This window comes from Streptococcus sp. DFI.7.26 (assembly GCF_022240605.1).
Taxonomy (GTDB): Bacteria; Bacillota; Bacilli; order Lactobacillales; family Streptococcaceae; genus Streptococcus; species Streptococcus xiaochunlingii.
On the sequence record NZ_JAKOGN010000013.1, the window covers coordinates 1 to 41,742 of the forward strand.

A 41,742-nucleotide genomic window follows, 5' to 3' on the forward strand; every position below is an offset into this window, starting at 1 on the left:
ATTAGTATATCACGTCCATAAATACTTGTCAATATCTTTTTTCTATTTTTTTAAAAAAGTTTTTCTTTTTTAAAAAAATAGAAAACGAGAAGCGTATTCTTCTCGTTTTCTTATGATTATACAAGTTCTTTATATTTTTTCTGTTCTGCTTTATTTGCCCAAACGTAATGTCCAGGTTTGATTTCAACCATTTCTGGTTTGTCGGTTGAATAATCATGCTGATCAGGATCATAAACTTTCAGAACTTTTTTGCGTTCTAGAATTGGATCTGGAATTGGAACAGCAGATAGTAGAGATTGTGTGTATGGATGAATTGGATTATTAAACAATTCTTCCGTTTCAGCTACTTCTACAATAACTCCTTTGTAAATAACCGCAATACGATCAGAGATAAATCGAACAACTGAAAGATCGTGTGCGATAAAGAGATAGGTCAAGCCCAACTCTTTTTGGAATTTCTTAAGGAGATTTAAAACTTGCGCACGTACGGATACGTCAAGGGCTGAAATTGGTTCATCTGCGATAACAAATTCTGGTTCCATTACCAAGGCACGAGCAATCCCAATCCGCTGGCGTTGTCCACCAGAAAATTCGTGAGGATAACGAGTTAAATGCTCTGCTAGAAGCCCCACTTCATGCATAATCTCTTTTACTTTACGTACTCGGTCTTCTTCATTTTCGAATAGGTGATAATTGTACAAACCTTCTGAAATAATGTAGTCGACCGTTGCACGCTCATTCAAACTTGCTGCCGGGTCTTGGAAGATCATTTGAATTTTTCGGATTAATTCATTTTCATCCTTACGCGATTGCTTCCCATTGATTTTTTTACCATCATACAGGATGTCACCTGCACTAGTGTCATTCAAACCAATGATTGCACGACCAATTGTTGTCTTCCCACTACCAGACTCACCAACAAGAGAAAATGTTTCCCCTTTGTTAATGAAGAAATTTGCATTCTTTACAGCTACAAATTTTTTATTTCCTTCACCGAAGGAAATTTCTAGATCTTTAACTTCTATTAATTTTTCTGTCATTTCCTTCTCCTAGTCCTTGATTGTAGTGAATCCCATTTTCGCACTGATCTTTTCATGAAGATTATCAATAATTTCTGGTTTATTGACTTTTGGTGCATCTTCATGTAAGAGCCATGTTTTAGCCCAATGTGTATCTGAAACGTTGAAGACTGGTGGATGTTCCTCGAAATCAATTTGCATCGCATAGTCTGAACGCAAAGCAAAGGCATCCCCTTTTACTGGTGAATACAATGATGGAGGAGTCCCTGGGATAGAATATAAATCACCTTTAGAGGTAGACAATTGTGGCAAACTTGAAAGGAGACTCCATGTATAAGGATGTCTTGGATCGTAGAAGATTTCTTCTACTTTACCAAATTCTACAATTTCACCAGCATACATTACAGCAACCTTATCTGCAATACTTGCGACTACACCTAAGTCGTGGGTAATAAAGATTGTTGTAAAGTTATATTCTTTTTGCAATGATTTCAACAAGTCAATGATCTGGGCTTGGATGGTTACGTCAAGGGCCGTTGTTGGCTCGTCACAGATCAAGATATCCGGACGACAAGCAAGCGCAATAGCAATAACGATCCGTTGACGCATCCCGCCTGAATATTGGAAAGGATATTCATCAAAACGACGTTCCGCTTCTGGGATTCCCACCTTTTCCATATAATCAATGGCCATTTCTCTGGCTTCTTTGGCACTCTTGCCTTGGTGTTTAATAATAACTTCCGTAATTTGTGATCCGATTGTATTAATCGGGTCCAAACTGGTCATTGGATCTTGGAAGATTGTTGCAATTTTTGCACCACGGATATCTTCCCAGTCTTTGTTTGACTTGAGTTCTGTTAATTCTTGCCCACGATAATTAATGTTACCATTGGCAATTCGGCCGTTGTCTTCTAACATTCCTGTGAAGGTTTTTGTCAGAACAGATTTACCAGAACCTGATTCACCAACAAGTGCCATGACTTCACCTTCAACAAGGTCTAAGGACACATTGCGAATGGCTGTTAAGACACGATCCCGAACATCAAATTCTACTACGATATCGCGAGCAGATAAGATTACATTTTTATCATTTGTCATACCTACTCCTCCTATCTATGTGTACGTGGATCGCTGGCATCTGCAAGGTTTTGTCCAACGATATAGAATGACAAGGATACCAAGACTAAGACTGTCAATGGAATCCAGAAAAGATACGCATTGGTTGTTACGTTTTGTGAGTAGTCTGAAATCAGACGACCTAAACTTGGAACTGTAATTGGCAATCCCAATCCAAAGAAGGAAAGGAAGGCTTCAGTTGAAATAAAGGCTGGCAACAATTGAGTTGTCGTCGTCACAATAACAGATACCAACTGCGGCAAAATATTTTTTGTCACGATTTTTAGAGTTGGAGTCCCCAAAGTACGGCTGGCCAAATTGTACTCTAAATCACGGTAACGCATAATTTGGACACGGATAGAATAAGCAATCCCAATCCATCCTGTTACCGTCATCGCCAAAATCAAGTTCCAGAAACCAGCACCGATTGAGTAAGTCAAGACAATAACAATCAACATGAATGGAACGTTTGAAATAACGTTATAAACTTCCATCATGAAGCGGTCGATTGATTTTGACACACCCCAAATCCCACCAATCACTACACCAATCACAACGTTGATCAAGGTAGCAATAAAAGAGATGATAATCGAATTGCGGGCACCAAACCAAACTCCATCAAACAACGATTTACCATTGTTATCTGTACCAAAGAAAGCTTTGGCACTTGGAGGATTCAAACGAGCAGTGAAATCATTTACTTTACTTACATCATTGTAATCAAAGTTTGAAAACATTGGATAAACAAAACTCATCAAGAGAATCCCCACCAAGACTGCTAACATAAAAATGGTTGATTTCTTTTTGAAAAATTGGCGAAATACTGATTTCCAGTAGGAGTACGACGGCGCATCAATTGTTTCAGAGGCAAAGTCGTCACGTTCAACAAATTGGAATTTCTTTTTATCGATTGTAGACATTATTTGCCTCCTTTCTTAGTTGTCAATTTGATACGAGGGTCTACCATAACCATGAGAATATCACCGGCCATCGCTCCAAATACAGCAAGAACGGTGAAGATGAAGACAAGACCCACCACCATAGTATTATTCGATGCTTTGATGGAATCAATCAACATTTTACCCATACCAGGGAAGGCAAAGACAGTTTCTGTCAAGGTAGCTCCTGAGATAACCAAGACCAATTGAACAGGAATACCTGTAACGATTGGAACCATTGCATTCTTGAAAATATGCTTGCGTGAAATTTCTTTTTCGGAAAGTCCTTTAGCACGTGCAAAACGGACAAAGTCTTGTGAGTGCAAGTCAATCATATAACGACGAATCCAAACAGCCAAACCTGGAGCGGTCAATAGTCCCAGGATGACAGAAGGAAGAACGTACGATCTCCAGTCCTGAGCTCCTAAGACTGGGAAAGAGTCTGGAAGACCAATTGTTGAACCAACCAAGCGGACGATGTAGACCAAGGCAATCGTTGGAAGAGCCATCATCAATGTCAAGACAGCTGTTGAGGCACTATCAAACCATGTGTTCTTCAACAAGGCCATGTATGATCCCAATGGAATTGCGATCAAGTAAGCAATTGCAATCCCGATCAAGCCGATAATAGAAGAGCTCACAATCATGGATGGATTTTCATAGTTGCTCAAAGTTGCTGTATAAGCATCTCCTTCACCAAAGCGGGCAATATCTTGAGCATCTGCCTTGCTTGGTGATTTGTAAGTACGTGAGTAGATATCGATAGAAGATTCTTTTTTCCCTGTTGGGAAGTTTACTTCACTCTTCTTGGTAGTACCTTGTCCTTGTGTAATAACCTGAAGAACCGGCGTATTTGAATAAGTTGGATAAGATTCACCCAAGTTTAACGATACAAAATTTTGATGAACGAACGGGAATTGACCATTGAAATACAAAAGATATTTATGTTTAGTCCCCGAACCAACTACTGACCAACCAATAGCTGGATCATTTTCAATGCGAATATAGCGTTCAAGTTTTGGATTGGAAGCATCTTTGATGACATTTGGATGATCAATCTGAATCAGGTTGCCGTAGAATCCAATAACACGTTCAAAGACAGGGACTTCACGAGTTGCGTAAAAGCCTTTGTTTTCAGGGAAACGTTTCAATACCCAGCCATTTCCAAGATTAGAAATGTACTTTTTGTAGATCTTTTCGTTTTCTTTAGTAGGCTCTACAGTTACTGATGAGTCTTCCTTGCTTGCTTTTTCTTTCAAAGCTTTTGAATCAAGATATTCTATATACCCCATACGATCATAGACTGTGTTTTCATAATTGATTTTAGAATCCTTAGTCTTTGCAATCTTATTGTAGTTAGGGTCGTTTTTGAAAATTAAATTTCTTGGGGTTAGCGTATAAATAATTGTATACGTCAATGTCGTAACTAAAAAGATCGACACTAACGAACGTAAAATACGCATAAATATATATTTTTTCATATTCCGTTCCTTTAATGTTCAAAAGAACTTTCTCCCCTATTAGAGAAAGTTCTGATGAAGGTGATTATTTAACGTGTTTTTCTAGTTCTTGCTGAGCTTTTTTATTTGAATCAGCTTTTTCTTTCAACCATTTTTCACGTTCTTGATCATATTGTTTTTTAGTGACAGGTTCATCTTGAACTTCAACATATTTGAAATAAGTTGATCCTTTGTTACCTGTTTGTGATGATGGTCCAGAGAATGGAACTACTTTTGAAACAACTGTTCCAGCACCTGAACTTGTCATAGTTGGAATCACTAATGCGCTATCTGTTAACCAAGCTTGAGCTGCTGCAAATTTGTCGTAACGAGTCACTACATCTTGAGTTTCTTTTTCTGCATCATCAAGCAATTTCGCAAATTCATCTAAACCGACTGCTTTAGCAGAAGCATTGTCGACACCACCAGCAAATCCAAGGTAAGTCTTAGTTTGGTCTGGTGAAGATGGTTGCAAGGTGTCAAGGTAAGTAGATGGATCATCGTAGTCTGGATTCCATCCTACAAGCCCTTGAAGATCCCAGTCAGTTTCTGCAGCTGATGGTACGTTCAATGTAATGTTCAAGACTTCATCTTGGTCCATCATTTGAAGGTCCACAACAACGTTTTCTGTACCAAGTGTTTCTTCAACTGATTGTTTGAAGGATTGCATCCGTGACACAAAGTTTGTTGAGTTTTGTGCAACCGGAACATCCAAGTGGATTGGGAATTGAACACCATCTTTTTGGAGTTCAGCTTTTGCTTTTTCAAACTGAGCTTTTGCTTTTTCCTTGCTATAAAGTCCGTTTTGACCGTCTGCAAGATTCACACCACTCCATTGATCTCCATAAGTTTGCAACTTGTCTGCTACTACATCACCAAAGTCTTTACCATTTACTTGAACAAAGGCAGGTGCGGTGTACATGTTCCGAATAGCAGCCTTAGCATAGTCTTTACCATTGACTTGCGCTGAATAATTCTCACGGTTCAAGGCAAAGGTGATGGCTTGACGGAAATTCTTGTTTAAGATAGCTTTCTTAGTAGAAGATTTCTGCTCATCTGAAGTTTTAGATGTGTGGTTGTAGGCTTGACGGTCAATGTTGAAACCTAAGACTGCTACACCAGAACCAGGCTGTGTGTTGTAGATATTATCTTTGTATTTTTCTTCAACAGACGCAAAGTTTGAACTTGCTGGGAAGAGACGAGCAACTGTGTATGATCCATCACTAAAGCCACGCGCCAATGAATCTTGGTCTGATCCATCATAATAAGACAATTTGATCTTGTCGATATGAACGTTGTCTTTATCCCAATAATCTTCGTTTTTCTCAAAAGTAATTTCTGATTTAGAAGTGATTGATTTCAAAAGGAATGGACCATTGAACAAGATTGATTTGACATTACCTGGCTGACCAAATTCATCACCCTTGCTCTTCAAGAATTCTGTACTAATTGGGAAAAGAACCCCATTAGTTGTTTTTGAATTCCAGAAAGTTTCTGGTTGGTTCAAAGTATACTCAAGGGTATAGTCATCTACTGCTTTGACTCCAACCTCAGAGAAATCTGAAATTTTTCCTTCTGAGTAATCTTTCAATCCTTTGATTGAGTCTTTTACCAATGGAAGAGATTCTGACTTCTTGTCCGCCGCATGCTTCAATCCAGTAACAAAGTCATGAGCTGTTACTTCCCCATGCTCTTCACCATCAGCATCATACCATTTAACACCCTTACGGATTTTGTAGGTATAGGTCAAACCGTCTTTTGAAACAGACCAATCTTCAGCAATAGATGGTACAAGGTTTCCGTATTTGTCGTTCTCCAACAAACCATCTACACCGTTTGTTGTAATATCGTGTACGGAAGCTTTTGAAGATACAGTGTAATCCAAAGTTGTTGGATCATCTGTATAAACATAGCCATATGTTGTATCTTTTTTTGATGCAGACTTGCTATCTTTTGAGCCAGAACATGCTGCAAGGAAAGTTGCTGCGAGCAATGTTACTCCGGCAAATGCAAAAACTTTACTTTTTTTCATTTTGAGTCTCCATTTTATTGAATTTAGATAGAATTATAGCATAAGTGAGACAAAAAGTAAACTAAATTTTCTGAATATTTGGCAAGCGAAAGGAGCCACTAAGCGGAGGACTGTCTAAAAAATCAATCCTTTTTAGTGGCTCCTTCCCCTACTTGAACTTATGCGTTCTTACTTTCCCAGCTATTTCGATTCGATGTGGTTCTTTAATTCTTCTTGGGCTTTTTTATTGGATTCAGCCTTTTCTTTCAACCATTTTTCTTTACTTGCATCGTAATCCTTTGTCTTGATGACTTCTTCTGAAAGTTCAAGATATTTATAGTTGGTTCCTGTACCTTTTGTTCCAACCCATGAAGCCGCACGACTATATGGAACAGTCCGTTGCAACATTGGAGTTCCACCATTTGAAACAGTCGGCAAGATCAATGAACTATCGGTTAGCCATGCTTGAGCAGCTGCGTATTTCTCATAGCGTACAGCTTGATCATTCACTTCAGCATTGGCATCTTTTAAGAGCTCTGCATACTTCCCAAAGTCAACTGCTGTAATAGCAGGGCTGTTTGAACCTGCATCCACACCTAGATAGTAGAAAACCGAACCGCTAACAGGACTTAAACTCTCTAAATAAGTAGATGGATCTTGGTAGTCTGGAACCCATCCTCCGCCTGCAAGGTCATAATCTTTCTCAGCAGCAGTGTCTGTAAAGTAGGTAATATTGTTAAAGTCATCATCAGATAATTTCTGAATATCTACGACAACATTGTCTGCACCAAGAACAGCTTCTACGGATTGTTTGAAGGAGCTAGCTTGTTGTACCTGACTGTTATCTGTCTGGCTAACAACGTAATCCAAATGAATTGGGAATTGTACCCCTTCTTTTTGCAGTTGTTCTTTTGCTTTTGCAAATTCAGCCTTGGCTTTTTCTTGATTGTAGAGAGTGGTTTGGGCATCATCTAGATTTACGTCTTTCCACTCATCCCCATAGGTCACCAATTGTTTCTCAACAACCTTACCGAACTCTTCACCATTTACTTGAACAAAAGTCGGCGGAACCAAGGTGTTTCGAAGAATCTTGGTCGCTGCATCTGCGCCAGATGTTTGAGCAGCATAGGCTTCACGGTCAAAGGCAAAGTTGACAGCTTGACGGAAATCCTTGTTTAAAATCGCTTGTTTTGTAGACGATTTTTGAGCATCTGTCGTTTTGGCTGTATGATTATACTTCTGACGATCGATGTTGAAGCCTAGATAGTAAGATGTACCATATTGAACACCATAAACAATATTATCACCAAATTTCTTTTTCACACTCTTATAAGTGGAGCTATTTGGCATTACCGTCGCAAATGAATATTGTCCATTCTCAAATTTCTTGATGACTGATTCTGGATCTGATCCGTCATTGTAAGTCAACTTCACATTATCAATATGAACATTCTTTTCATCATAGTATTCTTTATTTTTTACAAGTTCAATTTGAGATTTTGAAGTTAAATTCTTCAAATAATAGGGACCGTTATAGAGAATACTACTTGGTTTTAAAGAACCAAAGTCTTTTCCTTGAGATTCTAAGAAAGCTGCGTTAACTGGGAAAAGGACGCCTGATGTCGTCTTAGAATTCCAAAAGCTTTCTGGGCGTTCCAAGGTATATTGAACGGTGTAATCATCTAGGGCTTTCACGCCAACTGTCTTGAAATCTGTTGTTTCACCCTTGGCATAGGCATCCAAACCTTTAATGGAGTTTTGGATTAAGAAGAGACCTTCTGATTTTGATTCCACAGCATGTTTGATTCCTGTCACAAAATCGTGAGCTGTTACAGCACCATACTCTTCCCCTTCACTGGTGTACCATTTAGCATCTTTTCGAAGTTTATAAGTATAGACCAAGCCATCTTCTGAAACTGTCCAGTCTTCTGCCAAACTTGGGATTAAATTTCCATATTTATCATTTTCTAACAAACCATCAACAAGGTTACTTGTAATATCAGACGTCGTTGTACGAGTCGATGCAATGTAGTCCAATGTATTTGGATCTGTTGAATAAATATAAGAATAAGTAGATTGATTGCTGCTTCCACCACCGCAGGCTGTCAATAGAAGAGCGCTGGCTAGAGAAACACCGGCCAGTACGAACCGTTTATTTACTTTCATCACTATCTCCTTATGTTAGGTTTTCTACCATTATACACTATTTCTTCCATTTTACCAACTATCTTTCAAATTTGCCTATGACCTTTGAGTCCTAATAGAGCAAAATAGGATTAGAGCAGTTGCCTTCTTTTATGATACAATAGTAGAGACAAAAAACAATCGAGGATTCAAACGTGAAAAAAATAATCACCTTACTTCTTTGTCTAATACTTGCGCTTCTCAGTACGTATCCTGTAAAAGCGGAGGACCTAGACCTTGGAGCCCAGCATGCTATTGCGATTGATGGGACAACAGGTAAAATACTCTATGAAAAAAATAGTGATGAGAAAAAAGAGGTTGGCGGAATCAGCAACCTTTTGACCACTTATCTCGTTTACGAAGCCATTCAGCAAGGAAAAATCTCTTTAACTGATGATGTGGATATTTCTGATAAAGCCTATCAACTGACAGCTGTTGAAGGAATCAGCAACGTTCCCATGGAAGCCCGTAAATACAAGGTTAAGGACTTGCTCACTGCTCTCCTCGTATCAAACGCCAATAGTGCCGCCATCGCCTTAGCTGAAAAAGTAGCTGGTAGCGAAGAAAAATTCGTCCTCCTCATGAAAGCAAAGCTCAAAGATTGGGGAATTACAGATGCGACGATTGTGAATGCTAGTGGATTGAACCAATCTATCATTGATGGGGATGAGGAAAATAAAAAGAAAAATACCGAAAATAAGCTGAGCGCTTATGATGTGGCAGTCATCGCAAAACATCTTCTAGAAGACTTTCCTGAAGTTACAAAAATCACCTCCCTCTCCCATGCAGAATTTGCTGGAATTCAATTGGAGAGTAGCAACTATATGCTGGAAAACATGCCCAACTATCGAGCTGGGGTGGATGGTCTAAAAACTGGAAATTCCGAAAAAGGAGGGATCTCATTTGTCGCTTCTACTAATCAAAATGGGATTCGAATGATTACCGTTGTCATTGGTGTTGAGGCAATCGATGGTGACCCTTACGCACGATTTGTTGCAACAGCCAACCTGATGAATTATGTGAGCCAAAACTTCGTTCCAAGCCTCATTGTCAGCAAAGGCGAAGCTTACAACAACAGTAAATCAACGGTTCACGATGGCAAGAAAACAAACGCCACTGCTGTCGCCAAGGATGACTTCATCGTGATTGAACGACAAGGAAGCCAAGCAGAAGCTAAAATCACCTTTAAAAGTAGCCAATCTTCATTTAGCGCTCCTATAAAGAAAGGTACTTCTCTTGGAACCCTTACCTACACTGATCCAGAACCCATCGGTCGAGGGTATATCGAAGGTAAAGCCCCTAGTATGGAAATGGTGAGCGGAGAAAATATCCAAAAAAGTTTCTTCTTAAAGGTGTGGTGGAATCAATTTGTTCGTTACGTCAACGAAAAACTATAAATGATCATAAACAAAAAAAGAGGTCACCCTCTTTTTTTGTTTATTCAATTCCGTCAACAGAACTTCTATCGAACTTCGAAATAAGGAAAAGCAGTATCGCTGTCTATTGGATGAGTCGGGATTTCTTGTTCAATCACCGCACGCCAACCTGCTACCAATTCTTCAAAAGATAAGCTAGTTTCAGGTGTAGCTGTTGTTAGCTTCCGACCAAACCAAGCCATGGTCGCCGTTTCTAATTGAAGCATGGCATAGCTAATCACAGGAACATTGGCAGCTTCGTAATTTTCATTGACTGCACGGGCTACAGCTGGGGCTTGAGGCAAGAGTTGAAGGCGGATTTTTTCTACAAGTTCTGGATCCAATTCTTGCCAAGAAATTAATTTCCCATCGATTTGATAATACAAATCAAATGTTTCTTGACCCGGCTTAAAATTCACTAGCATAAAGGCACGATCCGCTTTATCAGGACCGCCAACAGCCTTCACAGCATTGATCAAGAGATTTTGTTCCATCTGTCTCCAATAATCATCTGCTTCTTCAGCTAGATCAATTGTAAAGGGTGGAACAATTTCCTCAACAGGAATTTCGCCCTTATTCGTTTTTTCAACATTACCAAATAATTTTTTTAAGAATCCCATTTTGCTTCTCCTTTTATCCCCTTAACCGACAGATCCTTCCATTTCATAGCTAATCAAGCGGTTGAGCTCAACTGCATATTCCATTGGAAGTTCTTTAGTGAAAGGCTCTACAAATCCCATGACGATCATTTCAGTCGCTTCTGATTCTGATAAACCACGGCTCATGAGGTAATAGAGTTGCTCTTCTGATATCTTAGATACTTTGGCTTCGTGTTCCAAAGCAACTTGTGAATTGTGAATTTCATTAAATGGGATGGTGTCAGATGCAGACAAGTCATCCATGATAATGGTATCACACTCAATGTGACTGACAGATTTCGCTGAATCTTTATTGAAGGTCACTTGTCCACGATAGTCAACCTTTCCTCCACCTTTCGCGATGGATTTTGAGACGATTGAAGAGCTAGTATGTGGAGCATTGTGGATCATTTTAGCACCTGTATCTTGGTGTTGCCCCGCATTTGCAAAGGCGATAGAAAGCATGGTCCCACGCGCACCTTCTCCATCCAGATAAACAGACGGGTATTTCATGGTCGTTTTAGCCCCGAGGTTTCCATCAATCCATTCAACTGTCGCATCTTTAGTCGCTTTGGCCCGTTTGGTTACCAAATTATAGACATTGTCGGACCAGTTTTGGATAGTCGTGTAACGCATATAAGCGCCATCCAAGGCAAAAATTTCGACAATGGCAGCGTGCAAGCTATTGCTTGAATAAGTCGGTGCTGTACATCCTTCTACATAGTGGACGCTAGCGCCTTCATCAACAATAATCAAAGTCCGCTCAAACTGACCTGTATTTTCATTATTAATCCGGAAGTAGGTCTGCAAAGGAACATCGACCTTAACACCCTTCGGCACATAGATAAAGGTTCCACCTGACCAAACAGCTGAGTTGAGGGCTGCCAACTTATTATCCGTTGGAGGTACTAACTTAGCAAAGTATTGCTTAAACAAGTCTGGGTATTCCTTCAAAGCCGAATCTGTATCGGTAAAAATGATTCCGAGCTTTTGGAATTCTTCCTTCATGTTATGGTAAACTACTTCAGACTCATACTGAGCAGCTGCTCCGGCCAGGTAAGCACGCTCTGCTTCTGGAATACCAATCCGTTCAAATGTTTCCTTAATTTTTTCAGGCACTTCATCCCAGCTACGTGCAGGTTTATCAGATGGTTTTTGATAATAAATCAAATCATCAAAATCAATATCTGACAAGTCCGCTCCCCAAGTTTGCATCGGCATTTTTTTAAATGCTTCATAAGACTTCAAACGGAACTCCAGCATCCATTCTGGCTCATTTTTCGCAGCAGACAACTCGCGAATAACCGATTCATTCAACCCTTTTCCTGTTGACAAGATTGGGTCTACATCATCGTGAAAGCCAAATTTATATTCACCAAGATCAATTGGTTTTGGTTCTACTCTTTCTTCTGTCATATCTTTCCTTTCATTTTCTTTATTAGCGCTCTTTCCATGGGATTACTCTTCTAGTCTGGACCATCAGAACCCGAATGTTGATAGCATTTCTCACCAGAAGCTCGGTTAAAAAACAGACTTGAATCTTCATCACTTATATTCATCATTAGGCTTGAGCATCGATTGCTTTTTTGAGAGCATTCCAAGCCAGGGTCGAGCACTTGATCCGTTGTGGAAATTTAGCAACCCCAGCTAAAAAGGCTGCATCTCCCAACTGGTCTTGACGGGCATCTTCTTTGCCTTGGACCATTTCTGAAAAAATAGTCGCCAACTCTAGCACTTCTTCCTTGGATTTTCCTAGGACAACGTCCGTCATCATACTAGCAGAAGCCGTCGAAATCGTACAACCTGAGTTGACAAAGGCAATGTCCTTGACTAGTCCTTCATCATCAAACTGAACAGACAAACTAATCACATCGCCACAGGTTGGATTGTTTAAGTTGATTTGTTCAACCCCTTCAATCTTTCCATGGTGGTGGGGATTTTTTGAATGGTCAGCTACTACAGCCATATAGAGGCTATCTAATTTAGAAAGTGCCATTGAAAAACTCCTTTGTTTTTATCAGCGCTTCTACAAGCTTATCACAGTCTTCCTTTGTATTGTAGAGATAAAAGCTAGCTCGAGCAGTCGCTGGAACCTCCAAATACTGGATTAAAGGTTGAGCACAATGGTGGCCTGCCCGAACGGCAACCCCTTCATAATCCAAGGCAGTCGCAAGATCATGAGGATGCAGATTCCCTAAGTTGAAGGAAATCACCCCAGAGCGTTTCGCTAAATCTTGGGAGCCATAGATTTTCAAGCCTTCAATTGCTTGAAGTTTGGGAAAGACGTAGGCAATCAAGTCTTGCTCGTGATGCTCAATGGCATCCATGCCAATAGCCTCCAAATAATCAATCGCCGCAGCTAAACCAATAGCACCAGCCATATTTGGAGTCCCTGCTTCGAATTTCCAAGGGAGTTCCTTCCAAGTTGCGGATTGTTCATAGACAAAGTCAATCATTTCCCCACCAAATTCAACAGGTGACATTTGGTTGAGATAGTGCTCTTTTCCATACAAGACTCCAATTCCTGTCGGTCCAGCCATTTTATGTCCGGAAAAGACAAAGAAGTCTGCATCTAGTTTTTGAACATCAATTTTCATATGGGGGACTGATTGGGCCCCATCCACTACCATAATGGCTCCTTTTTCATGGGCCAATTGAGCGAGTTCCTGGATAGGATTGATCACCCCGAGAACGTTAGAAGCATGGGTAATGGAAACAAATTTGGTTCGATCTGTCAATTTTTCTCGGAAATCCTCTAGATCCAGACCACCGTCTTTCAAGTAGGCATAGACCAACTTCGCCCCTGTCTTCCGACAAGCTTCCTGCCAAGGAAGGATGTTGGAATGGTGTTCCATAATAGAGATGAGGACCTCATCCCCCTCTTCGAGGATTTCCTCTGCAAACCGCCCAATCCAGTTCAAACCTGTCGTAGTCCCCCTCGTAAACAAGACCTCTTTGGTCGAGGAAGCGTTTATAAAACGACGGACCGTTTCTCTTGCTGCTTCATAGGACGCGGTCGCCCGTTCGGCCAAGGTATGAACCCCGCGGTGAACATTGGCATTATCCTCTTGGTAATAGCGATTCACCGCTTCTAGGATAGCTTTTGGTTTTTGTGTCGTCGCTGCATTATCTAAATAGACAAGCGGCTCATCATTCACTATTTGATCTAAAATCGGGAAATCTTTCCGAATCTTTTCGACATCTATCATGTTTATCTCTTCAATAATTTATCTTCAATGGTTTGGATCATTTCTTCACGAACTTCTTGGACTGGAATCTCCACGATCACCGATCCAAGGAAACCACGAACCACTAGGCGTTCTGCAGTTGCCTGATCCAAGCCACGGCTCATGAGGTAGTACATGTCTTCTGGATCTACCTGACCGATAGAAGCTGCGTGACCTGCAGTCACATCATTTTCATCGATCAAAAGAATTGGGTTGGCATCGGAACGAGCTTGGTCAGAAAGCATTAACACACGGCTTTCTTGTTGGGCATCTGCCCCTTTTGCTCCCTTGATAATGTGGCCAATCCCGTTGAAGGTCAAGGTTGCCTTTTCAAGAATGACACCATGTTGGAGAATGTTCCCTACCGAATTGCAACCATAGTTGGTTACGCGGGTATCAATCCCTTGTACCTGACGACCACTAGATAGGGCTACGACCTTAAGGTCTGCATGGCTGCCGTTTCCTATCAAGTCACTATCAAAGTCAGCAACGACATTTCCTTCGTTCATGACACCGATCGCCCAGTCAATGCTAGCATCCTTGCCTAGTTTTCCACGGCGGCTAATGTAGGCAGTGACATTCTCACCAAGACGATCAATCGCAGCAAACTTCACTTGCGCACCTGAACGGGCAATGACTTCTACTGTGATATTAGCAGTTGCCTTGGCACTACTTTCTCCACGTGACTCTAACCGTTCAAGGTAACTAATCTTACTGTTCTTACCAGCGATAATCAAGATGTGCTTGTTAAATGGCACATCGCTATCACTATCCTGGTAGAAGACACCCTCGATTGGCTCCGCGATTTCTACATGATCTGGAATATAGAGAACAGCTCCACTATTGAAATAAGCTGTGTGGTAGGCTGCCAACTTGTCATCATCATATTTAACGGATGACATGAAAAATTCCTCTACGACCTCTGGAATTACTTCCAGGGCTGAGTGGAAGTCTGTAAAGATGACTCCCTGGTTGGCCAAGTCAACTGGAATCTGTTCAAATACTGTATGGGTTCCATGCTGAACCAATTTTAATTGATTGTCAATCGCAGTAAAGTCTGGCACAGCCGTGAGCGGCTCACTTTCTGTGATCGTTCCATCGCCAAGATTCCAACGATGAAATTTCACGCGTTCAATCACGGGTAGTTCTAAATCATCAATTTTATCAAAAGCCTTCTGGCGCAATTCCTGCAACCATTGGGGCTCTGCATGCATTTCTGAAAAAAGTTTGATATTTTCTTTGGTCATTTACTCCTCCTCAAAGATCCTGTTCAGTTTTGGACACAAGATTAGAGTTCTTCTTTGTAGTCGTAACCTAACTCTTCTGCTAATTTCGCGTATCCTTCACGCTCCAAACGCACAGCAAGTTCAGGACCACCTGAAAGGACGACACGACCTTCCATCATCACGTGAACTACATCAGGAGTAATGTAGTTTAAAAGACGTTGGTAGTGGGTAATAATCATGGCACCAAAACCTTCGCCACGCATTTCATTAACACCTTTTGAAACCACTTTAAGGGCATCGATATCCAAACCAGAGTCAATCTCATCAAGGAGGGCAAACTTCGGTTCCAACATCAACAATTGCAGAATTTCATTGCGTTTCTTCTCACCACCTGAGAAACCTTCGTTCAAATAGCGTTCTGCCATTTCTTCCTTCATATTGAGGAGTTCCATTTTCTGGTCCAATTTTGTGATAAAATCACGAACAGAAATTTTTTCGTCCTCTTCTTTGCCAGCATTCATGGCTGCACGAAGGAATTCAGCATTGGTAATCCCTGGAATTTCTGATGGGTATTGCATAGCCAAGAAAAGGCCCATGCGAGCACGTTCATCCACTTCCAATTCAAGGATATTCACTCCATCAAATAGAATTTCACCCTTGGTCACTTCATAGTTTGGATTCCCCATGATGGCTGCAGATAGGGTTGATTTCCCTGTCCCGTTAGGTCCCATGATGGCTGCAATTTCCCCTGTTTTAAGGGTCAAGTTTACGCCTTTTAAAATTTCCTTGCCTTCAATTTCTACATGAAGATCTTTAATCTCTAATACTGACATTTGTATTCCTTTCTGCTATAGAGTTTTGTCTTATCTAGTATAACAAAAAAAAGCCTAAAAGGCTTTTCTGGTGTTTAGAATCGTTCTTATTTAGTCTTGTTTTTTCTATTTTTTCGAACTTCCTCTCGATAGGCAGAATTTCCTATATAGCGTAAGCAATTTAGGAGCGGACTATGGTTAGGACCTAGGACTCCAATCAATTCTGCTAATAATTCAACTCCTAATACCAAACCGATGACAAGCAGAACGCCACCAATACGAGTCGAAATATTCAATAGAAGAGAAATCATAGCAAAAATCATCGAAATTCCATAGATGACCAAGACGGTTCCACGATGCGTTAAGCCCAAAGAAAGTAGGCGATGGTGCAAGTGATTACGGTCTGGGGCATAGAACTTCTGACCAGAGAGAGTCCGACGAACAATCGCTAAAAAGGTATCCGTAATGGGAACTCCCAAGATAATCATCGGCGTAACAACTGCAACAGCCGTCGCATTCTTAAGACCTTGCAAGGATAAAACAGAGATCATAAAACCAATGAAGAGGGCTCCTGTATCCCCTAAATAAAGAATCGCTGGATGATAATTAAAGGGGAAGAAACCAGCAATGGCCATGACTAAGACAAAAATCGTCATAGTCAGAAAGAGATTGGGCACTGGGAGAAAGAAATGAGAAACAATCCCCATCGTCACCAAGGAAATAATCGAAACCCCACTGACCAGGCCATCCAAACCATCAATCAAATTGACTGCATTGGTAATCGAAATGATCCAAATGACTGTTAAAATATAGGACAACCAGGGATCAAAATGAAGAAATGGCCCTCCAAAAGGGATCTTGAAATCATTTAAGCGAAAATCTGTAAAGAACCAGATCACACTGGCCCCTAGGAAAATCCCCAACATCTTTAACCGCGGTGATAATTCTTTTATATCATCGATTAAACCAGTCAGGCCAATGATCCATCCTCCAACAACAACTGGTAAAGTATAGGTCAGATATGATGTCTTAGCTACATAGCCTTTGGTAATCATCGGTAGCAATACCACGGTTGCAATGGTGAAAGCAAGAAGAATGGCTAAACCACCAGCGCTGGGCATTGGTTTTTTATTGATCCGACGCGCATTTGGATAGTCTACGGCATCTATTTTAAAGGCCAGTAACCTCACAAAGGGAGTTAGAATCAAACTGATCAAAAAAGTTGCAATCAGGACCAGGATAAATTGTAATGGAAAAGTAATCATACCAAATTAACCTTTTGAAGTTCGTGAATAGCATCTGAGACGAGCAAGAGATGGCCATGTTCCTGGAGGACAGCTCTAGTAGTATCTGTATCTTCCGCATATTCACGCATGGTTGCCAAGAGCCAACCTGGATAATCTTGCGGGCACCCTTCCAAATCAATCAAGACGGTTAAATAGTAAACCCCGTCCATTTTATAAAGTTCCGAAGTCTCGACCGCATAATGAACTGTTTTTGTAAACCGAATCACTTCTTCTAACTGAGAAAACTGGAGGATATAATAAATATACCGTGTATCTACTGGATGATTCGGTGTATCTTCTTCTGAAAGCTGATTCTCATCAGCCAATTCCTCAGCTTCTAAATGACGGATAGCATCGCCGTCTCCCTTACTCTTTTCAGAGATGGTTTTTTCCAAGGTCTTGATAAATTCGTCCGGAGACATTTGCGACAATTCTTCCATATCAGGCAAGTCGGAAAAATCTTCAAAATTTAGATGCTGGTCAATTTTTGATTTGGTCACAAAAACATCGAGCTTATCCGGCTTAGGAGTCACTCGGAAACTCAACATGCCACTGTCTAAGAAGCTTTCTGGCATTTCCAATTCATCTAAGATGGTATAGAAAAATTCTTCTGTTTTTTCTTGAGGCACCAAAAAATCGGCCATTTCCATGCCTCGTTCCTCTAAATCCTCTAATTGAATCGTGATTTTAATGGTTGAATCACTGATTTGCTTCATCTTCATGACTGCACCTCATACTGTTAGTCTTTCTATTATACTAAAAAGGGACATATTTTTCAAAACATGACCCCCACCTCAGATATGAAAAAACCTTAAACAAAAGAGCACTTCCTCCCCCCTCAAACATAGCCATTTGAAGTGAAAGAAGAAGCACTCCTATCTTATGATTAGATAAAGATTTTAATTACTGCATAGACCAGCAAAATCGCTCCCAAAACAATCCGATATTTTCCAAAAACCGTGAAGTCATGAGTTTTAACATAATCTGTCAAGAAGCGAATTGCTACCATACTGACTCCGAAGGCAACTGCCATAGCGACCAAAAGGATCGTCCCTTGGCTGAAACTTAAAGCATTTCCTCCCAAGACAAACTTAGCGACCTTTAATAGGCTAGCTCCAAACATGGCAGGAATCCCCAGATAGAAGGTAAATTCTGTCACAACAGAACGGCTAACTCCATTGACCAAACCACCTACAATCGTTGCACCTGACCGACTGGTCCCTGGGAAAAGTGACAAGACTTGGAACAAACCAATATAGAGAGCAGTCTTATAAGGCAACTTGTGTAATTCCGTCACTTCTGGTTCTACTTGCTCTCGTTTTTCAAGGTAAATAAAGGCCCACCCATAGGTGATCAGCATGATGGCTACAGAAAAAGAGTTATGAAAATGAGCTTCAAACCAATCATCTAATTTAAAGACAAAGAGCAAAGGCAGGGTCGCCACAGCAACCTTGGCCCACAATTGCCAAGTCCGTCTCACCTCTTTTTTCGATTTTCCAGGCTTAAAGGGATAAAGCTTGTCGAAGTAAATCACGACGACGGCAATAATAGCACCAAGCTGAATAACGACATTAAACATCTCCATAAAGGCAGGGTTTTGATCCTTAAACTGAATAAAGTCTTGGATCAAAATCAAATGACCTGTACTTGAGATTGGAAGCCACTCGGTGACTCCTTCAACGATTCCAAAAAGAATCGCTTTTATCACTTCAATGATAAACATCTTCTTCTCCTAAACTTACATTTGCTATATTATAACACATTTCTAGCCATAGAACCAGATGCGCTTGCAAGGATGCATAGACTAAAAAAGTGAGGTAGATCCTACCTCACTTCTCTAAAATTGTAACTACAACTGTGGCTAGCTAGCACTTGTGCGACTCTAAAAAGCACCGAAGCCACCGCCACCACCGCCACCAGAGAAGCCACCACCAGAACTACCGCTTGAAGATACTGTAAAATGACTAGCAGTTGTCGCGGTCGTTCCATAAGTAGATAAGAGATGGCTGGAATGGATCAGATTACTACGAAATGGAGTGTAGACATAGGCATCCATACTTGGGTTATCCAAGTGGATTTGACGAAGCTTCATCACTTTACTTACTTGATCTGCAAAACCAAATAGAGTAGCATAGACTAATAAGCGATTCCATAAAACCAGCGATTGAACTTCTGCTTCTTCCAAATGAGCGATATCCCGCAACATATTACGGAAGCTATCCCAGTAATAGCGCTGTTCTGCACCGAGGTCCGTTGGGACTCCATCCCGTCGATAGAGGGTGAACTTCCCTTGGAAGGATGCTGGAAGAATCCACATCACCAACACATAGATCACACAAAAGATAGAGAGCCAATTCAAGATGAAATAAGCAATTAGACCGGCTACCAAAGCAATGCTCCATGCTGCCCATCCAAAGAAGAGGCACATACGGCCTGCACGTTCCTCCCCTGCCTCTAAAGGACGGTAGTAAGGAGAAAGGGCAAAGGTTTGGATCTTTTGTTGAACTGCCTGAGCGACACGAGAAATCGCTGCATCAATCCGATCTTGCGCTTGTTTTCCACGCTTGCGAATAGCATCTTGATCTTTTTCAGAGGCATATTTATAGAGAGAATCCGAAATTTCATAATCTGAAAACAAGTCATCTGTTCTACAATATTTTTGAGAACCGAAAGCTAGTCTAAGAAATTCGCGCTCAAATTCATCCAATGTATCTTCATTTTGAATGGTTAAAACTGTATGAGTGTCGTATTGCTCACAGATGATATTTTTTCGATCAATCAAATCAAGTAAGGTTGCTTGCACCAACTGATCAAATTTAAAGACGCCCCGAGCGTGTTTTTTGGTTGGAGAAATCTCATCTAGCTCTGTAGAGTATACAATCGAGGCCATTAGTAGAGGCGCAACGTCATTTGGAATCTCATACAAGCGGCTATTTTTTGGGAAAACTCTGGTAGAAGTCACAGATTGTATGAATCGATGACGATAATAAATAGCAAGAAGAAGGAAGAACAGAATAAGGATTGGGAGTAGGACCTTCATAAATAGGCGAATCCAGGTCCGTTTTTGAACAATTCCTGCTTCCGTCCGATGATAGTTGGACTCCTCCATCAAACCTGTATCGCGATAGGATTCCCCAAAGGAAGCTATATCCGATTTCCGCCAGTAAGCATAAATCTCAACACCTTCTTTTCGTTTCAGATTCTCTAGAGTAGCCTTATAGTTTGCTTCTTCTTTCTGAACAGTTGCCTCAGCCCCCATATAAGCCGTATTGATATTCAGTTCCGATTTTGAGGCAGCTGTGGCAAATTTCGGGATAACCTGTAACTCTACTTTTTTGACCTCTTGATCCCCATCACTGATTGGTTTCCAGTTCAATAATAGGATATCTTGGTGAACATAGAGCAAGTTTTTTAAGCGCCAGGTAACCTTTATCTTGACAGTATCCCCTGCACTTCCACCGTTATAAATCTTTACCTGATAACCATCGCCTAAATTATGAACTTCTGGTTCTTGCGACAAGGTTCTACCTTCCACTTCCACCAAAGGAGGAATTACTATTTCAAAACCTTGAGGCATTTTACCAGCACTTCCTAAGGTGACATATTGACCATTATAGGAAGTTGTAAAATGATAGACCAATTCTTCCTCATAGGTAGCATCATCCCAAGTTTCCAAGGTAAGAGTCCCCCGATAAGACTGAACCTCATAGGAAGGACCATCCGCTTTTACAAAACCTGTTATAAATAGACAGGCCATCACTGCCAATAGAACATACAGAATTTTTTTCATTTCCCCTATACTCCTTTGGTTTATTATAGCATTTTTTCATGAAAAGGTTATCAGGTTTGAAAAGTAGACCAATTTCCTGTACAATAAGATGATACTATTTATAAAGGAAGAGGAGACTACATGAAAAAAACAATTTATGCTCTCTTTACCGGACTACTTTTGTGTCTGGGAATGAGCCATATTGTCAAAGCAGATGAGTATCTCCGGATTGGAATGGAGGCTGCGTATGCTCCTTTCAACTGGACTCAAGAAGATGATTCAAATGGAGCCGTAAAGATTGATGGCACCAACCAATATGCCAACGGGTACGATGTTCAAATCGCCAAAAAAGTTGCTGAGGGACTAGGTAAAAAACCTCTGATCGTAAAAACATCTTGGAACGGACTAATTCCAGCCCTCACTTCTGGGAAAATCGATATGATCATCGCCGGGATGAGTCCTACTGCTGAGCGCAAAAAAGAGGTTGCCTTTTCTAATAGCTACTATACTAGTGAGCCAGTCATGCTAGTTCGCAAAGATGGAAACTATGCGAATGCCACTAGTTTAGATGACTTTAAGGATGCCAAGGTCACCTCTCAACAAGGGGTCTACCTCTACTCGCTCATCTCCCAACTCAAGGGTGCAAAACAAGAAACTGCAATGGGAGACTTTGCTCAAATGCGCCAAGCTTTAGAATCTGGTGTTATTGATGCCTATGTTTCTGAGCGTCCAGAAGCCTTGACAGCTGAGTCCGCTAATTCAAAATTTAAGATGATCCAATTCAAAAAAGGATTTGAAGTTGGGGAAGAAGATGCGACCATCGCTATCGGGATGAAGAAGGGTGACGCTAGACTTGACCAAGTCAATGCGGCACTAGCGAAAATTTCATCTGAAGACCAAGTCAAACTCATGGATGATATGATCAAGAAGCAACCAGCTTCCAGCGATGCTAGCGATGATGAGCAGACTTTCTTCAGCCAAATGATGAAGATTTTGAAAGATAATGGCCCACAGTTCTTACGTGGAACTGGTATGACCCTCCTCATCTCCATGACAGGGACCATTGCTGGTTTGATTATCGGTTTGTTGATCGGTGTCTTCCGGACTGCGCCTATGTCTAAAAACAAGGCTCTCGCTGCCTTGCAAACATTCTTTGGTTGGTTCCTCAATGTCTACATTGAAATCTTCCGCGGAACTCCGATGATCGTTCAATCCATGGTTATTTTCTACGGTTCAGCCCAAGCCTTCAACATTTCCTTGGATCGTACCTGGGCCGCCATCTTTATCGTTTCGATCAATACAGGGGCTTATATGAGTGAGATTGTTCGTGGAGGAATCTTGGCAGTGGATACTGGTCAGTTTGAAGCAGCGACTGCTCTAGGAATGACCCATGGACAAACCATGCGCAAGGTCATCCTTCCTCAGGTCGTTCGGAATATCTTGCCAGCTACAGGGAATGAATTTGTCATCAACATCAAGGACACATCTGTCTTGAATGTTATCTCTGTGGTCGAACTTTACTTTACAGGAAATACGGTCGCAACTCAAAACTACCAATACTTCCCAACCTTTACTATTATTGCGGTTATTTACTTTATCCTGACTTTCACTATCACCCGTATCCTTCGTTACATTGAACGTCGCTTAGATTCTGATACCTATACTACAGGTGCCAATCAAATGCAAGTCAAAGAGGTGAAATAATGGCAGAAAAAATACTTGAAATCAAACACTTAAAAAAATCCTACGGTCAAAACGAAGTTTTGAAGGACATCTCTCTTTCTGTTGAGAAGGGCGAAGTGATCTCCATCATTGGGAGCTCTGGTAGTGGGAAATCTACCTTCCTTCGCTCCATCAATCTCTTAGAGACTCCGACTGATGGAGAAATCCTCTACCGGGGGCAAAACGTTCTTGATCCTGATTACGATCTCACCCACTATCGGGAAAAATTGGGCATGGTGTTCCAAAGCTTCAATCTCTTTGAAAACCTGAATGTCTTAGAGAACACCATTGTCGCTCAGACAACTGTCCTAAAACGGGACAGAGAAACGGCAGAGAAGATTGCTAAAGCGAATTTAGAGAAAGTTGGTATGGGAGAACCTTATTGGGCTGCTCGTCCAAAACAACTTTCAGGAGGACAAAAACAACGGGTCGCTATCGCTCGTGCCCTCTCTATGGATCCGGATGCTATTCTCTTCGATGAGCCAACCTCTGCTCTGGACCCTGAAATGGTCGGAGAAGTTCTTAAAATTATGCAAGACTTAGCCAAAGAAGGCTTAACCATGATCGTGGTAACCCACGAAATGGAATTTGCACGAGACGTCTCAAGTCGTGTTATCTTTATGGACAAGGGGGTCATCGCTGAACAAGGTGATCCGAAAGAAATCTTTACCAATCCAAAAGAAGAACGGACCAAAGAATTCTTACAACGTTTCTTAAACTAAAACAAACTCCCTCACTGGAAATCCTTCCGATGAGGGAGTTTTTAAATACCATCAATTGAAAGCACGATTCCACACATAAACTTGTTGAAATCCTTTGATAGATATGAAGTAAGCTAGTGATACTTTCCTACGATATCCTGATTTATACTATATAAAAAGAAGGGAAGCTTTTTCCCTTCTTTTTTATATCTAAGTTTAATTTTCGAATTTTTGATGATTCTTATCATAAAAATCGATCAAGCCAAGCGCAGTTTCAAACGAAATGTTCTTCACTTTTGCACGACCTTGCGCAAGTGCAATGATAGACATTTCACGGGCATTCGTTTCTTTACTGATACGATAGCCAGTGATCTTTTTATCACGTACCCAACCAACAACTGATTCCACTTTTTCGAAGTTCGATTTAGCCATGATTCTTCTCCTATATTATTATTTCCAATACTAATATAAAATTTTTTGCATATTTTGTCAACCATAATAACTGAAAATACGAACAATTTTAAAAAAGTCAGATATTTTGTTATTTAGCTTTTAAAGCTGAGAGGATTTGGGTGCGAATATTCTCTACGCCATCCGGATTTGCTGGTAAGAAGAGGGTATTGGTGCCTTGTTTTTCTGCAAAGTTATTCAAAGTATCCAAATATTGGTTGGTCAAAAGAATCGACATAATCTGTTCTTCTGTCAAATTCACATTGGTGTCTTTCAATTCCTTGATAGAATCTGCCAAACCATCTACAATAGCCTTCCGTTGTTCTGCAATCCCGACCCCGTGAAGGCGATCTTTTTCAGCTTCCGCTTCGGCTGCGGTAACAATCTTAATCTTGTCCGCTTCAGCCAATTCTTGGGCAGCCACACGTTTCCGTTGAGCAGCGTTGATCTCATTCATTGACTGCTTGACTTCAGCATCTGGTTCAACCTTGGTAATCAAGGTTTTTACAATGATATACCCGTAGGTTGACATTTCTTCAGCTACTTGTTTTTGAACCTCAAGGGCGATTTCATCCTTTTTCTCAAACAATTCATCCAAGGTTAACTTTGGAACAGAGGAGCGCAAGGCATCTTCGATGTAAGATTTGATCTGAGCTTCTGGACGCATCAATTTGTAGTAAGCATCCGTTACATTGTTTTCATTTACGCGGTATTGTGTCGCGACATTCATGGTAACGAATACGTTATCTTGTGTCTTAGTTTCAACTACAATCTCGCTTTGCAAGAGACGCAATTGCACACGCGCAGCAATTTTATCGATTCCAAATGGTGCACGGACATGAATCCCACTGTTGCTGATTTTTTGGTAGCGTCCAAAACGCTCAATAATCGCAACAGATTGTTGTTTCACCACATAGAGTGAGCTAATGAATACAGTAGCTCCAACTACTAGAATAACCAATAGAAAAATCCAAATCATTTCCTGATTCTCCTTTATATTTTATTACTTTTTTGAAGTGACTCTTTGTTAAAGAAGCCATCATACCAACATGTTATAGAGGGTTTCATTTCCGTTTAAGTTAATGAAAGAAGGGTCAAATTGTTCAATCCGATTGATCAGACCTGCATAGTCATGCTTATCTGCCAAAGCAACCCCAATCAAGACTGGGCCAGTCCCCTTACTTGCTCGTTTGATGTACTCAAACCGCGTGATATCGTCATTTGGTCCTAAGATATCATTTACAAATTCTCGAAGAGCTCCTGGACGTTGCGGGAAGTTGACGATGAAGTAGTGTTTAATACCATCATAGATCAAAGCTCGCTCTTCCATCTCTGGCATCCGGTTAATATCATTGTTCCCACCAGAAATCACACAACAAATGGTCTTCCCTTTGATATACTCTCTCAACACTTCTAAAGCCGCTACACTAGCAGCTCCAGCTGGTTCTGCAACCAAGCCTTGCTTAGAATAAAGATCAATCAAGGTTTCAGAGATCAAGCCCTCGTTGACGCCAATCAAGGTCTCAACATTTTTTTTCGTTGCCTCATAAGTCAACTGGCCTACCTTTTGAACAGCAATCCCATCCGCAAATTTATCAATCTGTTTGAGTTTTACCGGGCCTCCAGCTTCAAAGGCTGCCTTCATCGACCGAGCACCATCTGCTTCGATCCCAATAACCTCGATTTCCGGCGCTTGTTCCTTGATATAGGTGGATACTCCGGCGATGAGGCCTCCCCCACCAACTGGTACTAACACCGCATCGAAGTCGATGGACTCTTTTTTAGCTTCCTCTAGAATTTCATAGGCTACAGTTCCTTGACCCGCTTGGACATTGGCATCATCAAATGGATCAATGAAGGTACAGTTTTTAAGTTCGGTATATTCCTGCGCCGCCTTAGAAGAAGCATCAAAAGTATCTCCTACTAATTTGATGGTCACGTACTCTCCACCAAAGAAACGAACCTGGCTAATCTTTTGCTGAGGTGTCGTAATAGGCATAAAGATGGTAGCTGGGATTTTCATCTCCCGGCAGGTGTAGGCAACTCCTTGAGCGTGATTGCCCGCCGAGGCACAGACTACTCCTCGCTCTCTCTCTTTCTCATTCAACTGAGAAATTGCGTAGTAGGCTCCACGAATCTTAAAGGAACGAACCCGTTGCGCATTTTCCTTCTTTAAATAGATTTTTGCTCCATATTTTTCGGATAAATAATGATCATAATCTAAGGGAGTCTCAACAACCACACCCTTTAAGACCTTGTGGGCTTTTATGATATCTTTCGATGTTATCATGGTCTTCCTCTTCTTCTCCTTATTTCATCTAATTATATCAAAAGACTGCAAAAATTTCAGCGTGTTTTCCAAATTTTCAGAAAAATCACCCAAAATGCTCGATATGGCACGTCTCTTCATACAGATTCTGCTAAATGGTTGAAAAAAACTTCCAAATCATCTCTCTATTGATGAAAAAGAAGTTGGGATTTCTCCCAACTTCACCATCACCTCATTAGTTATAGATTTTAAAGGCGTCGTCATCATTTTTTCCAACGAATGGCATTGCTTTACGCAATTCAGCACCAACTTTTTCGATTTCAAGGTTAGCCGCTTGTTCACGGTAAGCAGTCAATTTTGGACGACCAGCTTTGTAGTCGTTGACAAAGTCATTAGCAAATTTACCATTTTGGATGTCCGCAAGAACGGCTTTCATGTTTTCTTTCACTTGCTCAGTAATGACACGTGGACCTGACACGTAGTCACCGTATTCAGCAGTGTTTGAAATTGATTGACGCATTTTCTTGAATCCACCTTCGTAGATCAAGTCAACGATGAGTTTCATTTCGTGAAGTACTTCGAAGTAAGCCAATTCTGGAGCGTATCCAGCTTCCGTCAAGACTTCAAAACCAGCTTCGATAAGGGCAGTCAAACCACCACAAAGAACAGCTTGTTCACCAAACAAATCTTCTTCCGTTTCTTCTTTGTATGTTGTTTCCAAAAGACCAACGCGTGCTGAACCAACACCTTTACACCAGTCCATAGCGATGTTTTTGGCATTTCCTGTAGCATCTTGGTAGACAGCGTAAAGTGCAGGAACACCAAATCCTTCTTCATACGTACGGCGAACCAAGTGACCTGGTCCTTTAGGCGCACACATGAAGACATCAACATCTGCAGGAACTTTAATGAATTCGAAGTGGATGTTGAAACCATGTGCAAATCCAACAGCATTTCCAGCTTCCAAGTTTGGCGCAATTTCTGCTTCGTACAATTCTTGTTGGATTTCGTCTGGAGCCAAGATCATGATGACATCAGCCAATTTAGTTGCTTCTGCTACTGTGTAAGTATCAAAACCATCTTCTTTTGCTTTGTCAAAAGATTTACCTGGACGTACACCGATGATCACATCATGACCTGAGTCACGCAAGTTTTGAGCATGGGCATGACCTTGTGATCCATAACCGATAACGGCGATTTTTTTACCGTCAAGTGCTGCTACTTTTACATCTTTTTCGTATTCCATTTGAACTGCCATAGTTTTTTTCTCTCTTTTCTATTTTTATTGCCTCTTAGGCGGTAGTAACTATTTTGAATAGTGGGCTTTAATCGCGGGTAAAGCCAGTTGCACCCGTCCGTGCAACATTCTTAATCCCATAAGGACGAATGACACGCAAGAGAGCTTCGTTCTTCTCTGCATTTCCTGTCATCTGCACGGTGATGGAGCTTGGAGCCACGTCTACCACAGTCGCGCGGAAGGGCTGGATAATGGCCAGCAATTCTGCCCGTTTTTCTGCAGGCGCTGAGACCTTGATCAGAATCACTTCACGCTCGAGGTGAGGTTTATCTGTAATATCTCGAACGCGAATCACATCGACCTGGCGGTTGAGTTGCTTGATGATTTGTTCCACTTCATCATGAGACGCGACATCAATGATAATAGTAATCCGTGACACATTGGGATTTTCTGTCGCCCCTACCGAGATACTCTCAATGTTGACTTGGCGTCTAGACAAGACACCAGTAAAGCGATTGAGAACCCCAGACCGGTTTTGAAGTTTGGCTGTTAACATTCTACGCATTAAACTTCACCCCCAACATCTCATGATTGCTCTTACCAGCTGGTACCATTGGTAAAACGTGCTCTTTCCGAGAAATGTCGATCTCGATGAACATTGGTACATCTTCGGTAATAACTTCCAAATCCTTCTCTAAGGTTTCGGGATTATCAAATTTGTAATTCTTAATCCCATAGGCTTGCGCCATCAATTGGAAGTCTGGCAAGGTTTCAAAGACAGACTCTGATGTTCGTCCATCATAGAAGGCTTCTTGCCACTGCCGAACCATTCCAAGTGAATGGTTGTTGAGCATGATGACCTTGATTGGAACCTTGTAAACATTCAAGATTGCCAATTCTTGGTTGGTCATCTGGAAGCCACCATCTCCGACAAAGAGCACGACTTCTTTATCTGGATTGGCAATCTTAGCACCAATGGCGGCTGGCACACCGAATCCCATGGTTCCTAGACCACCAGAAGTCACCAACTGCCGTTCGTTTTGGTACGGGTAGTACTGAGCAGCCCACATTTGGTGTTGGCCAACGTCTGTCACGACGATGGCATCCCCCTTAGTCAACTCACCCACGCGTTCAATAACTGCTTGGGGTTGGACCACGCGTTCTTTCTTATCGTAAGAACGAACCCGATTTTTATCTTGGGTAACTTTCTCAACCCATTTCTCCGTATTGGTATGAACCACTGGCTCTGCTAACAATTGTTTTAAGGCTTTTTTGGCATCACCAACGACGGGAATATCGACTGTAATGATTTTACCAATCTCTGCTGGGTCAATATCAATGTGAGCGACTTTGGCATTCTTCGCAAAGGTCTTTGGGTTTCCCGTCAGACGATCATCAAAACGACAACCGATGCTAATCATGAAATCTGCTTCTGTCATAGCAATGTTGGCCGCAAAAGAACCGTGCATGCCTCCCATCCCAAGGAAGAGAGGGTGGCTGGTTGCAATCGTCCCCTGTCCTAGAAGACTAGTTACCACAGGGATCTGATAGCGTTCTGCTAAGGCTACCAATTCGTCCGCCGCTTCTGCATAGCTGACGCCACCTCCAGCCAAGAGGACTGGTTTCTTAGCCTTGCCAAGTTGCTTCAAGATTTTCTTAATCTGTAATTCATTTGGTTCAATAGTCGGCTGGTAACTTGGAATGTTAATGGCCGGATTGTAAATATAATCAGTTTCTAGGGCAGAGACATCTTTTGGAAGGTCAATGACGACGGGGCCTGGACGCCCAGTTGTCGCAATATGAACTGCTTCCGTGATAACCCGTGGAATATCCGCTGTCTCACGTACTTGGTAATTGTACTTGGTAATCGGCATGGTAATCCCAACAATATCTGCCTCTTGGAAGGCATCCTTCCCGATCCCAGAACGGTTGACCTGACCAGTAAACACAAGAAGAGGAACACTATCACTCATGGCATCCGCAATCCCTGTAATGGCATTGGTTGCTCCAGGTCCACTTGTGACGACGGCCACACCCAGCTTCCCAGTTGATTTGGCATAGCCTTCAGCTTCATGCAAGCAGCCTTGTTCATGTCGGCCAAGAATGTGTTTGATCCCTTTAAAACTATAAATAGCATCATAAAGGGGCAAAACCGCTCCACCTGGGTAGCCAAAAATGGTATCAATCCCAAGATCTCGAAGCGTTTCTAGCACAAGCTCTGAACCTGTCTTTGCAGTTTCTAAGGTAATTTTCTCCATGTCTCTCCTTTCTGTTTCTTTGATTATCAAATGAGCATGCTACTATCATACCATTTTTGGAAAATAATTCAAGTAAAAATCACAAATTTTCTGAATTTTCTATCCAAATCCGATTAATGAGAGTTGTCCTAAAAAAGAACAATCCAATCAAAAAAGTCTCTAGGAATCCTAGAAACTTTGCTTGCTTATAGCCATCCCTTTTCTTGGGCGATCTTCGCCGCCTCGGTCCGATTTTCTGCATTCAACTTGGTCAGAATAGTCGACATGTAATTGCGGATAGTCCCGTTAGAGAGAAACAAACAATCAGCAATTTCTTGATTAGAAGCTCCCTTTGCAACTTCTTTTAGGACCGCTTGCTCCTGAGAGCTTAGAGGATTGGGATGGGTTAGGATTCCCTCCATTAATTCAGGAGAATATTCTTTTTGCCCTGACAAAACTGTATGCAGGGTCCCCATCAAGTCCGTGATGCGACGTTCTTTTAAGACATAGGCATCGACTCCAGCCTTGAGGGCCCGCTCAAAATAACCCGATCTCTTAAAGGTGGTAACGATGACAACCTTGAGCTGGGGTTGTTGACTTTTGGCCCATTCCAACACTTCTAGTCCTGTTTTGATAGGCATCTCAATATCTAAAATAGCAATATCAACTGGATGGGTTTCGAGTAAGCGAATGGCTTCTTGCCCATCTCCAGCCTGCAAGACTTCTTCTACATCCTCTTGCAAAAGCAGGAGCTGGCAAAGGGCATCGCGCAACATACTTTGGTCTTCTGCAACTAATAAGCGCATCTTATTTCCTTTCTTGATAGGGGATCCGTATTTCTATGCGGGTCGGCTTGTATTGATGACTGATATCCAGCTCTCCTCCCAACAAGGCAATCCGTTCGCGGATCGAGTGCAGGTCCTTATCGGAGACCTTATCAAAGCCGATACCATTGTCTTCTGCGACCATTTCCACCCCTGTTTCGGTAGAGCGATAAGTGAGAAGGGCTTGCGTCGCTTTGGCATGTTTGATCATATTGGTGGCTAGTTCCAGAGACACCATGGCCAGAGCAGACTCTAGGACCGGCGAGATGCTAGCTCTATCGAGCTCGTTTTGAATCTCTACTTTGACTTTAGCTACTTCCAGCATTTGCTTGACGGTTTCCAGCTCTCTTGCCAGGGTTCGCTGCTTCAAGTTCTCCACAATCTCTCGGACTTGGTGCATGGACTCTTGACTAATGGCTTGAATCTCTTGGACCTGCTCCTGCGCCTTCTCAACCTGACCCAATGCTAAGAATTGATCAGCCAGGTCTGCCTTGACACTGAGCATAGCAAAGGTGTGGCCCAGACTGTCATGTAGATCACGGCCAATCCGATGGCGCTCGTTTTCTGCCAGCAAGAGATTGATCTGGGCATTTTGCTTGGCCTGGTCAGCTTTCAACTCTTCCACCATCCGAATCCGAATCATGCCGTAGGTCATGGCATGGGTAAAAAAGAAAATGATGATTAAAAATACCCATTCATACTCCATCGCATTCTGTTTGAAAAAGATAACTCCAAAAAGTAGGAATTGCGATAGAAAAACTGTCCAAAGATAAGGAGAGCGAAAATTGCTAATCTCAAAGTGATAGACTAACAGGTTACTGATGAAGAAATAAAACCAAAAATAGTTGGCGTTAATAAAAAGAGTATTTCCTGCTACATAGGCTAGGAGGTACAACCAACAAATCCAGATCAGCTTTTTGTTTTCAGTAATCAAGATTCCTAGATAGGAAGCAATAAACAAGAGGGCTAAAAAGAAGTGCCAGTAGGGAACCTCACCCAATAAAATAGAGATAAATGGGAATCCCATAAAGACTAGGCTAGCGTAAAACATATAATGAATACGTTTTAGTTTTTCAATCATGAACGAACCTCAGAATGACGACGATAAAAGATGACAAGGACAAACAAGACCAGGGTAAACAAGGTTAAATAGAGACTAGCAAAGACATTAACCTGCCCCTTGTTTAAAAAGGTCTTGATCAGTTCCATCAATTGATAGGTTGGCAGGCATTTGCCAATAGCTTGCATCCATTCTGGAAAGACACTAATGGGCATCCATAGGCCACCCATAACAGCCAGTCCCATATAGAGGAGATTGCCCGCAACCGACATCAATTGACTGGAAGGAAGCAAGGTCAAGACCAGACCGATAGCTACAAAAGCTAGACTTCCTAGGATGAGAAGGAAGGCCGCTAAGACCCAATCCTGTAGAGACATGTTCACATGCCGCACCACATGACCCACGGTAAAGACGACCCCAATCGATAGGAGAAAGTCTACAAAGAGACCCGCAACCTTTATTAGATAATATTCTACCATAGATACCGGGGTATGGCGCAAGACTTTTTGCCAATTGTTGAGTCGATCGGTTTCAAGAACTGTTGGAAAAGAAAAGATAGCCGTAGACATCATGGAAAAAGCCGTCATGGAGAGGAGATAATCCCTCATAAAGTGAGCGGGTCCCCCTGGTGTATCCTGGTACATCCCTGAAAAGAAGAGATAAAAAGCCGTGGGCATCCCTATTGATAATAAATAATAAATGGCTTGGCGTCTGGTCAAATGCCACTCAACCACGCCGAGAGCTTTCATGCGTTTCATCTTCTCTACCTACTTCCTTTGTATTTTCAAAAATAGAATCCAATAAACTTCGATTGGTCACTTCGATCTCTTGGATCGAACAGCCTTCTTCTTGCAATCGAGTCCACAAACGATTGGCATCGCCTGTCACAACTTGGAGGGCATCAGGTTTGACCGTCACTTGACCAATTCCGTCCATCCCTGCCACTAGAGCTTGGTAGCGCAAAGGCAGGGTAAAATGTTTTTCTACCTCTTCACTTCTCATAGCTAATGGCGTCGTATCCCGAAGCAAACGTCCCTGATGCAAGACCAAGATCCGATCAGCTGTATGCTCTACTTCCTCAATGTAATGGGAAGAATAGACAATGGTGACGCCTTGTTCCTTTAAATCCCCGACAATCTCCCAAAAGCGTTGGCGAGTGGACGTATCCATGGCAGCCGTTGGCTCATCCAAAAACAGAAGACTGGGACGACCAATCAAGGTCAGGACAAAGGATAGGAGACGTTTTTGCCCACCAGACAGTTTACTGGCCAATTGTTTCTTTTGTTCTAGACTAAAACGCAATAGATCATCGATTTCATTGATCGTTAAGGGATTAGGATAAATGGAGCGAAAGAAACTGATCAGTTCCTGCACAGTTAGCTTTTGCACGATAGCATTCTCTTGAGGGAGATAAGAGATACTAGTCTTCAATTGAGGATGACCAGGAGCTTTCCCCTCTATTTCAATGGTTCCAGAAGTTGCCTTCCTATCTCCTAGGAGGCAATTCATCAAGGTCGTCTTCCCTGCTCCGTTAGGACCAATCAAGGCCAAACAGTCTCCCCGTTCAACCCTGAAAGAGAGATCTTCTAGAATCACTTTTCCTTTAATACTTTTCTTCAAGTTCTCAACTCTAATGACACTCATGATGCTCTCCTTTCAACCAGGCTTGGCCGGCTGGAATAATGACATAGACGACCAAGGTCACTCCCCAAACCGTTTGGAAAAACCAGCTAGGAAAATGGGCAGAAAACCATCCCGTCGTAACCTCTGTTGCCCAAAGGACCAAACACAGAGCAGCTACCAATCCAATTTCAAGTTTCTTTTTCATTGCTCCATCTCCTTTTTAACAGCCTTGACCATTTTTAGCCCTTCTTGGACTGCCCAGCTCATGATGCCAATCCCGGCAAACAATTCCCAAGGGAAATGGTAATAGAGGCTATCGTCCTTTGAAAAGATCAAATAGACGACCATCCCAACCACTGTTAACGTAAACACTTTATAGAACCATTGTTTCATTTTTCCTTACCTCTTACTTTCTGACTATATTATAGCGAAAGGAATAACAGGCCACTAGATGATTTTGTCACTGGCTGACATGACAAATGTCATGGAGAATAAAAAAAGGCCGGACAAGAGTCCGAACCTATGGTGCTGGGGTTTCTTCTTTGAAACCGTGGAGTTTTAATCCTGTGAAAACAGTCGATGCCTTGATGTCTTTTAGGTCACCGATACCAAGATCTTTAAAGTAAGATAGGTCTTTAACCTTGTCCCAATCAATAGTTTCCATATCAACAGAGACCGTTGAGGCTAATTTTTTCTCTGGAGTGACCTTATATTCGATACTGAAGCCAGCCATGTCTTTCAGAGCCTTGTATTCTGAATCTGACTGCAAGCCTTCATTAATAATTTTTGTCATCTCTTCAGGACTTAGATTAGCTGAATTAGTGGCGATTTTTTCTGGCAAGGCTGATAAAACATCTAACTTTAATTTCTGAACCTTATCACCTTTTGTCGTGATGGTGTAGCGATGTTGATTGCCATTGATTTCTGCAGTGAGAACTTTGGTTTCTTCCTTTGCCTCACTAGTAACAGTTTCACTTTTTTCTATCGAAGTAGTGGTTGAGCTTTTTGATGTTTTTGTGGACTGAGACTTAGTAGCACACCCCGTCATCACAAAAAGCAAAGCTCCTAAAAAGCAGATTACCTTTTTCATTTGCTTTTTCTCCTATTTCTATTTTTCTAAAGTATAACATATCAAATAAAAATTGTCTAAAAACACCTATCTAATCGCTTTCATAAAGTTTTTTTTATCAAAAAAAGGGCCAAAAAATCATTTTTTTGGCTCTTTTTCCTGCTATTTTTGAAATTATTTGATTATTCAACGCTAAACAAATATGGGTAAACTGGTTGATTTCCTTGATGAATTTCGACTTCGACGTCCTCATATTTAGCCATCAAGTTTTGAGCCAACTCATTAGCTAGATCTTCTTGACCATCTTCACCGATATAGATCGTAACAATTTCACTATCTTCGTCCAACATCTTATCAAAGGTTGCTGTCAAGGTTTCCATCATATCTGGATTGGAAACAACGATTTTGCCATCGACCATTCCAAGATTGTCGTTTTCATGGATTTCAAGGCCATCAATTGTTGTATCACGAACGGCTGTCGTCACACTACCTGACACCACATCTTCAATCGCTGCTGCCATCCGATCATGGTTTTCTTCGATAGACTTGCTCTCATCAAATGCAAGAAGACTGGTCAATCCTTGAGGGATGGTCTTGGTCTCTACGACAGCTGCAGGTTGTTCAATGACTTCTGCTGCTGATTGAGCGGCCATCAAGATATTTTTGTTATTTGGCAAGATAATGATGTTGCGCGCATTCAACTCTTCAACAGCTTTGACAAAGTCTTCTGTTGATGGGTTCATAGTTTGACCACCAGAGATGATGTAATCCACACCTTGCGCTTTGAAGATATCCGCTAATCCGTCACCCGCAACGACTGCGATGATAGCATATTCTTTTGCTTCAGCTGGTTTCGCTTGACGCTCTTCTTTTTCAACTTGTGCTTCATGCTGGTTGCGCATGTTGTCGACTTTTACCTTGACCAAGCTACCATATTTCAATCCTTCTTGCATAACAAGACCTGGATCTTCAGTATGGACATGGACTTTGACGATTTCATCATCATTAACCACTAATAGAGAATCCCCAAGATTGTTCAAATAGTTACGGAATTCGTCGTAGTCAAAGTCTTTCACATAGGTTGGGCCTTGTTTCAAAGCGACCATAATCTCTGTACAGTAACCAAAGGTGATATCTTCGGTTGCCACATGACCTGCTACTGACTTGTGGTGCTCTGCGTTGATCATTTCTGACATGGTTGCTGGAGTCGCCACAAATTCTTCAGAAGCGATAAATTCTCCTGTCAAAGCTGATAGGAACCCTTCATAAATGAAGACCAAACCTTGACCACCAGAGTCCACCACACCGACTTCCTTCAATACAGGAAGCATATCTGGTGTTTTGGCAAGAGCTGTCTTAGCTCCTTCAAGGGCCGCACGCATGACTTCGACAGCATCATTGGTAGATTCTGCTTTTTTCTTGGCACCGATGGCAGCACCACGAGAAACGGTCAAGATGGTTCCTTCTACAGGCTTCATTACCGCTTTATAGGCTACTTCAACCCCTGCTTGAAAGGCTGCCGCAAGAGCTGCTCCATCCAATTCATCCTTGTCTTTGACACTTTGAGAAAATCCGCGGAACAATTGTGACGTAATCACTCCTGAGTTTCCACGCGCTCCCATCAAAAGCCCTTTCGCAAAGATATTTGCTGCTTCTCCAACAGTTGAAGCAGAGCGATCGGCTACTTCTTTTGCACCATTTTCAATGGTCATCCCCATATTGGTTCCAGTATCACCGTCTGGTACAGGAAAAACGTTCAATGAATTGACATACTCGGCTTGTTTATTTAAGCGAGTAGCCCCTGCTTGGACCATTTCTTGAAATAAACTAGTTGTAATTTTAGACACGATTATTCTCCCACAATTTTAATGTTTTGGATATAGACGTTGACTGTATCCGTTGTGATTCCAAGTTGATTTTCTAGACTGAATTTGACACGCTCTTGAATATTTTTTGAGACTTCGCTAATTTTTGTACCATAGCTCAAAACAGTGTAAACATCAACCGCAATACTTCCTGCTTCCGCTGTTTTCACAACGACACCCTTAGAGTAGTTTTCCTTACCTAAGAGAGCTTGGAAATTATCTTTAATCGCGTTTTTGCTAGCCATTCCAACCACTCCAAAAATTTCAGTGGCTGCACCGCCTACAACAGTTGCGATGACATCATCGGTCAATTCAATTTGACCATCTTTTGTATTGATTTTTACTGTCATAATTTCTACCTCAAAAGTATTTTATATTCTATTTTACCATAAAAGAGGGCGCGTGTAAAAGGGATATATCTTTCTCCTATCGGTTGATACAAATGTCCAAAAAGAGAAAAAATGAAGAAAAAAGAAAAGGACCTCCAAGAGATCCTTATTTCTGATTAAACGCGTTCTACTTTACCAGATTTCAATGCACGAGCTGAAGCCCAAACTTTTTTAGGTTTACCATCGATAAGGACAGTTACTTTTTGAAGGTTTGGTTTTACGGCACGTTTGGTTTGGTTCATCGCGTGTGAACGGTTGTTTCCTGATACAGTCTTACGACCAGTAAAATAACATACTTTAGCCATTCTGTTTTGCCTCCTATTAGATCTAATATTACGGATGTGCTAGCACCACATACCGTACTATATTACCAAAAAAACTTTCTCTTGGCAAGACCTTTGAATAAGTTTTTCTTAGATCGGCTTATGAAAAGGAATTCTCACCTACATAGATGATTTCTAGGTTCCCCAGTGAGACCTCTCCGACGATGTAAAAGTCTTTGCTGGTTAAATTGCTAGGATTTTCCTGGTGTTGGATAGCTGACAGAGAACTTTCTACATTGACATGAACCCGCCAGTCGCTCGGGACATAGAGACTCAAACTTCCAAGGGAAACATCCACCGCAAACTGAGCTGACGGCCCTTCGATCCGGCAATTGTCAAAATAGATAGAAGCTTCTCCTAAGCTCACATCCGCACTTCCGCCCGTAAAATTCTGGTCATTCAAATACTTGGTCACTGTAGAGAAGGAGACATCGATGTCATTGCCAGCAGTTTGGGAAGATGATCCTGCTGAGTAGGAGTTCCAAGTCGCTTTTGCTTTTTTAGAGGGCTTAAAGAGAATATTCAGACCAATCACCGCTAAAATAGAAGAAAAGATGACCACCGAGTTGGATACCGGAAGAAAATGATATTGGCCATTAAGGGAGAAAAGGGCCAAAATCCCATATAAGAAGCCCCAGCCAAAGTGCCGCTTCAAAAAACTTGAGAGGGAAAGGACCGCTAGCAAAACAACCCAAGCCAGCGTCCAAATACTGATTTCCCATTTTACAAAATAGCCTTGTAAGAGAACTAGAGCCGCTAGGAGGATTAAGAAAATCCCAATTAATTTATTTTTCATTTTGTTACCTCATTTCCTTTAACCGTTCTTTTAAGAGTTGATAATAGTGTCGGGACACGTGTACCTGCTTATGGGTTTGATAGAAGTTTACTGTACTGGTTCCCGAAAAAGATTTTTCGATGGAATAAATCTGCTTGGTATTGACGATGGTCGACTTGGAGATGCGACAGAAAGCAATCGGCAAGATTTCTTCCAATTCGTAGAGTTTTTGACGGACCTCGTAGGCCTCTTCTCTGGTATGCCCATAGATCTTTTCACCATCTGTTTCAAAGAAGAGAATTTCTGACACATCTACAAAGTACTCGCTTCGATCCTTGTAAAAGGTCAAGGGCGTCATTTTTTGCTCCAAGATCAACTGTTGCAAGCGGGCGACATCCTCCGTCAATCGAGGAGCCCGAATGATCATTTCTGGCTCATCCATCTGCGGATCTAATTCGATGCGAACTTTCATAGGACTCCTTTCTTAACCTTTGTTAGTAACATTATAACAGGTGTTCAAAATCTTACAAGTCCTTTTCGGTAAGTGGTTCTTTTCAGCCCCTAAGTGGTTCTTTCAGACAGCTAAAAAGGACTTGGTCTGAAGAAATCTCTTCATACCAAGCCCCTGAAGCGAATAAAATTGGAAGCATTATTTTTCTTTTGGTGCGTCTGGAAAAAGAAAACCAAGACCAAGACAAGCCAAGACACCCGCAGTAATCACGACTCCATTTGAAATCGGAAGAAGATCATAGATGGCATTGGCAATGATAAAACCAATGATGGCACAAATCAAGCTAGACTTGTAGTCTTTCTTGAGTGCATTTTCAAGCGTAAAGAAAGCAAACAAGACAACTGGAACCAAGGGCCAAAGATTGGCATCTATTTTCGGATAACCAATGATACTAAAGGTGATGACGGCGAGAGCTGCAAGGATAAATCCAAACCCAATTAATTTTTTCATGATACTACCTCTTTTTGTAATTTTATCAGAAGACTGGCTTCTTTTGATAATCCTACTATAACAAACAGAAGCAAGGGTGACAAGGAAATTTGGATAAGCGGTCAAATTATCGGACTATCTGGTCATATGAACATGAATGAACTAGACGGTATATTGGTACAAAAAGTGATTCAACATCAAAAAAAGCCCGTCACAAGGGGCTTTTTCTTGTGTAGTTTGATGCCAATTGCAAGAAAATCTTCATTTTTGTATAGAAGAAAATAGTAGTAGATACTTGAAATAAAGGGATTCTTATTAAAAATTTTTTTCGAATAAAAGTGATTTGAAATACAATTTGGTACAAATAGTCGTCAATTTTAAATCATATCATCTTCTGAAAGGAGGGGTTTAAATGTGTCAGAAAAATGTACTATTAACAATTTTATTAAAATTAAATTTGTTCCCAGTAATACATAATAAGATGTATCGTTATCAATCTACTGCTTTAATACTCCGGAAAATTTAACTTCATCTGGAGCCATTATATAACGGTTAACAGCAACTTCTTCACCACTTAAAGTATAATAGAATCTAGGACTATTGATTCCGTAGGATTTAGCAATGTTATATAGAGATTTATTTAAAGCATTGATGATTGCTCTAAGCTCATTGTTAGAATATGAAGCGTTATCTTCAGAGAGAGTGATTCTAATGCCAGGAGTCTCATAAGTTTTTTCCATTTCGAGTGAATTATAACCGACCTCTGTATTTACTTGATTTATTGCATTTTGAATAGCATTATAATAGGCTTCTAAATCCACTTTTTTAGTTTCTTCTTGATAATTTTTCTCTTTATATTGAGATTTTTCAAGAGCTTCTCGTTCTTCCCTATCCTTAATGTTTTGTTTTGTGTCTTCAATCTGATTATTAAGTTTTAACTCTACTGCATCTACTCGGTCTGATAAATCGCTAATTGTGTCATCATATGCGTATTCATAATCATATTCATATTTATCTTTCAGTTTTTCTATTTCTTTCTTAACAGTTGATAGTTCGCTATCGTCAGAAACAAGTTTCAAAATATCTTCTAGTGTTAAGTTTAGTTTATCATCAGTTGTGTTATTTTCCAGTGATTCAACTAGCTTAGTGACACGTTGTATATCTTTAGTATATCTATCATTTTGTTTATTTGTATCTTTATTATAATCTACATTAGGAAACATAGAACCTAACAAGTAGAATATACAAATAAAACCAAAAAAATACCAAAAAATTTTTTTATTGACAGATTCCATAATAGTTATTATTTATTCCTTCCCTTAAACAATGTAATCTCTTTTATATCTAATGTTTTTAGCTTCTTAATTATATCACTAATTTTAACTAATGAATACGTCTTTTTATTAAAATTTTTTAGTCCAAACTTATAAAGTGCACTGTATTTTCTAAAATTTTCAATATAGTATTCGGCAATTTAAATTTTTATGAATACTATAAAAATTCTATGAATGTGTAAAAGACATTATTATTTTGTTTAGTTTAGCGTGATCTATTTAATTTAGTAAATTCATAAATAGTTTTGGGAAAGGGAACAGATTATCGAAATCAGTATGATATAATTAGAGGAAAGAATATTGGGAAAAAAGTATCAGGGAGTTAAAAATGAAATTAGGAAAAATAATTAAAATAAGTGAAGAAGATGTCTATATAGGTTTTAAAACTGGAAGTTCTGAAGAAGGACAAACTATTACTGTGCCTATTCATGAATTGACTTTTAAACCTAAATTAAATGACTCTGTAGAAGTTTATAATCATAATGAAAGTGTAATAGTTAGACGTTCAGGAGTGGCGGTTCCGAACTGGATTTTATTTATGTTAGTGAGCATTATACCTGCCTTGGTTGTATTTGCTACTCTTTTCCTGTTTAATCATAAAAAACAAGATATAAAAGCAGCAAACACTGATATTTCAGAGCAAGTTTCCTTGACTAGCAGTACTTCAAAAACTAGCAGTATTTCAAAGGCTAGCTCTTCTTCAACAACTAGCTCATCATCAAAGTCTTCTGAGATTAATATTATTGATACTACAGCTGAAGAACTTAGAGATATGGAGAATAATGGAACATTAAAAACTGGGCAACTCTATCGATTTACAGCGGAACTGTTTCGTCAGGAAGATTGGGGAGATTATTATGGTCATTTCAGTTCTTTAAATAGTTACTACAATATAAAAGTTAAAGCTAGCAATGCTGCAATTGCTGGTATAGAAATTCAAATTAATAAAAATCTAACTTATGGATGGAAAGAAGGACAAATTGTTACCTTTATTGTAAAAATTATAGAAGATTCGGAGAAGTTTCAATATTGGGTTGTTACAGATGCTGTTCTGTCTACACAAAATGTGACGGAAAAGAAAGAAGTATATTCTGAATCGCAAGTAATTGATACTCAAGCTATCATAAATGGAGACTATTCTAGTATAGCCGGTACATGGAAAAATGGCCAAGGAATGGAGTTTGTATTCGATAAAAATGGTCTAGTACATAGTGGTACGATTTCAAAAGTGGAAGTAAAAAATGGTGGAATTATTGGCTTTAATATCAGTGCAGGTAATACAGGATATAGTATGAGCATTTATCCGTCTGGCATTGCTATGCCATGGGTTGATTCTGATTTAAGCAAGGACAGACTTATTGCAGGCCATGTGCCACCAACAAATCCAGATGAAGTTTTTTACAAAATAGACTAAGGAATCAATAACTTTCTGAATCTTGGCTGCTTTTCTTGAACTTACTTATTTTTTCAAATTCTACCTTTTTCTCTAACTAATATGTCACTGATGAACAAGTAGCAATTGTAAACATTTGAAAATTTAGATTATAGTATTCTGATATTCTACTTTTACAGAGGTGAAATAGGGGTTCAATACGAATCAATACATAAGAAAAACGCTGTTTCAAGCGTTTTTTCTTTTTTCCAAATGCGATATATTGCATTGTATTTGAATCCAAACTCTACCTTTTTCTCTACCTTTTTTCTTAAGACCTGGTTTGGAAAGTATGGATTTCAGTTGGACTAAAAACAGCGTAATATCAAGGATTTTCTGAACAATATCTACT

At 40.7% G+C, this 41,742-nt stretch carries 40 protein-coding genes; 4 read left to right on the plus strand and 36 right to left on the minus strand.

Features of this window, described 5'->3' with window-relative positions; translation table 11 throughout:
* Positions 1-116: 116 nt before the first annotated feature.
* From L0M85_RS08470 to L0M85_RS08495, 6 genes are all read right to left on the minus strand, one after another.
* On the minus strand, positions 117-1,040 hold the full coding sequence (locus L0M85_RS08470) for an ATP-binding cassette domain-containing protein (RefSeq protein ID WP_238656860.1): 924 nt from the start codon (positions 1,038-1,040) through the stop codon (positions 117-119).
* Between the two features lie 9 nt (positions 1,041-1,049).
* Entirely contained in the window at positions 1,050-2,117 is a 1,068-nt protein-coding gene (locus tag L0M85_RS08475) for an ABC transporter ATP-binding protein (RefSeq protein WP_048788750.1), read from the minus strand.
* A gap of 11 nt (positions 2,118-2,128) precedes the next feature.
* Positions 2,129-3,055 (minus strand): oligopeptide ABC transporter permease OppC, encoded by a 927-nt coding sequence (gene oppC, locus L0M85_RS08480; RefSeq protein WP_048692005.1) that lies wholly within the window; start codon positions 3,053-3,055, stop codon positions 2,129-2,131.
* A complete protein-coding gene (locus L0M85_RS08485) occupies positions 3,055-4,554 on the minus strand; it encodes an ABC transporter permease (RefSeq protein ID WP_238656861.1) in 1,500 nt (499 codons plus the stop codon). Before L0M85_RS08485 ends, oppC begins: the two co-directional genes overlap by 1 nt.
* Positions 4,555-4,618: 64 nt before the next feature.
* A complete protein-coding gene (locus L0M85_RS08490) occupies positions 4,619-6,604 on the minus strand; it encodes a peptide ABC transporter substrate-binding protein (RefSeq protein WP_233332422.1) in 1,986 nt (661 codons plus the stop codon).
* A gap of 180 nt (positions 6,605-6,784) precedes the next feature.
* Positions 6,785-8,749 carry a peptide ABC transporter substrate-binding protein gene (locus tag L0M85_RS08495; protein WP_238656862.1) on the minus strand — a complete coding sequence of 655 codons (1,965 nt, stop codon included), beginning with the start codon at positions 8,747-8,749 and terminating at the stop codon, positions 6,785-6,787.
* 173 nt (positions 8,750-8,922) lie between these two features.
* On the opposite strand from L0M85_RS08495, the gene pbp3 reads away from it, so the two are divergent.
* The gene (gene pbp3 / locus L0M85_RS08500) at positions 8,923-10,164 is read left to right on the plus strand and encodes a D-alanyl-D-alanine carboxypeptidase PBP3 (protein WP_129822744.1); all 1,242 of its coding nucleotides are present in this window, start codon (positions 8,923-8,925) and stop codon (positions 10,162-10,164) included.
* A 65-nt stretch (positions 10,165-10,229) separates the two neighbouring features.
* Here the strand turns inward: pbp3 and L0M85_RS08505 are convergent, their stop codons facing one another.
* From L0M85_RS08505 to L0M85_RS08550, 10 genes are all read right to left on the minus strand, one after another.
* On the minus strand, positions 10,230-10,802 hold the full coding sequence (locus tag L0M85_RS08505; RefSeq protein WP_129270478.1) for a hypothetical protein: 573 nt from the start codon (positions 10,800-10,802) through the stop codon (positions 10,230-10,232).
* Between the two features lie 21 nt (positions 10,803-10,823).
* Positions 10,824-12,236, minus strand: a complete 1,413-nt coding sequence (sufB, locus tag L0M85_RS08510) for a Fe-S cluster assembly protein SufB (RefSeq protein WP_006594961.1) — start codon at positions 12,234-12,236, stop codon at positions 10,824-10,826.
* A gap of 145 nt (positions 12,237-12,381) precedes the next feature.
* Positions 12,382-12,816, minus strand: a complete 435-nt coding sequence (sufU, locus tag L0M85_RS08515; RefSeq protein ID WP_125335834.1) for a Fe-S cluster assembly sulfur transfer protein SufU — start codon at positions 12,814-12,816, stop codon at positions 12,382-12,384.
* A complete protein-coding gene (locus L0M85_RS08520; RefSeq protein ID WP_238656863.1) occupies positions 12,803-14,029 on the minus strand; it encodes a cysteine desulfurase in 1,227 nt (408 codons plus the stop codon). Before L0M85_RS08520 ends, sufU begins: the two co-directional genes overlap by 14 nt.
* A 2-nt stretch (positions 14,030-14,031) precedes the next feature.
* Positions 14,032-15,294 carry a Fe-S cluster assembly protein SufD gene (sufD, locus tag L0M85_RS08525; RefSeq protein WP_195324795.1) on the minus strand — a complete coding sequence of 421 codons (1,263 nt, stop codon included), beginning with the start codon at positions 15,292-15,294 and terminating at the stop codon, positions 14,032-14,034.
* Between the two features lie 41 nt (positions 15,295-15,335).
* Positions 15,336-16,106, minus strand: coding sequence for a Fe-S cluster assembly ATPase SufC (gene sufC / locus L0M85_RS08530; RefSeq protein WP_048692034.1), 771 nt, complete (start codon positions 16,104-16,106; stop codon positions 15,336-15,338).
* A gap of 86 nt (positions 16,107-16,192) precedes the next feature.
* Positions 16,193-17,350, minus strand: coding sequence for an MraY family glycosyltransferase (locus L0M85_RS08535; protein ID WP_195324792.1), 1,158 nt, complete (start codon positions 17,348-17,350; stop codon positions 16,193-16,195).
* The gene (gene mecA / locus L0M85_RS08540) at positions 17,347-18,093 is read right to left on the minus strand and encodes an adaptor protein MecA (protein ID WP_006594967.1); all 747 of its coding nucleotides are present in this window, start codon (positions 18,091-18,093) and stop codon (positions 17,347-17,349) included. Before mecA ends, L0M85_RS08535 begins: the two co-directional genes overlap by 4 nt.
* Positions 18,094-18,257: 164 nt before the next feature.
* Positions 18,258-19,094, minus strand: coding sequence for an undecaprenyl-diphosphate phosphatase (locus L0M85_RS08545; protein ID WP_238656864.1), 837 nt, complete (start codon positions 19,092-19,094; stop codon positions 18,258-18,260).
* A gap of 159 nt (positions 19,095-19,253) precedes the next feature.
* Entirely contained in the window at positions 19,254-21,161 is a 1,908-nt protein-coding gene (locus L0M85_RS08550; RefSeq protein ID WP_238656865.1) for a DUF2207 domain-containing protein, read from the minus strand.
* Between the two features lie 120 nt (positions 21,162-21,281).
* Here L0M85_RS08550 and L0M85_RS08555 point away from each other — a divergent pair, with 120 nt between their 5' ends.
* Together L0M85_RS08555 and L0M85_RS08560 are read left to right on the plus strand one after the other, a co-directional pair.
* The gene (locus L0M85_RS08555; protein WP_238656866.1) at positions 21,282-22,844 is read left to right on the plus strand and encodes an ABC transporter substrate-binding protein/permease; all 1,563 of its coding nucleotides are present in this window, start codon (positions 21,282-21,284) and stop codon (positions 22,842-22,844) included.
* Positions 22,844-23,584 carry an amino acid ABC transporter ATP-binding protein gene (locus tag L0M85_RS08560; RefSeq protein ID WP_009732258.1) on the plus strand — a complete coding sequence of 247 codons (741 nt, stop codon included), beginning with the start codon at positions 22,844-22,846 and terminating at the stop codon, positions 23,582-23,584. The genes L0M85_RS08555 and L0M85_RS08560 overlap by 1 nt, the downstream gene beginning before the upstream one ends.
* A 195-nt stretch (positions 23,585-23,779) precedes the next feature.
* On the opposite strand, the gene L0M85_RS08565 is transcribed toward L0M85_RS08560, so the two are convergent.
* The 20 genes from L0M85_RS08565 to L0M85_RS08660 form a co-directional block, all read right to left on the minus strand.
* The gene (locus tag L0M85_RS08565; RefSeq protein WP_006594972.1) at positions 23,780-23,995 is read right to left on the minus strand and encodes a hypothetical protein; all 216 of its coding nucleotides are present in this window, start codon (positions 23,993-23,995) and stop codon (positions 23,780-23,782) included.
* A 109-nt stretch (positions 23,996-24,104) separates the two neighbouring features.
* Positions 24,105-24,992: an SPFH domain-containing protein gene (locus tag L0M85_RS08570; protein ID WP_123159962.1), complete on the minus strand. Its 888-nt coding sequence runs from the start codon at positions 24,990-24,992 to the stop codon at positions 24,105-24,107.
* 60 nt (positions 24,993-25,052) lie between these two features.
* Positions 25,053-26,303: a threonine ammonia-lyase IlvA gene (ilvA, locus tag L0M85_RS08575; protein ID WP_006594974.1), complete on the minus strand. Its 1,251-nt coding sequence runs from the start codon at positions 26,301-26,303 to the stop codon at positions 25,053-25,055.
* A 214-nt stretch (positions 26,304-26,517) separates the two neighbouring features.
* Positions 26,518-27,540, minus strand: coding sequence for a ketol-acid reductoisomerase (ilvC, locus tag L0M85_RS08580; protein WP_006594975.1), 1,023 nt, complete (start codon positions 27,538-27,540; stop codon positions 26,518-26,520).
* 67 nt (positions 27,541-27,607) lie between these two features.
* Positions 27,608-28,084 carry an acetolactate synthase small subunit gene (gene ilvN, locus L0M85_RS08585; protein WP_006594976.1) on the minus strand — a complete coding sequence of 159 codons (477 nt, stop codon included), beginning with the start codon at positions 28,082-28,084 and terminating at the stop codon, positions 27,608-27,610.
* Positions 28,077-29,777 carry an acetolactate synthase large subunit gene (locus tag L0M85_RS08590; RefSeq protein WP_125330088.1) on the minus strand — a complete coding sequence of 567 codons (1,701 nt, stop codon included), beginning with the start codon at positions 29,775-29,777 and terminating at the stop codon, positions 28,077-28,079. The genes ilvN and L0M85_RS08590 overlap by 8 nt, the downstream gene beginning before the upstream one ends.
* A gap of 185 nt (positions 29,778-29,962) precedes the next feature.
* Positions 29,963-30,562, minus strand: a complete 600-nt coding sequence (locus tag L0M85_RS08595) for a response regulator transcription factor (protein WP_156676676.1) — start codon at positions 30,560-30,562, stop codon at positions 29,963-29,965.
* A 1-nt stretch (position 30,563) separates the two neighbouring features.
* Positions 30,564-31,661, minus strand: coding sequence for a sensor histidine kinase (locus L0M85_RS08600; protein ID WP_156676677.1), 1,098 nt, complete (start codon positions 31,659-31,661; stop codon positions 30,564-30,566).
* Positions 31,658-32,398 (minus strand): ABC transporter permease, encoded by a 741-nt coding sequence (locus tag L0M85_RS08605; RefSeq protein ID WP_156676678.1) that lies wholly within the window; start codon positions 32,396-32,398, stop codon positions 31,658-31,660. The genes L0M85_RS08600 and L0M85_RS08605 overlap by 4 nt, the downstream gene beginning before the upstream one ends.
* On the minus strand, positions 32,367-33,284 hold the full coding sequence (locus tag L0M85_RS08610; protein ID WP_156676679.1) for an ABC transporter ATP-binding protein: 918 nt from the start codon (positions 33,282-33,284) through the stop codon (positions 32,367-32,369). Before L0M85_RS08610 ends, L0M85_RS08605 begins: the two co-directional genes overlap by 32 nt.
* Positions 33,271-33,468: a hypothetical protein gene (locus tag L0M85_RS08615; RefSeq protein WP_156676680.1), complete on the minus strand. Its 198-nt coding sequence runs from the start codon at positions 33,466-33,468 to the stop codon at positions 33,271-33,273. The genes L0M85_RS08610 and L0M85_RS08615 overlap by 14 nt, the downstream gene beginning before the upstream one ends.
* Positions 33,465-33,656, minus strand: coding sequence for a hypothetical protein (locus L0M85_RS08620; protein ID WP_023027681.1), 192 nt, complete (start codon positions 33,654-33,656; stop codon positions 33,465-33,467). The genes L0M85_RS08615 and L0M85_RS08620 overlap by 4 nt, the downstream gene beginning before the upstream one ends.
* A 127-nt stretch (positions 33,657-33,783) precedes the next feature.
* Entirely contained in the window at positions 33,784-34,353 is a 570-nt protein-coding gene (locus tag L0M85_RS08625; protein ID WP_238656867.1) for an SP0191 family lipoprotein, read from the minus strand.
* A 161-nt stretch (positions 34,354-34,514) separates the two neighbouring features.
* Positions 34,515-36,179 (minus strand): DAK2 domain-containing protein, encoded by a 1,665-nt coding sequence (locus L0M85_RS08630; RefSeq protein WP_223363915.1) that lies wholly within the window; start codon positions 36,177-36,179, stop codon positions 34,515-34,517.
* 2 nt (positions 36,180-36,181) lie between these two features.
* Positions 36,182-36,547 (minus strand): Asp23/Gls24 family envelope stress response protein, encoded by a 366-nt coding sequence (locus tag L0M85_RS08635; RefSeq protein WP_006594986.1) that lies wholly within the window; start codon positions 36,545-36,547, stop codon positions 36,182-36,184.
* Positions 36,548-36,702: 155 nt separating this feature from the next.
* Complete coding sequence (gene rpmB, locus L0M85_RS08640) at positions 36,703-36,891, minus strand: 50S ribosomal protein L28 (protein WP_001140948.1); 189 nt, start codon at positions 36,889-36,891, stop codon at positions 36,703-36,705.
* Between the two features lie 118 nt (positions 36,892-37,009).
* Positions 37,010-37,705: a hypothetical protein gene (locus tag L0M85_RS08645; RefSeq protein WP_125330080.1), complete on the minus strand. Its 696-nt coding sequence runs from the start codon at positions 37,703-37,705 to the stop codon at positions 37,010-37,012.
* Positions 37,706-37,709: 4 nt separating this feature from the next.
* Positions 37,710-38,156: a LytTR family DNA-binding domain-containing protein gene (locus L0M85_RS08650; RefSeq protein WP_048788766.1), complete on the minus strand. Its 447-nt coding sequence runs from the start codon at positions 38,154-38,156 to the stop codon at positions 37,710-37,712.
* 177 nt (positions 38,157-38,333) lie between these two features.
* Positions 38,334-38,645, minus strand: coding sequence for a hypothetical protein (locus L0M85_RS08655; protein WP_154854532.1), 312 nt, complete (start codon positions 38,643-38,645; stop codon positions 38,334-38,336).
* 476 nt (positions 38,646-39,121) lie between these two features.
* Complete coding sequence (locus L0M85_RS08660; RefSeq protein WP_238656868.1) at positions 39,122-39,919, minus strand: hypothetical protein; 798 nt, start codon at positions 39,917-39,919, stop codon at positions 39,122-39,124.
* A gap of 367 nt (positions 39,920-40,286) precedes the next feature.
* Here L0M85_RS08660 and L0M85_RS08665 point away from each other — a divergent pair, with 367 nt between their 5' ends.
* Complete coding sequence (locus L0M85_RS08665; protein WP_238656869.1) at positions 40,287-41,372, plus strand: DUF6287 domain-containing protein; 1,086 nt, start codon at positions 40,287-40,289, stop codon at positions 41,370-41,372.
* Positions 41,373-41,742 lie beyond the last annotated feature (370 nt).

Excerpts from the sequence above, each read along its gene's own strand:
- L0M85_RS08470 (WP_238656860.1), bottom strand. The coding sequence starts at position 1,040 with ATGACAGAAAAATTAATAGAAGTTAAAGATCTAGAAATTTCCTTCGGT.
- L0M85_RS08475 (WP_048788750.1), bottom strand. The coding sequence starts at position 2,117 with ATGACAAATGATAAAAATGTAATCTTATCTGCTCGCGATATCGTAGTA.
- oppC (WP_048692005.1), bottom strand. The coding sequence starts at position 3,055 with ATGTCTACAATCGATAAAAAGAAATTCCAATTTGTTGAACGTGACGAC.
- L0M85_RS08485 (WP_238656861.1), bottom strand. The coding sequence starts at position 4,554 with ATGAAAAAATATATATTTATGCGTATTTTACGTTCGTTAGTGTCGATC.
- L0M85_RS08490 (WP_233332422.1), bottom strand. The coding sequence starts at position 6,604 with ATGAAAAAAAGTAAAGTTTTTGCATTTGCCGGAGTAACATTGCTCGCA.
- L0M85_RS08495 (WP_238656862.1), bottom strand. The coding sequence starts at position 8,749 with ATGAAAGTAAATAAACGGTTCGTACTGGCCGGTGTTTCTCTAGCCAGC.
- L0M85_RS08505 (WP_129270478.1), bottom strand. The coding sequence starts at position 10,802 with ATGGGATTCTTAAAAAAATTATTTGGTAATGTTGAAAAAACGAATAAG.
- sufB (WP_006594961.1), bottom strand. The coding sequence starts at position 12,236 with ATGACAGAAGAAAGAGTAGAACCAAAACCAATTGATCTTGGTGAATAT.
- sufU (WP_125335834.1), bottom strand. The coding sequence starts at position 12,816 with ATGGCACTTTCTAAATTAGATAGCCTCTATATGGCTGTAGTAGCTGAC.
- L0M85_RS08520 (WP_238656863.1), bottom strand. The coding sequence starts at position 14,029 with ATGATAGATGTCGAAAAGATTCGGAAAGATTTCCCGATTTTAGATCAA.
- sufD (WP_195324795.1), bottom strand. The coding sequence starts at position 15,294 with ATGACCAAAGAAAATATCAAACTTTTTTCAGAAATGCATGCAGAGCCC.
- sufC (WP_048692034.1), bottom strand. The coding sequence starts at position 16,106 with ATGTCAGTATTAGAGATTAAAGATCTTCATGTAGAAATTGAAGGCAAG.
- L0M85_RS08535 (WP_195324792.1), bottom strand. The coding sequence starts at position 17,350 with ATGATTACTTTTCCATTACAATTTATCCTGGTCCTGATTGCAACTTTT.
- mecA (WP_006594967.1), bottom strand. The coding sequence starts at position 18,093 with ATGAAGATGAAGCAAATCAGTGATTCAACCATTAAAATCACGATTCAA.
- L0M85_RS08545 (WP_238656864.1), bottom strand. The coding sequence starts at position 19,094 with ATGTTTATCATTGAAGTGATAAAAGCGATTCTTTTTGGAATCGTTGAA.
- L0M85_RS08550 (WP_238656865.1), bottom strand. The coding sequence starts at position 21,161 with ATGAAAAAAATTCTGTATGTTCTATTGGCAGTGATGGCCTGTCTATTT.
- L0M85_RS08555 (WP_238656866.1), top strand. The coding sequence starts at position 21,282 with ATGAAAAAAACAATTTATGCTCTCTTTACCGGACTACTTTTGTGTCTG.
- L0M85_RS08560 (WP_009732258.1), top strand. The coding sequence starts at position 22,844 with ATGGCAGAAAAAATACTTGAAATCAAACACTTAAAAAAATCCTACGGT.
- L0M85_RS08565 (WP_006594972.1), bottom strand. The coding sequence starts at position 23,995 with ATGGCTAAATCGAACTTCGAAAAAGTGGAATCAGTTGTTGGTTGGGTA.
- L0M85_RS08570 (WP_123159962.1), bottom strand. The coding sequence starts at position 24,992 with ATGATTTGGATTTTTCTATTGGTTATTCTAGTAGTTGGAGCTACTGTA.
- ilvA (WP_006594974.1), bottom strand. The coding sequence starts at position 26,303 with ATGATAACATCGAAAGATATCATAAAAGCCCACAAGGTCTTAAAGGGT.
- ilvC (WP_006594975.1), bottom strand. The coding sequence starts at position 27,540 with ATGGCAGTTCAAATGGAATACGAAAAAGATGTAAAAGTAGCAGCACTT.
- ilvN (WP_006594976.1), bottom strand. The coding sequence starts at position 28,084 with ATGCGTAGAATGTTAACAGCCAAACTTCAAAACCGGTCTGGGGTTCTC.
- L0M85_RS08590 (WP_125330088.1), bottom strand. The coding sequence starts at position 29,777 with ATGGAGAAAATTACCTTAGAAACTGCAAAGACAGGTTCAGAGCTTGTG.
- L0M85_RS08595 (WP_156676676.1), bottom strand. The coding sequence starts at position 30,562 with ATGCGCTTATTAGTTGCAGAAGACCAAAGTATGTTGCGCGATGCCCTT.
- L0M85_RS08600 (WP_156676677.1), bottom strand. The coding sequence starts at position 31,661 with ATGATTGAAAAACTAAAACGTATTCATTATATGTTTTACGCTAGCCTA.
- L0M85_RS08605 (WP_156676678.1), bottom strand. The coding sequence starts at position 32,398 with ATGAAACGCATGAAAGCTCTCGGCGTGGTTGAGTGGCATTTGACCAGA.
- L0M85_RS08610 (WP_156676679.1), bottom strand. The coding sequence starts at position 33,284 with ATGAGTGTCATTAGAGTTGAGAACTTGAAGAAAAGTATTAAAGGAAAA.
- L0M85_RS08615 (WP_156676680.1), bottom strand. The coding sequence starts at position 33,468 with ATGAAAAAGAAACTTGAAATTGGATTGGTAGCTGCTCTGTGTTTGGTC.
- L0M85_RS08620 (WP_023027681.1), bottom strand. The coding sequence starts at position 33,656 with ATGAAACAATGGTTCTATAAAGTGTTTACGTTAACAGTGGTTGGGATG.
- L0M85_RS08625 (WP_238656867.1), bottom strand. The coding sequence starts at position 34,353 with ATGAAAAAGGTAATCTGCTTTTTAGGAGCTTTGCTTTTTGTGATGACG.
- L0M85_RS08635 (WP_006594986.1), bottom strand. The coding sequence starts at position 36,547 with ATGACAGTAAAAATCAATACAAAAGATGGTCAAATTGAATTGACCGAT.
- rpmB (WP_001140948.1), bottom strand. The coding sequence starts at position 36,891 with ATGGCTAAAGTATGTTATTTTACTGGTCGTAAGACTGTATCAGGAAAC.
- L0M85_RS08645 (WP_125330080.1), bottom strand. The coding sequence starts at position 37,705 with ATGAAAAATAAATTAATTGGGATTTTCTTAATCCTCCTAGCGGCTCTA.
- L0M85_RS08650 (WP_048788766.1), bottom strand. The coding sequence starts at position 38,156 with ATGAAAGTTCGCATCGAATTAGATCCGCAGATGGATGAGCCAGAAATG.
- L0M85_RS08655 (WP_154854532.1), bottom strand. The coding sequence starts at position 38,645 with ATGAAAAAATTAATTGGGTTTGGATTTATCCTTGCAGCTCTCGCCGTC.
- L0M85_RS08660 (WP_238656868.1), bottom strand. The coding sequence starts at position 39,919 with ATGGAATCTGTCAATAAAAAAATTTTTTGGTATTTTTTTGGTTTTATT.
- L0M85_RS08665 (WP_238656869.1), top strand. The coding sequence starts at position 40,287 with ATGAAATTAGGAAAAATAATTAAAATAAGTGAAGAAGATGTCTATATA.